Genomic DNA, 57,671 nt, shown 5'->3' on the forward strand with positions numbered 1-57,671 from the left:
GGGGGACCCTGTGGGAGAGTAGGACACCGCCGGACTTCTTTTCAGTGAAATGGCCACCCAAAGTTGGGTGGCCATTTCCATGTGCGGACTGCGTCGCAGTTCGTGAGAAAGGCCCCGCCGTTGGCGGGGCCTTTCTGCGTTAAGGCGCTACGTTCGCACGACCGATGAGTCGACGGGGGTACGAACGCCCGCGAAGGTGGTCGTGCGACGCAGCGCGAAACCCAATCGCTCGTACGTCGCGATGGCGTTCACGTTCGTCGCGGCGGCGTGCATCAGCGCACGGTCGCCGCGCTCGCGGATGTGGAACGCGACGTCGAGCACGAGACGCGACGCGAGCCCGCGCCGCCGGAATTCCGGGTCTGTCGACACGGCGCTGATCTCGGTCCACCCGGTGGGGTGCAGGCGTTCACCGGCCATCGCCACGAGGCGTCCTTCCCGTCGAATGCCGACGTAGCGGCCGAGTTCATACGTTCGAGGGCGGAAGGGGCCGGGCTGGTTCCGCTCCACGATCGCCAGCATCTCGTCGACGTCGGCGGTACCCAGCTCGACGGCCTCGTCATCGGGACGCGGGTCGAGTGCGGCTGTCTCGACCAGCTGCACCCCTTCGCCGCGCCAGAGCACGTCCCATCCCGGCGGGAGGTCGGGGTCGGCTCCCGAGAACCCGACCTCCCCACCCGGGCCGACCAGATCGATGAGCGCGTCCCATACCGCCGGGTCGTCCCACGAGCGCACCGCCAGAAAGGGTGCGACGTCGTCGGGGTACTTTCGGACGAGATCGTTGCCGATGGCGAAGTGCGCGTGTGGACCTGTGAGTGCGTGCCATGCCGGGTTGTCGAGGACGGTCGCGTCGGCGTCGGGGGATGCGTCGCCGGTTGCGGGAGAAGAATGTGTCACGGTCCCAGCATCCGTGCCCGCCGTGCGCCTGGCAAACCGGACGTGCTCGCCGCCGACCGCGACGCGATCGCGTCGAGCGTCCTCTCCTCCCCGGTCTGAGAAATCTTCTCCTTCCTGCATCCGCCGAGGCCCTTCGGACGGAAGAACTGGGTGCGGGTGTTCGGCCCGCTTCGACGAAGGAGGAAACGTGCGCAAGACACTCGCAACCGGCGCGATCGCCGGTCTCGCCCTCGCGGCGGGCTTCGCAGCCCCCGCGCAGGCCATCTCGGCCACGACGGCCGATCTCTCCGTACTCCACGCCATCCCCGACACACCCGTAGACGTGTACGTCAACGGTGCGTTGACCCTCGATGACTTCCAGCCCGGCACCCTCGCGGGTCCGCTCGACCTCGCTGCGGGATCGTACGACATCGCCATCACGGCGCCGGATGCTGCGGACGCCAGCGCCCCGATCCTCGAGGCCGCCGTCGACCTGGCCGCCAACACGAGCTACACCGCCGTCGCTCACCTCAGCGAGGCCGGTGCTCCCACGGTCACCCCGTTCGTCAACGACACCAAGACGACGGCGGCGGGCGAAGGGCGCCTCACGGTGCGCCACGTCGCCGCAGCCCCCGCGGTGGACATCCTCGCCGGTGGATCGCCGGTCGTGGAAGGCCTCGTGAACCCGAAGGAGGCGACCCTCGACCTGCCCGTCGGAACCGTCTCGGCGGCGGTCGCCCTCGCCGGCACCACCGACCCCGTGATCGGCCCGGCGGACGTCGCCATTCAGGACGGCGTGCTGACGGTGGTCTACGCCTGGGGCAGCGCGGCGGACGGCAACCTCGCCCTCGCCACGCAGACCGTGACCGTCGGGCACACCGTCCCGGGCGCTGTCATCTCGGGTACCGCCGGGTATGCGGCACAGCGCGACGCGGGCACACAGGGTCTGTGGGCGATCGGATTCGCAGCGATCGCGGGTGCCGCAGTGGTGGCAACCACCGCGGTCGTCCGACGTTCGCGCGGTGCGAAGCACACCGTCTGACCAGCCATCGAGACCGGAGAGCCCTTCTTATGAACCTGCGACGTACAGCTCCCCTCGCAGTGGTTCTCGTGCTCTCCGCCTGTGCGCCCGCCCCGACCCCCCTCGGGGCGGGCGCACCCACTGCCTCCACGTCGACCCCGTCCGCAACTCCCCCAGCCCCGGTCGTCGACGTCCCCCGCGTCGACAGCTCACTGCACGCCCCTCGCGCTGCTGTGCCCCCGGTGCGGGTGAGCATCGCGGACGCGCGAGTCGACGTGGAGGTGGTCCCCGTCGGCATCGAGACCGGCGGCTTCATGGAGTTGCCCGTCGACCCGGCGATCGCCGGGTGGTACCGGTTCGGCTCAGACCCGTGGAGCCCGGACGGCAACACCGTGATCTCGGCGCACATCGATGCGCCGGACTATCCGATCGGTCCGTTCGCGGTGCTGCGCGACCTCGCGCCGGCGACGCAGATCGAGGTCGTCGGGCAGGACGGCCGGAGCGCTCTGTACGCCGTCGAGTCGGTGACCTACTATCCGAAGGACGCGCTTCCCACAGAGGACCTCTTCGCGCGGCGAGGCGCGAACGATCTCGTACTGATCACGTGCGGTGGAGAGTTCGACAGCCGGACGGGCCATTACGACGACAACGTCGTGGTCGTCGCCGCACCGGTGGCTGCAGGATGAACCGACAGGGAGGCCGGGACCCCGTGGCAGACCCCGAGGGCGAACTCTCGACAGAGGAGGCGTTCGTCGCGGGCGACGAAATCGCTCTGGCACATGCCTACCGGCGGTGGTCACCCGTGGTCTACACCCTCGCGCTTCGCTCGCTCGGCGACCGCACCGATGCCGAGGACGTCACGCAGAAGACCTTCGTCTCGGCCTGGACGTCGAGAACCTCGTACGACCCGGCGCGAGCACGGCTGTCGACCTGGATCATCGCGATCGCCAAGCGTCGTATCGCCGACATGCATGAGGCCCGGCGCCGCATCCGTGCGCTGCAGGAGGAACTGCAGCGAGTGACGATCCCGGACGACCTGAGAGCGTCAGCGCCGGTCGATCTCGGAGACACTCTCTTGGTGGCACAGGAGATCGATCGTCTCGAACCCGATGCGCGGAAAGTCATGAGGTTGGCGTTCTTCGACGACCTCACCCACGACGAGATCTCACGCCGCATCGGCATGCCGCTGGGAACCGTCAAGAGCCATATCCGTCGCAGCCTGGAACGCATGCGCACTCGACTGGAGGTGACACATGGAGCACATCGATCCTGAGCTGCTCGCGCTCATAGCGCTCGGCGAGCCTGTCGCGACATCGGAGACCGAACGGCATCTCGACGAGTGCGACGAGTGCGCCGACAGCCTCGCCGGGCTCCGCCGTGCGGCGCTCGCCGGGAGAGCGACCCTCGACGCCGGCGATCTCGAGCGTCCGCGCGAGGTGGTCTGGGAGCGCATCGCCTCCGAGCTCGCGCTCGGAAGGTCTGCGGTACCGACGGTGCCCGTCCCCGGCGCGGTGCCGCCCCCGACCGACCCGTTGTCGTCCCGTGCCGCTGCGCGCAGGCACGCTGCCAGGCGCCGGCGCCCCGGTCCCAGGTGGGGTCTCGCTGCCGCTGCACTCCTCGTCGCCGGCGCGGGCCTCGGAACCTGGGCGTGGACGAGTTCCACCACGCCCACGGAGATCGCGCAAGCATCCCTCGGGGCGTTCCCCGATCATCCCGGCGCCCAGGGCACCGCGGTCGTGGAAGAGAATCCGGACGGCTCACGGTTCGTGCGCGTCGAGGTCTCCGCGGATGCGGCGCCCGACACGTATCGGGAGGTGTGGCTCATCGCCGCCGACGCGTCGGAGCTGGTGAGCCTCGGCGTCCTCGACGACGACACGGGCACCCTGACCGTTCCCGCGGGTGTGGACCTCGCTCGTTTCCCGTTGGTCGACGTCTCGCAGGAACCCGTGGACGGCGGCCCCGACCATTCGGGCGACTCGATCGTGCGGGGCGAGCTTTCCTTCTCCTGAGGTCGCCCCCGCGGGAGCGACGTCAGGGGGGCCTGCGGAGAGGATCCGCACCCGCCTCGTCCACGGTGTAGGTGCCGACCTCGGTCACGTGTGCGCCCGCACCCTGCACGTGTGAGCGCGAAGCGCAAGCGAATGCGACGTGCATCCGGGCCGCTTACCCTGGAAATCCGCTGCTATCCCAGGGAGGCCCGCCCGTGGCGACGTCCAATCCGCACGAGTCGAAGGTCTGGCTCTCCGCATATGCCCCGGGGGTTCCCCACGACATCGACGAGGTCGTCGAAACGCTCCCCGACATGATCGAGGCGAGCGTGAAGATGCACGGCAAGGCTCCGGCCCTGGAGTTCTTCGGTGCCGTCACCTCGTACCGCGATCTGGGCGAACAGATCGAACGGGCCGCCGAGGGGCTCTGTCGCCTGGGCGTCGTCGCGGGCGATCGGGTCGCTCTCATCCTCCCGAACTGCCCCCAGCACGTCGTCGCGTTCTACGCGGTGCTGCGCCTGGGCGCCATTGTCGTCGAGCACAATCCGCTCTACACCCCGCGGGAGCTGCGTCACCAGTTCGAGGATCACGAGGCGAAATTCGCCATCGTCTGGGACAAGGTCTACGACGTCGTCGATGACTTCCCGCAGGACGTCCGGCCGGAGCAGATCGTCGCCGTCGACATGACCGACGCCTTCCCCTGGTCCAAGCGCGTGGCGCTCCGCCTCCCGGTGGCGAAGGCCCGCGCGGCGCGAGCGAAGCTCACCGCGAAGCCGCGGGCGAAGCATCCGATCTCGTGGGACTCGCTCGTCGCGGGCCGTCGCCTTCCGCGGCGCACACCGCGCCCGTCCGTCGACGACATCGCGCTGCTGCAGTACACCAGCGGCACGACGGGATCGCCGAAGGGGGCGATCCTCACGCACGGCAACCTGCGGGCGAACGCCATGCAGGGGCGGGCGTGGGTGCCGGGCCTGCGCGAGGGCGAGGAGACCTTCTACGGCGTACTGCCGCTGTTCCACACGTACGGCATGACGCTCTGCCTCACGTTCGCGATGAGCATCGGGGCCCGTCTCGTCCTGTTCCCCACCTTCGACGTGTCGTTGGTGTCGGATGCGGCGAAGAAGAGCCCGCCCACGTTCCTGCCCGCCGTGCCGCCCATCTACGACCAGCTCTCCCGGGCCTCCGCGCAGGGCTCGATCGACCTGACATCGGTGAGGTTCGCCATCTCGGGGGCGATGAGCCTGCCGGTCGCGACCGTCGAGAGGTGGGAGGAGGCCACCGGCGGTCTGCTCGTCGAGGGCTACGGCATGACCGAGACCTCGCCCGTCGCGCTCGGCAACCCCATCGGCCCCTCCCGACGCCCGGGGACGGTGGGGGTCCCGTTCCCGAGCACCGAGATCCGGGTGGTCGACCCCGACGATCCGTCGGTCGACGTGGAGCCCGGCGAACCGGGCGAACTGCTCATCCGGGGACCCCAGGTGTTCCAGGGCTACTGGCGTCGTCCGGGGGAGTCGGCAGACTCTCTCCTCGAGGGCGGGTGGGTGCGCTCCGGCGACATCGTCACCGTCGCGCCCGACGGTTTCGTCACGATCGTCGACCGCCTCAAGGAGCTGATCATCACGGGGGGCTTCAACGTGTCGCCGACCGAAGTCGAGGAGACGCTGCAACAGCACCCCGACGTCGCCGACGCCGCCGTCGTCGCCCTCCCGCGACCTGACGGCGGAGAGATCGTCGCTGCGGCGGTCGTGCTGCGACCCGGTGCGACGATCGACGTCACCACCCTGCGTGAGTTCTGCCGCACGCGCCTGGCGGCCTACAAGGTGCCCAAGCGCGTCTTCGTCGTCGAGGACCTGCCGCGTTCGCTCATCGGCAAGGTGCTGCGGCGCGAGGTGCGCACGCGACTGCTCGGCGAGGCCTAGGGCGGCGTCGGACTGCACCCGGCCCCGTCCGCGAGCGCTGACATAGGATTTCCTGCGTGGAACAGCGACAGACCGACTCGCGCTACTGGTACGGCGCGACCGAAGCGGAGCAGCGCCAGCGCGCCGTCGAGGTGCTCCAGGCCTTCCGCCTGTATCGCGCCGCCGAGGTCGCGATGCGTCGTCGCACCCGCGACTCGATGTCGATGGGCGAGAACGAACTGCTCGTCCTTCGATACCTCCTGAAAGCAGCACGCGAGGACCGCCAGGTCTCCCCGAGCGAACTGACCCGCTACCTCGGCGTCTCGACCGCCTCCACGACTGCCATCGTCGATCGCCTGGAGCGGTCGAACCACGTCGTCCGGGTGCCGCACCCCACCGATCGCCGCAGCGTCCGCGTCGTGGCCACAGCCCGCTCCGACGAAGAGGTGCGTGCGACGCTTGGCGACATGCACGAGCGCATGATGGCCGCCGTGATCGACATGACGCCGGAGGAGAGTGCCGCCGTGGTGTCGTGCCTCACCCGTCTGCAGGACGCCGTCGACCGTGTAGACGCGCACCCGGTCGGCGACGACGCATCCGACGTTCTGCCCTGAGGTCGTGAGGCGGGCAAGAAGCTTGCTTGACTAGGTATCGACAGAACATTCGACCGCCCGGTTGCGCCGTGGAACCATGGCTCGTATGGAGACCAGGAGAGCGGATGCGGCGACGTCGGCCCCCTCGGACGACGACGGGCACGTCATCATCGAGGGCGTCGAGGTCATACCGTTCGCGACGGTCGTCTCACGCCTGTGCGTCGACTACCCGAACGTGTCGGTCACGAGGATCGAGACGATCCTCTTGCGCGAGTGGGAGGCGTTCACGGCCGGTCGGCCGCTCGTCGTGCCGGCAGCGCTCGAGGACGGCGTGCGCGAGATGCTCGACGAGCGCTGACGGCTCAACTCACGAGGAGCGGCTGCTGTCGTCGGTGGGTTCGGCGACGAGCATGAGGCCGCCGGAGGAGTTCGCCGATGCGGCGAGTTCCTCGATCCACGCCCGGCTCAGGAGCGCGGGTTCGGGGTCGTCGAAGACGAAGCGCAGGGGAATCGACGGGTGCAGCCAGACCGTGCTGCGCCCGGGCTCGGCGTCGTCGGCGTGCGTCCACGAGAGGGTGAAGCTCTCGCCCCTGCGCAGCTTGGTCGCGATGACCACCTTGAGGTGCGCGAGAGCGCGGTCCTCGATCTCGACCGGCGCCGAGGAGTCTCCGTAGTAGATCGTTCCCACCCCGCCACGCTACCTCGTCGTCTCCTCCTCGAAGGGGGCCTTGCGAGCGGTGCGTCGGGATGGCAAGGGGGACGCTCTCCGTGACGGGTAGGCTCGCCACATGGGCAGATTCATCTACGACACGATGGCGAACTCGGTCGACATCGATGACCGCACGCTGGCGCACCTCCGCATCGTGGTGATGAACAAGCTGCGTCGCTCGGAGTCGTTCATGTTCGACATCGAGGTGGGCGACGGCAGCGGGAGGCGGAGCTTCTGGATGCACCCTTCGGTGCCGATCCAGTTCCACTTCTTCGGCAGCCGCAGCCCGCGGATCAACCGGGCGTGGGTCGAGGAGCTGATGCTCGTCGCCAGCGGGCCCAACGGACTGGCGATCGTGCCGGAGCCGTCGGAAGACGCCTTCGTCGAAGAAGGCTGACGCCGCGGTCGCCCTCAGCTCGCCGTGGACTCTGGCGCGGTCTCCGGCGTCGCGACATCGAAGAGCTCGGCGACGAGCATGATCCCGCCCGAAGAGCTGGCGGAATTGGCGAGCTCCTCCACCCATTCCCGGCTCAGGAGCGCGGGTTCGGGGTCGTCGAAGACGAAGCGCAGGGGGATCGACGGGTGCAGCCACACTGTGCTGCGGCCGTGCGGCTGGTCATCGGGATGGCGCCACGAGACCGTGAAGCTCTCGCCACGGCGGAGCTTCGTGGCGATGACGACCTTCAGATGAGCGAGCGCACGATCTTCGATCTGGATGGGAGTCGCCGACCCGCCGTAGTAGATGGTGCCCATACGCCTCACCCTAACGGGCCATGTGGGCGGATGCGTATCGCCTCCGTGCTTGTCAAGGGGACCGGACGTGCGGGGGGCGGCTGTCATTGTGGGGTGATGACCGGAAGGGAGAACCTGGCTGTGACCACACATCCTGGCCCCACGGCGTCCGACAACGACGGACACCCGAACGACGCGACCGACCCCGCAGACGTCTTCGCGGGCCTGTTGGCCATCGACGTCATCGACGGCGAGCTCGTTCCCCGTCGCGCACGCGTACCCCGCTGAACCCGTCGATCAGACGATCGTCCGCGAAGCGATGGCGCCGCGCGGAGGCGCGGTCGTCGCGCGCGGAACCAAACGCGTCGGTAGCTCGACGTGCGTCTGCTCAGGGGCCTGTCCCGACATGAGTGCGACCAACATGGAGGCAGCCGTGGCGCCGAGCCGTTGCATCGGCTGGCGAACGGTCGTGAGGGGGATCGCGGACTGCGACGCGTCGGGGATGTCATCGAATCCGATCACCGACAGGTCGTCGGGAACGCGGATGCCGAGCTGCTCCGCCACGCGGATGAGCCCGAGTGCCGACACGTCGTTCGCTGCGAAGACGGCAGTCGGCGGCCGTGCGGTCTCCAGAAGAATGCGTGCCTCGACGGCCACCGCGTCGGCGAGGTAGCTGCCGACCCGCGTGAGACGCGGATCGTGGGGGAGGCCGGCATCGGAGAGCGCTCGACGATACCCGGCTTCGCGCAGGATCGACGAGCGCAGGTCGGGGCGCCCGGCGAGGAATCCGATGCGCGTGTGGCCGAGCTCGGCGAGATAGCTGGTCGCCTGGTGGGCGCCGGCGAAGCTGTCGGACTCGACCGTCGGGAGATCGGCGTGACCGGTGTGCGGGTCGACCGCGACGATCGGCACCTCGGTGTTCACCTCGAGCACGGTGGGGGTGACCATGATCACGCCGTCGATCAGGGTGCCGCTGAGGCGGCTGAGCGAACGCCGCTCCCACCCCTGGTCGGAGTGCTGTCGGGAGCCGCTGTAGGCGAGGAGGTCGTAATGCGTCTCGCGCAGGCCCCAGCCCACACCCTTGAGGATCTCGGCGCTGAAGGGCTCGAAGTCGGCGACGAGGACCCCGATGACCCCGGTGCGCCTCGATCTCATGCTGCTGGCCACGAGGCTCGACTCGTATCCGAGATCGGACACAGCCTGGAGCACGCGCGCGGCGGTCTCTTCGGCGACGCCGTACCGGCCGTTCACAGCCTTCGACACCGTCGCGACCGACACGCCGGCCGCCGCGGCCACGTCGTGGATCGTCGCTCGTCTTGCCATGAGACCTGATCCTAGGACCTTTGAAAATGATTTCGAAAACGTTTGACGGTCTGGAATTGCTGGGTGACACTGGACGCGTCCGCAGGCCCTCGCACCGCATCATCGGCCCGGATAGGACCCGGCGGCTCGTCGACAGAGCCCGCACTCAACGAAGAGAACAGGTGGATCACATGAAGCTCAGCAGAATCGGGGCAGGCGTCGCCGTCGCCCTCACCGGAGCGCTCGCGCTCGCCGGATGCTCCGGAGGCGGCTCGGAGTCCGCCGACGGCAGCGTCTCGATGACCCTCTGGCACAACTCCTCGACCGGCCCCGGCCAGGAGTTCTGGGAAACGACGGTCGCCGATTTCGAAGCGGCCAACCCCGGCGTGACGATCGAGATCCAGGCACTGCAGAACGAGGAGCTCGACGGCAAACTGCAGACGGCCCTCAACTCGGGCGATGCGCCCGACCTGTTCCTCCAGCGCGGCGGCGGGAAGATGGCGGCCATGGTCGAGGCCGGTCAGGTCAAGGACCTCACCGATCTGCTCTCGGACACCGCCACCAGCGAGATCCCCGAGGCATCCTTCGGGGCCAACACGCTCGACGGCAAGGTCTACGCCATGCCGGTCGCCGTTCTCCCCGGCGGCATCTTCTACAGCCAAGACCTCTTCGACGCCGCGGGAATCGAGGGCACGCCGGAGACGATCGACGACCTCGAAGCCGACGTCGAGGCACTCAAGGCCACCGGCGTCTCCCCGATCGCCCTCGGTGGGAAGGACGCCTGGCCGGCGGCGCACTGGTACTACTTCTTCGCGCTGCGTGCCTGCAGCCCTGAGGCAATGGCCGATGCGGCTTCGGAGATGAACTTCGACGACCCGTGCTGGCTGGATGCTGCGGAGAACCTCCAGAGCTTCGCCGACACCTCGCCGTACAACGAGGGCTTCCTCTCCACCTCCGCTCAGCAGGGCGCGGGCTCGTCGGCCGGTCTGCTGGCGAACCGCCAGGCGGGCATGGAGCTCATGGGCGCCTGGAACCCGGGTGTCATCAGCTCGCTCACGCCCGACCAGCAGCCGCTCGCGGACCTCGCCTGGTTCCCGTTCCCCGAGGTCTCCGGTGGTGACGGGGAACCCGGCTCGATCATGGGTGGTGTCGACGGGTACTCCTGCTCGGTCGATGCTCCCGACGCGTGCGTCGACTTCCTGAACTACCTCGCGACCTCCGACGTGCAGGAGGCCTACTACAAGGCCTTCAACGCCCCGCCGGTCAACACCGTCGCCCAGGAAGCGGTCACCGAGCCCTACCTGCAGCAGATCATCGAGGCCTACAGCGCCGCGCCGTACGTGTCGCAGTGGCTCGACACGGTCTACGGGCTGAACGTGGGTAACGCTCTCAACGTCGCCGTGGTCGACCTGCTGGCCGGACAGAGCGGACCGCAGGAGCTCGTCGACGCGGTCAACGCCGCCGCGGCGAAGGGCTAGGACGCGGCGAATGTACGTCCGCGACGCATCGACCACGGAGCCCCCGGCTCCCGTCGAGGTCGCGGGGCACGGCGGGGGCGACGTCACAACGTCGCTCCCGCCGGTCGGCCGACGCCGTAAGGGCATCGGCTGGGCGGGGCGCATCGAGATCGCGCTCCTCGTCGGTCCCGCGCTCCTCGTCTTCCTCGGCTTCGTCATCTTCCCCGTCGTCGCCGCCGCCTACTACGGCTTCTTCAACTGGAAGGGCTACGGGGCGCCGACCGACTTCGTCGGTTTCGACAACTACCTGATCATCCTGCAGGACACGAACTTCCACGAAGCCCTGGGGCACAATGCCTTCATCGTGGTCGCCTCCCTCGTCCTGCAGGGGCCGGTGGCGCTCATCCTCGCGCTTCTGCTGAACCGCCGGATGCGCGGGCAGTCCATCATCCGCGTGCTCATCTTCGTCCCCTACGTCATCGCTGAAGTCGTGGTCGGGGTCGGGTGGAGCCTCATGCTCCAGCAGAACGGCGCGTTGAACGGTCTGCTCGAGAACCTCGGTCTGAGCAGCCTGGAGCAGGACTGGCTCGCCAACCCGTCGATCGCCATCTGGACGCTGATGGTCATCATCACGTGGAAGTACGTCGGCTTCGCCGTCATCCTCTTCCTCGCCGGCCTCCAGGGCATCCCCGAGGAACTGTCGGAGGCGGCCGCGATCGACGGCGCGTCGTACTGGCAGATCCAGTGGCGCATCACGCTGCCGCTTCTCGGACCGACACTGCGCATCTGGGCGTTCCTGTCGATCATCGGCTCACTGCAGCTGTTCGATCTCGTCTACATCATCTGGGGCCAGTACGTGGCCTCCACGGCGGGCACGTCCACGATGGCGACCTACATGGTCTCCGAGGGGCGCAACGCCGGCAACTACGGCTACGGCAACGCCGTCGCCGTCGTCATCTTCGTGATCTCGCTCGTCGTCGCGCTGATCTATCAGCGCTTCGTACTGCGGCGCGACACGCAGGGCGCACTGACCGGAGGGAAACGCCGATGAGCACTGCGACAGCCGTTGTGACAACGCGCACCGGCGCGCGGAAGACCCGCGACCGCCCGAAGCTCCCCTGGGGAAACCCGCTCGTCTACTTCCTCGCGCTCGCGGTGATCGCGCTGCTCCTGGCACCCGTCGCCTACATCGTGCTCGGCGGATTCCGCTCGAACTCGCAGATCACCACCGACCCGGCGGGATTCCCCGGGCCGTGGCTCGTGGAGAACTATCTCAGCGTGCTGCAGGGCGGGATCTTCTGGCGACAGGTGCTCAACTCCGCCATCGCCGCGCTGGCGACGACGGCCGGCGCGGTGATCCTCGGCCTCATGGCGAGTTACGTGCTCGCACGGTACCGATTCCGCGGGCGCGGAGTGCTCTACGCGCTCTTCGCCGCCGGCCTGATGTTCCCGATCACGGTGGCGATCACGCCGCTGTACATCGTGGTGCGCAACCTCGGACTGATGAATTCGCTGCCCGGGGTGATCCTGCCGCAGATCGCGTTCGCGCTGCCGACGACGATCATCATCCTCGTGCCGTTCCTCCGGGCCATCCCCGACGAGATCGAGGAGGCCGCCTTCATCGACGGAGCGAGCCGCATCGGATTCTTCTGGCGCATGGTCATCCCGCTGTCGATGCCGGGCGTCATCACCACCGGCATCCTCGCGTTCATCGGCAGCTGGAACAGCTACCTGCTGCCGCTGTTCATCTTGAACAACGAGGCGACATTCACCCTGCCGTTGGGGGTACAGGCGTTCTCGTCGCAGTACTCCGTCGACACCGCCCGAGTGCTCGCCTTCACCTCGCTGTCGATGATCCCGGCGCTGGTGTTCTTCAGCCTGTTCGAGCGCCGCATCGTCGGCGGACTGACCGGCGCGGTCAAGGGCTGAGAGGGCTCGCAGTGATAGATCCGACGAATTCCGGCCCTTCGCCGCGCGTGCGCGCGCTGTGGGCGCAGATGACACTCGATGAGAAGCTCGCCCAGCTGGTGGGATTCTGGGTCGACCAGGGCGACGAGGTCGTCGCGCCGATGGCGGGCGAGATGGCCACGGCCACGACATACGCCGATGCCACCGTGCACGGCCTGGGGCACCTCACACGCGTCTACGGCACACGACCGGTCGACCCGGTCGAGCGCGCCGCGTGGCTGTGGGGGGAGCAGAGGCGGCTGAAGACCGAGACGCGCCTGGGGATCCCCGCACTCGTGCACGAGGAGTGCCTGACGGGGCTCGCGGCGTGGAAGGCCGCGACCTTCCCGACGCCGCTCGCGTGGGGTGCCGCGTTCGACCCCGACCTCGTCGAGGAGATGGGGCGCGCGATCGGTGAATCTATGCGGGAGCTGGGGATCCACCAGGGCCTCGCGCCCGTGCTCGACGTCGTGCGCGATCCCCGGTGGGGGCGGGTAGACGAGTGCATCGGCGAAGACCCCTACCTCGTCGGAACGGTGGGATCCGCGTACGTGCGCGGGCTGCAGAGCACCGGTGTGCATGCCACGCTCAAGCACTTCGTGGGGTACTCGGCGTCGCAGGCGGGGCGCAATCATGCCCCGGTGCACGCCGGTGCTCGGGAGATCGCCGACGTCTTCCTCCCGCCGTTCGAGATGGCGATCCGCGACGGCGGGGCGCGGTCGGTCATGAACTCCTACGCCGAGATCGATGGCGAGCCCGTCGGAGCCACCCCTCGTTACCTCGAGGGAATCCTTCGCGAGCAGTGGGGTTTCGACGGCGTCGTCGTGTCGGACTACTTCTCGGTGGCATTCCTGCACTCGATGCACGCGGTCGCCGCCGACCTCGGCGCTGCCGCCGAGCTCGCCCTCCGGGCCGGCATCGACGTCGAGCTGCCCACCGGCGACGCGTTCCTCGCGCCGCTCGCGGAGGGCGTGCGCTCGGGGCGGATCGATGAGGCGCTCGTCGACCGGGCGGTGATGCGCGTACTCACGCAGAAGGAGCAGCTCGGCCTGCTCGACGAGACCTTCGCCGATCCTCCGAGCTTTGTCGACCTCGACACCCCGGATCACCGCGACATCGCCCGACGCCTCGCCGAGGAGTCGGTCGTGCTGCTCGCCAATGACGGCACGCTACCCGTGACCGGGCCGCGGCGGGTCGCCGTCATCGGCCCGAACGCGGCAGCATCCGAACCCCTGATGGGCTGCTACTCGTTCGTCAACCACGTGCTCGCCCATCACCCGGGCACCCCTCTCGGCATCGAGATCCCGACCGTGCTCGACGCCCTGCGGCTCGAGTTCGCCGGCGCGGAGATCGCCTCGGCGGTCGGATGCGATGTCGAGGGCACCGATCGAGCGGGCTTCGCCGAGGCCGAGAAGATCGCGCGCGAGGCCGACATCGCGATCGTCGTCGTCGGCGACCGGGCCGGGCTCTTCGGCCGCGGAACCGTCGGTGAGGGCAACGATCGCGAGAGCCTCGACCTGCCGGGGCTGCAGCGAGAGCTGGTCGAGACGCTCGTCGCCACCGGAACGCCGGTGGTCGCGGTGCTGCTCACCGGCCGCCCGTATGCCATCGACTGGGCGTTCAGCGGCGACCGCCGCCCTGCCGCCGTGCTGCAGGCGTTCTTCCCCGGGGAGGCAGGAGGCGAGGCCATCGCCGCGGTTCTGTCGGGGCGTGTGAACCCGTCGGGGCATCTGCCGGTGTCGCTGCCGCGCTCAGCCGGTGCGCAGCCGTTCAGCTACCTGCATCCGATCCTCGGCGGAGACTCGGAGATCACCAGCGCCGCCAGCTCGCCGACGCTGCCGTTCGGTCACGGCCTCGGCTACACCACGTTCGAGCGACGTGATCTCAGCGTCGACGACGAGGTGCGGGCCGGGGCGTCGTTCTCGGCCGCGGTGACGGTGCGCAACACGGGGTCCGTCACGGGCACCGAGCTGGTGCAGCTCTACGCGCGCGATCTGTTCGCGAGCGTCACCCGTCCCGTGGCGCAGCTCATCGGCTACCGGCGCGTGGAGCTCGCCCCGGGAGAGGAGGTGCGGGTCGTGTTCGAGGTTCCCACGACGCGTCTCGCCTTCAGCGATGCGTCGATGCGCCGCATCGTCGAGCCCGGTGAGGTCGAGCTGTGGGTCGGGCCCTCGTGCGTCGAGAAGGAGGCGACCGCCCTGCTGGCCATCGTCGGCGACGTGCACGAGGTCGCGCCGACCGATGCGCGGCTGGTGGTCGCCCGCGTCGATCGGGTGTCGGTGTCGGTCTGAGCCGGATTCAGGCGGGCGAGGGGGCGCGCAGGAGCTCGGCGAAGGCGATCTCGGCGGCGCCGATGAGCAGGCGGTCCTCGGCGAGCACCGCGAGCCGCAGCTCGAGCGCATCGGCCACGCCGGGCATCGACTGCGCCCGCACACCCTCGACGAGGGAAGGAATCGCGTCGGCGGCGATCGTCGCCAGGAACCCGCCGAGCACCACCACGGCCGGGTTCAAGACGTTGACGGCGTTGGCGAGGGCGGTGACGAGGATGCGGCGTTGCCGCGCGACCTCTTCGGCCACGCCGGGCTCCGTCGCCGAGGCGAGGGCAGCGGCGAGCGTCGGCTCATCGGAGCTCTCCAGGCCCACCGCGGCGAGCAGCCGCGAACGGCTGACCTCGTCTTCGAGCACACCCTCCGTCGCGCGGCGGTCGGCACCGGCGGCGGGACGGTTCTGGCCGAACTCTCCCGCATAGCCGCCGGCGCCGCCGACGGGAACCCCGTGGACGATCAGGCCGCCGCCGATGCCGCTCGCTCCGCCGTTGAGGTAGATGACGTCGTCGGCCCCTCGGGCGGCGCCGAAGAGGTGCTCGGCCAGTGCTCCGAGGCTCGCGTCGTTGCCGACCGCGGTGTGCAGGCCCGTCGCTTCGGCGACGAGGTCGCGCAGCGGCGCGTCGGTCCAGCCGAGGTGCGGGGCGATCCGCACGAGTCCGTCGGCGGAGCGCACGAGCCCCGGCACGGCGAGCCCGATGCCCTCGATACGGCTGTCGCGGAGTGCGCCGGTGCGCCACCCGCCGAGGTGCGTGGCGACGAGGGCGGCGGTCTCCTCGGGCGTGGGAGGCCCCGCGGTCTCGATACGGTCGCGCGCGACGACGCGGCGGTCGAGACCGACGGCGGCGATCGTCGTCGCGTCGACCTCGGGGTGGACCGCGATCGCGACGACGCGGCCGTCGGGGGCCACGACGGGGGAGGGGCGCCCGACACGGCCGAGCGAGTCGGGAGCGCGCTCCTCGACGAGGCCCGCATCGACGAGTTCGCCGACGAGCGCGGCGATCGTGGAGCGGTTCAGCCCGGTCGCCTCGGTGAGCGCGGCACGCGATCGCGGCCCGTCGACGTGCACGAGGCGGAGGATGCGGGACAGATTGGCGCGCCGAACGCCGTCGCCCCTCGCTGCCGCTTCGCTCACGTCTCTACTGTGCCAGAGGACAGACGCCGCGCCGGCACTGGACGCGGTCGGTCGTATGGATTAGGTTGTTAAGGCCAACATATTTGTTCGAGGTCGAGCAGGAGCCCCCATGACCACCCCCACCCGCGCTGACAAGTTCTCCTTCGGTCTCTGGACCGTCGGCTACAACGGAACCGACCCCTTCGGCGGTCCCACCCGCCCTGCCCTCGACGTGGTGCACGCCGTGGAGAAGCTCGCCGAACTGGGCGCCTACGGCCTCACGTTCCACGACGACGACCTGTTCGCGTTCGGATCGACCGACGCCGAGCGCCAGACGCAGATCGACCGCCTCAAGGGCGCGCTCTCCGACACCGGCCTCATCGTCCCGATGGTCACGACCAACCTCTTCAGCGCCCCGGTCTTCAAGGACGGCGGCTTCACCTCCAACGACCGCGACGTGCGTCGCTACGCCCTGCGCAAGGTCTTCCGCCAGCTCGACCTCGGCGCCGAGCTCGGCGCGAAGACGTTCGTCATGTGGGGCGGCCGCGAGGGCGCCGAGTACGACTCGGCCAAGGACATCCGTGCCGCTCTCGAGCGCTACCGCGAGGCCGTGAACCTCCTCGGCGACTACGTCACCGACAAGGGGTACGACATCCGGTTCGCGATCGAGCCCAAGCCCAACGAGCCCCGCGGAGACATCCTTCTGCCGACGCTCGGCCACGCGATCGCCTTCATCGACTCGCTCGAGCGCCCCGAGCTGGTCGGCGTCAACCCCGAGGTCGGCCACGAGCAGATGGCCGGGCTCAACTTCTCCGCCGGCATCGCTCAGGCGCTGTACCACGGCAAGCTCTTCCACATCGACCTCAACGGCCAGCGCGGCATCAAGTACGACCAGGACCTCGTCTTCGGCCACGGCGACCTGCACAACGCGTTCGCGCTGGTCGACCTGCTCGAGAACGGCGGCCCGGGCGGCGTCCCCGCCTACGACGGCCCGCGCCACTTCGACTACAAGCCCAGCCGCACCGAGGACGAGACGGGCGTGTGGGACTCGGCCAAGGCGAACATGCACACCTACCTGCTGCTGAAGGAGCGCGCCGCGGCCTTCCGCGCCGACCCCGAAGTGCAGGAGGCGCTCGCCGCCGCGAAGGTCGCCGAGCTGTCGCAGCCCACCCTCAACGAGGGCGAGACCTACGACGACTTCCTCGCCGACCGCTCGGCGTACGAGGACTTCGACGCCGATGCGTACCTCGGCGGACACGGCTTCGGCTTCGTGCGCCTGCAGCAGCTCGCGACCGAGCACCTGCTCGGCGCCCGCGGCTGACGCAGCATCCGCCACCCATCGAGAGTCCAAGACACCCGGGCGCGACCATCGCGCCGCCCGGGTGTCTTGGACTTTCACTTGAGAAGTTCGACGTGAACAGAAGGAGAGCGCGATGACGCTCGTGGCAGGAGTCGATTCGTCGACGCAGTCGTGCAAGGTCGTCGTGGTGGATGCTGCCACCGGACTCATCGTGCGGGAGGGGCGGGCGTCTCACCCCGAGGGCACCGAGGTCGATCCCGAGGCGTGGTGGACGGCCCTGCAGTCGGCGATCGCGGTCGCCGGCGGCTTCGCCGACGTCGCTGCGGTGTCGGTCGCAGGACAGCAGCACGGCATGGTCGTGCTCGATGCGGACGGTCGGGTGATCCGGCCCGCGCTGCTGTGGAACGACACGCGTTCGGGGCAGGCGGCCGCCGACCTCGTCGCAGAGGTGGGCGCCGATGAGTACGCGCGCCGCACCGGGGTGGTGCCGGTGGCCTCGTTCACCGCGACGAAGCTCCGCTGGCTGCGCGACGCCGAGCCCGAGGCCGCCGCCCGGGTGGCCGCCGTCGCCCTGCCGCACGACTGGCTGACCTGGCGCCTCCGGGGCTACGGTCCCGAGCGACCCGACCTCGAGGCGCTGACGACCGACAGGTCGGATGCGTCGGGCACGGCCTACTGGGGAGCCGCGGGCTACGACCGCGATCTGCTCGTGCGGGCACTCGGCCACGACGCGGTGCTGCCGCGCGTGCTCGACGCGCAGGAGAGCGCGGGGACCACCGCCGCGGGCGCCGTCGTCGCCGCGGGCGCCGGCGACAACGCGGGAGCTGCCCTCGGGCTCGACGCGAAGCCCGGCGACGTGGTCGTCTCGCTCGGCACGTCGGGCACGGTGTTCGCCGTGACCGAGGATCCGGTGACGGACGCGTCGGGCACCGTCGCCGGGTTCGCCGACGCCGCCGGTGGGTATCTGCCGCTGGTCGCCACGCTCAACGCGGCTCGCGTGCTCGACGCCACGTCGCGCCTGCTCGGCGTCACGCACGAGGAGCTGGGCGCCCTCGCCTTGGAGGCCCAGCCCGGCGCGGGGGGAATGGTGCTCGTCCCGTGGTTCGAGGGCGAGCGCACGCCGAACCTGCCGGGGGCGCGGGCGTCGATCTCGGGGCTGTCGCTGGCGAACACCACGCGATCCGACCTCGCGCGCGCGGCGATCGAGGGCATGCTCGCGGGACTGGCGACCGGGCTCGACGCGATCCGCTCGCTCGGCGTCGAGGCGCGACGCGTGCTGCTCGTGGGCGGCGCGGCGCGCAACGAGGGCGTCGCCGTGATCGCCGGGCAGGTCTTCGACGCGCCCGTGGCGGTGCCGTCGCCGGGGGAGTACGTGGCGCTCGGGGCCGCGCGTCAGGCGGCGTGGGCGCTCACGGGAGCACGCCCGGGCTGGCCGGTCGCCATCGACCGCGAACCTCCGCACGACACGCGTCGCAGCATCCGTTCCCGCTACGACGAGATCGCCGCACTGCGCGCCGCAGAGTCGCGCTGACGCTCCTTCGCCGCCGACGGTGCCCGTTTCGGCCGAACGTGCCCGCTTTTTCGGGCGCCGATGGCAGGAACGGGCACTCTCGGCGACGGCGCGCTGAGGCTCAGCGCCCGAGCACCGCGTCAAGGAGGCGCTCGGCGTCGCCGGGGGCGACCGGCTCGCGGCTCAGGGCGCGCAGCAGTACCGCACCGATGAGCGCCTCGGCGAGCTCTTCGACGGGGGCGTCGGGTGGCAGGTTCGAGGTCGTGCCGATCGCCGCCGTGAGGCGCGCCGAGAGCGAGTCGGCGCGGAAGAGCGCGTCGCGAAGACGTCGACCGACGTCGGCGTTCTCGGCGGCGGCGCCGATCAGCGAGCGCAGGATGCTCTCGCCCTGCTCGCTGCCGAGATAGCCGAAGATCTCTCCCAGCCAGCTCGCGAGGTCGCGTCGGACGTCACCGGTGTGCGGCAGCTGGAATCGCCCGGGAGCGAGCATCCCCTCGAGGAGGCATTCCGCCGTCACGGCGCCCTTCGAGGGCCACCAGCGGTAGATCGTCTGCTTGCCGACACCCGCGCGAGCGGCGATGCCCTCCATCGTGAGGTGGTCGTAGCCGCGCTCGGCGATGAGGGCGGCGGTCGCCTCGAGGATCGACAGGCGCGCGGCTTCGCTGCGCACGGGTCCGCTGCGGGGAAGGGGCATACGGGCTCCTCTCACTGAAGACGAGACGGTCCGTGTTATCTTAGCCACGCTTATCGGAGTCGAGGCGCCTCCTCCGTGGGGTCTGCCCCGCGGATCTAGAGGATGACAATGGCCGAGCTGCTGCACCGTCTGGGAACCTTTGCCGCGCGCCGCGCGTGGACGGTGATCGTCGCGTGGATCGTGATCCTCGGGATCGCCGGGGGCGGATTCCTCATCGGATACAAGGGCCTCAGTTCGAGCTTCGACATCCCCGGCACCGCATCGGGAGACGTCATCACGCAGCTCCAGGACGAGCTCCCCGGCTTCAGCGGCGCCTCCGGCCAGGTCGTCTTCCACGCCGCCGACGGGTCGGCGTTCACCGACGCGCAGCGCGCCGAGATCACGGCGCTCGCCGAGTCGGCCAGAGACCTCCCCGACGTCGCCGACGTCATCGATCCGTTCGCCGCCGCGCAGCAGCTCGCCGACCAGGCCGCCCAGGTCACCGACGGTCAGGCGCAGATCGACGACGCCCGCGCGCAAGCCGAGAACGGTCAAACCCAGCTCGACGCCGGCCGCGCCCAGCTCGAGGCCGGCCAGGCCCAGCTCGACGCGGCGAGGGCGCAGGCCGAAGCGGCCGGGTTCCCCACGACCGAGATCGACGCGCAGCAGGCGGCGCTCGACGCGCAGCGTGCGCAGCTCGACGCCCAGCAGCAGCAGTTGACCGACGGGCTCGCCACGATCGATGAGAACGAGGCCGCGCTCCAGCGCGGCGCGGAGCTGCTCTCTCTCGCCGACGGCATCGGCGTGTTGTCGGCCGACGGCGCCACGGCGCTCGTGAACGTCTCGTTCACCGAACCCCGGCTCGAGCTCTCCCAGGAGTCGAAGGATGCTGTGGTCGACCACTTCGCGTCCGCGCCCATCGACGGGGTCGAGGTCGCCTTCTCGACCGACATCTCGCAGGGCGTGCCGGAGATCCTCGGCGTCGGCGAGGTCGTCGGCGTCGCGATCGCGGCGATCGTGCTCGTCGTCGTGCTGGGCTCGCTCCTGGCGGCCGCCTTCCCGCTCGTCACTGCGATCGTGGGCGTGGCGATCGGCGCGATGGCGACGCTGGCGTTCTCCGGCGTCGTGCAGATGGCCTCGGTCACCCCGATCCTCGGGGTGATGCTCGGCCTCGCGGTCGGCATCGACTACTCGCTGTTCATCCTCTACCGCCACCGCAAGCAGCTGCTGCAGGGGGCCCGCGTCGACGAGTCCATCGGCCTCGCCAACGGCACCGCCGGCAACGCCGTCGTGTTCGCCGGCACGACCGTCATCGTGGCGCTCCTGGCGCTCAACATCACGGGGGTCCCCTTCCTCGGACTCATGGGGACGGCTGGCGCGCTCAGCGTCGCGATCGCCGTTCTCATCGCGGTCTCGCTCACCCCCGCGCTCCTGAGCCTCGCCGGAACCCGTGTGCTGGGCCGCCGTGCGCGGGCCCGCGCTGCCGCCGCCGCCGCAGCATCCGACGCCGGTGAGGCCGAGACCACCCACACCCGCGTGCGCCCGATGTCGACCCTGCGGGCGGTCGTGACCTCCGTCGTCGCCGTCGTCGTGCTCCTGGTCGTCGCGATCCCCGCGCTGTCGATGCGCCTCGGTCTTCCCGATGGCGGCTCGGAGGCCGAGGACTCCACCGCGTACCGCGCCTACACGCTCACGCAGGACGCCTTCGGCGAGGGCGTGAACGGACCGCTGCTCGTGGTCGCGACCTTCCCCGACGGACTCGACGCCGACCAGGTGCTCGACGCTCAGCTGAGTGTCGCGCGCGAGCTCGGCGCACAGACCGACGTCGTCGCGGTCGCCCCGGTGGCCGTGTCGGACGACAACGGCCTCGGCGTCTTCCAGGTCGTGCCCGCCGAAGGCCCGAGCAGCGTCTCGACGGAGACGCTCGTACGCGACCTTCGCGAACTGCCCCCGATCGGCGGCGACATCACCCTCGGCGTCACGGGTCAGGCGGCTATCAACATCGACATCTCCGAGGGACTCGCCGACGCGCTGCCGGTCTACCTCGTCGTCGTGGTCGGCCTGTCGTTCCTCATCATGGTGATGGTGTTCCGTTCGCTCCTCGTGCCGCTCATCGCGACGGCGGGCTTCGTGCTCTCGCTGTTCGCGACGTATGGGGCGGTCACCGCCGTGTTCCAGTGGGGCTGGTTCGGTTCGCTCCTCGGAGTGCACAACCCCGGGCCGATCCTGAGCTTCCTGCCGGTGATCCTCGTCGGCATTCTCTTCGGGCTGGCGATGGACTACCAACTCTTCCTCGCCACCGGCATGCGGGAGGCGTACGCCCACGGTGCACCCGCGAGGCTCGCGGTCGCCCAGGGGTTCCGTGCCGGGCGCACCGTCGTGATCGCCGCGGCGTTGATCATGATCGCGGTGTTCGGCGGCTTCATCACGAGCGAGTCGGTGATGATCAAGTCGATCGGCTTCGGCCTCGCACTCGGCGTCCTGTTCGACGCCTTCATCGTGCGGATGCTGCTGATGCCCGCGCTCATGCACCTGCTCGGCCGCTCGGCGTGGTGGCTGCCCCGCTGGCTCGACAGGATCACCCCGAACGTCGACGTCGAGGGCTCGGCGCTGGAGCGCCGCCACCCCGTGCACCACTGACCTGCGCGCCGAGAGTGCCCGTTTCCGCCGAGGGTGCCGCCGTTTTCGGGCACGAATGGCCGAAACGGGCACCCTCGGCGGTGGACGCATCTCACAGCCCCCTCGTAGCCCTCATCGATACCGTGGAGACCATGCCCGAGCGCGACGAGCAGCAGATCACCGTCTCGGCCACGGCTCTGCGCGCGATGCGCGACGAGTTCCAGCGCTTCCTCATGGAGTACCGCTTCGGACTCCAGGAGATCGAGACGAAGATCTCGATCCTCCGCGAGGAGTTCGAGGAGGTGCACGACTACAACCCGATCGAGCACGTCTCGGGCCGCGTGAAGTCGCCCGACAGCCTGGCGGAGAAGGTGCGGCGAAAGGGCGTCGACGCCGATTTCGAGAGCATCCGCGCGTCGATCACCGACATCGCCGGCGTGCGCATCACGTGCAGCTTCACCACCGACGCCTACCGGTTGTTCGATCTCCTCACGCAGCAGGACGACATCACGGTCATCAGCGTCAAGGACTACATCGCAGAGCCCAAACCCAACGGATACAAGAGCCTGCACGCGATCGTCACGGTGCCGGTCTTCCTGTCGACGGGCCGCGTCGACGTTCCGGTGGAGGTGCAGTTCCGCACGATCGCGATGGATTTCTGGGCGAGCCTCGAGCACAAGATCTACTACAAGTACGACCGCCTCGTGCCCGACGAACTGCTCGCCGGACTCAAGGATGCTGCCGACACGGCCGCCGAGCTCGACCAGCGCATGGAGCGGCTGCATCGTGAGATCCGCGGCGGCGCACCCGGGGTCGTCTCGATCTGACCCGGCCGGCCCGGGCCGGGTGGGCGCACAATGGGGGGCATGGTGAGTACCGCCGCGCCCGGCGACGTCGACGCGGTCGCCGACGACCTCTACGCCGTCACGCCCGGCGAGTTCACCTCCGCGCGCAACGCGCGGGCGGCCGCTGCCACCGGCCCGCTGGCCGCGCAGATCAAGGCCCTGCGCAAGCCCACGGTCGCCGCGTGGGCGGTGAACCTCCTCGTCCGCGACGGCCAGCTGGGGCAGGCGGTCGAGCTCTCGCAGGCGCTGCGCGAGGCACAGGACGACCTCGACGCCGCAGAACTCGCCCGCCTCGGGAAGCAGCGGCGGGCGCTCGTCGCAGGGCTCGCCCGGCGCGCGGCCGAGCTCGCCGGCGACGCCGGGACGACCCTCAGCCCGGCCGCGCGCGATGACGTGGAGAAGACGGTGAACGCAGCGGTGGTGGATGCTGCCGCCGCGGCCGTCGTGCTGACGGGCCGGCTCGTGCGCACCCTGGAGGCGAACGGGTTCGGCGGGGCGTCGCCGCCCGACGACCTGGTCGCAGGATCGGTGCCGGGCCTCGCGCCCGCGGCTCCGGCGCGCTCGCGCGACGACCTCGCCGAGCGCCGGCGGCGCAAGGCCGCGGAGGCTGCCGCGCGAGAGGCGCAGCGCGCCGCCGCCGACGCCGACCGCGAGCTCGCGCGGGCGCAGGAGCGCCGGGCGAAGCGGCGCGAGCGAGCCGACCGCCTGCACGAGCGCGTGGAGGATCTGCGCGGCGAACTGGCGCGGATGACCGAGGACGCACGGGCCGCCGACGAGGAGGTCGCCCGCATCGACGAAGAGCACGCCCGGCTCCTGGAGCGCTCGAAGAAGGCCGCGAAGGAGGCCGAGCGGGCGGCGGCGGCCGTTCCCGACGCGGACGGAACACGTGTCCGGCGCTCGCGCCCTCGCTAAGGTGTGCCCATGGCGCTCCTCGACGCGGGATTCTTCCTCCTCCCGCTGCTCGCGGTGCTCGCCCCGCTCGCCGCACGGGGTCTCGGCCGATGGGTGCGCGTACCCATCGTCGTGTTCGAACTGGCCCTCGGCATCATCGTCGGACCGAGCGTGCTCGGGTGGATCGCGCCCTCCGACATCGTGGGCATCTTCGCGTCGTTCGGCCTCGCCATGCTCTTCTTCATGGCCGGGAACGAGATCGACTTCGCCGCCCTCCGCGGACGGTCGGGGGCACGCGCCGGTGCGGGATGGGTGCTGAGCCTGGCGGCGGGCCTCGGTGTCGGGTGGCTCGTCGCGCCCGGCGAACCCGCCGTCTTCATCGGGATCGCACTGGCGTCGACCGCGCTCGGCGCGCTCATGCCGATCCTCCGCGATGCCGGGGAGCTCGGCACTCCCTGGGGGCGCGCGGTCACCGCGGTGGGGGCCGTGGGAGAGTTCGGTCCGCTCGTCGCGATCTCGCTCTTCCTCGGCACGCGCGACGTCGGCGCCGCGTCGATCGTGCTGGGCGTCTTCGTCGTCATCGCGGCGGGGGCGGTCTTCGTCGCCGCGCGCTTCGAGCACGGACGCATCCACCGTCTCGTGAACGCCACCCTCCACACATCGGGGCAGATGGCCGTGCGGATCGTCTTCCTCATCGTCGGCGCGCTCGTCGCGCTGAGTATCGCGCTGCAGCTCGACATGCTCCTCGGCGCCTTCGTCGCAGGCGTCCTGTGGAAACTCGTCATGCGCAACGCCCGTCCGCCGTTGCGCGAGGCGGTCGACAGCAAGGTGGAGGCCGTGGCCTTCGGATTCCTGGTGCCGGTCTTCTTCCTGTACACCGGCATCACCTTCGACCTGCAGGCGATGGTGTCCTCGCCGCGCACGATCGCCCTGGTCCCGCTGTTCCTCGTCGCCCTCCTCGTCGTGAGGGGCATCCCGGCCTCGTTCGTCGCGCCCGCCGGCTCCTCGCAGCGTGATCGTGTCGCGCTCGGGATGCTGGGGGCCACGGCCCTTCCCATCGTGGTCGCCGTCACCGGCATCGGCGTGGCCGACGGGACCCTGGATGCGGGTACGGCCGCAGCTCTCGTGGGAGCCGCGATGCTGTCGGTTCTGCTCTACCCCTTCCTCGGCATGGCGATCCGCGGAGACCGATCGGTCGTGACGAAGCCGGCCTTCGACCCCGTCGTGCTCGCCGTCCGTCCCGCCACGCGCACCCGCCGCGCCGACGACGCCGATGAGGAGGGCGGCCGGTGATCGCCGACATCCTGCATGCCGCTCGCCGCCGTCTCGACGGTGCGCCGAAGGAGGCCCTCGGTGAGCTGAAGGCCCCGCGGCCGATCCTCGGCATCGCCCGCGCCCCGCGCATCGTGCCGGCGGGGGAGGTGTGGCACCTCGGCGTGCTGCTCCTCGCCGACGAGCAGCTCGCCGCGACCGGTCAGATCGTGCGGGCCCGGGAGGAGGCCCGCCGCGGGTACACGGCCGAGTCGCAACGCGAGCGCGCGGCGCTCGCCGCCGCGGCGTTCCGCGGTGGTTTCGGCGAGGGGAGCACCGTGCACGTCGGCTGGCGCCTCATCGATGTCGACGACCTGGATGCTGCGAGTTCACCCGTCGCCGTCGTCGACGGGCAGCCGATGGTGCGCTGGAGCGCGACCGGCGGCCTCATGCCGCTCGAGCGCTACCTCCACGAACGCATCGAGCTGCTGCAGCATCCGCCCGAGCGCGCCTGATGCCTACTCGACGACCCCCGTCCCGTCAACGGCCCGCCCCGGCAGTGGCAGGGTCGCATCCCTCGGCTATCTTTAGCCACGTGCAGCAGGTATGGCCGGGATCCAGTTATCCCCTTGGAGCGACCTTTGACGGCAACGGGACGAACTTCGCCCTGTTCAGCGAAGGGGCGGAACGCGTAGAGCTCTGCCTCTTCGGCGAGCGGGGGCATGAGACCCGCATCGAACTCGTAGACGTGGATGCGTACGTCTGGCATGCCTACCTGCCGAACGTGCAGCCCGGGCAGCACTACGGCTATCGCGTGCACGGCCCGTACGACCCGGCGAACGGCCAGCGGTTCAACCCGAACAAGCTGCTGCTCGACCCGTACGCGAAGGCCGTCGACGGCGACATCCGCTGGGGCCAGTCGGTCTTCTCCTACAACTTCGGCGATCCCGACTCGCGCAACGACGAGGATTCGGCCGCCGACATGATGAAGGGCGTCGTCATCAACCCGTTCTTCGACTGGTCGGGCGACCGCCAGCCGAAGACGCCGTACGCCGAGTCGTTCATCTACGAGGCGCATGTGAAGGGCCTCACTCAGCTCTACGACCTCGTGCCCGAAGAACTCCGCGGCACCTACAGCGGCATCGCCCACCCCGCCGTGATCGACCACCTCACCAAGCTCGGCGTCACGGCCATCGAACTCATGCCGGTGCATCAGTTCGTCAACGACTCGACCCTTCAGGAGAAGGGGCTGTCGAACTATTGGGGCTACAACACCATCGCGTTCTTCGCGCCGCAGAACAGCTACGCCTCCGCGGGCCACCACGGGCAGCAGGTGCAGGAGTTCAAGGGCATGGTGCGCGCCCTCCATGAGGCGAACATCGAGGTCATCCTCGACGTGGTCTACAACCACACCGCCGAGGGCAACCACATGGGCCCGATGTTGTCGATGCGCGGCATCGACAACGAGGCCTACTACCGTCTCGAAGACGACGACAAGCGCTACTACACCGACTACACCGGCACCGGCAACAGCATGAACGTGGGCAACCCCCACACGCTGCAGCTGATCATGGACTCCCTGCGCTACTGGGTGCTCGACATGCACGTCGACGGTTTCCGCTTCGACCTCGCCTCCACTCTCGCTCGCGAGTTCTACGAGGTCGACCGGCTGTCGGCGTTCTTCGAGCTCGTGCAGCAGGACCCGGTGGTCTCGCAGGTCAAGCTCATCGCCGAGCCCTGGGACATCGGCCCCGGCGGCTACCAGGTCGGCAACTTCCCGCCCCAGTGGACGGAGTGGAACGGAAAGTACCGCGACACGGTCCGCGACTTCTGGCGCGGCGAGCCCCAGGCCCTCGGCGAGTTCGCGTCGCGCCTGACCGGCTCGGCCGACCTGTACGAGCACTCCGGTCGGCGTCCGGTCGCCTCCATCAACTTCGTCACGGCGCACGACGGCTTCACGATCCGCGACCTCGTGTCGTACAACGAGAAGCACAACGAGGCCAACGGTGAGGACAACAACGACGGGGAATCGCACAACCGCTCGAACAACCTCGGCGTGGAAGGTCCGACCGACGATCCCGACGTCCTGACCATGCGCGCCCGTCAGCAGCGCAACTTCATCGCCACGCTCATGCTCTCGCAGGGCGTGCCGATGCTGCTGCACGGCGACGAGCTCGGCCGCACCCAGGGGGGCAACAACAACGGCTACGCGCAGGACAACGAGATCACGTGGGTCGACTGGTCTACCGCCGATCACCCGCTCATCGAGTTCACCGCCGCTCTCGCGCGGTTGCGCAAGGAGCACCCGATCTTCCGTCGCAGTCGGTTCTTCGACGGCCGCCCGGTGAAGATGGAGGAGGGCGCTCCCGTACCCGATGTGGTGTGGCTGCGTCCCGACGGTTCGGTGATGGAGCCCGACGACTGGGACTCCGGCTTCGGACGGGCGATCGGTGTCTTCCTCAACGGCCGCGGCATCCGCGAGCGCGACCGACGCGGCGAGCAGATCACCGACCGGCACTTCATCGTGCTTTTCAACGCCGGTGACGAGTCCGTCGACTTCCAGGTGCCCGACGTGAAGTACAGCCCCGAGTGGGACGTCATGGTCGACACCGCGGGTGAGCGGGCGAACACCGACCCGATCGAGCCCGGGTCGATCCTGCCGATCGCCGCCAAGTCGATCATGGTGCTGTGCGAGCACGATCTGCCCGACCCCGAGGTCGATCACTCGGTGGCGGCGTCGCTCACGGCCAATGCCGCGAGCTCGGGCCCCGACGACCTGCCCGGCAAAGCGCCGAAGTCGGAGCTCTGACCGGTGGCCGCGCATCCGCTGTCGACCTACCGTCTGCAGATCCGCAAGGGTTTCGATCTGGATGCTGCGGCCGCCGTCACCGGCTACCTCCGCGATCTGGGGGTCTCGTGGGCGTACCTGTCGCCGATCCTGAGGGCGACGCCGGGTTCCGACCACGGCTACGACGTCGTCGACGTCACCCGGATCGATCCCGACCGCGGAGGCGCTGAGGGTCTCGACCGCTTCGCGGCCGCGGCCCGCGCCGACGGCCTCGGCATCCTGATCGACATCGTGCCGAACCACATGGGGGTCGCCGAACCGCGAGAGAACCCGTGGTGGTGGGACGTGCTGCGTCAGGGCCGGGCCTCCACCCGCGCCGACGCGTTCGACATCGACTGGGAGTTCGGCGACGGGCGCGTGCGCGTGCCCGTTCTCGGCGCGTCGCTCGACGAGGTCACCGCGGCGGGCGAGCTGAGCGTCGACCTCGAACCCGCCCCCGATGCGCCCGACGGAGTGCTCCGCTACTTCGACCACGTGTTCCCGCTGGCCCCGGGTTCGGTGACAGAGGTCGAGCGCGCCTCCGGTGACGTCGACGCCCGCACCGTGCACGACCGTCAGCACTACGAGCTGCGCTTCTGGAAGGACGAAGCGGCCGAGCTCAACTACCGCCGCTTCTTCGCCGTGACGACGCTCGCCGGTGTGCGGGTCGAGATCCCCGAGGTGTTCGCCGACACCCACGCCGAGATCCTGCGCTGGATCTCCGAGGGACTCGCCGACGGTCTGCGCGTCGATCACCCCGACGGGCTGCTCGATCCGGGTGGCTACCTCGAGCAGCTCGGCGCGGCGCTGCGATCCACGGGTCGCGGGTCGTACGTGCTGATCGAGAAGATCCTCGAGCGCGGCGAGCTGCTTCCGTCGTGGTGGGAGACCGATGGCACGACCGGGTACGACGCGCTGGCCGAGTTCGGCCGTGTGCTCGTCGACCCCGACGGCGAGGCGCCCCTCGACGCCCTCGACGTGCGGCTGCGCACCGAAACCGGAACGCTCCCCGCCCAGGACTGGCACGACCTCATCCACGACACCAAGCGGATGATCGCCGAGACGATTCAGATCGCCGAGATCCGTCGGCTCGTCCGAGGCCTCCGCCCGGCCGCGCCCGATGTCGCCTCTGACTTCACCGACGAGGTGCTGCACGATGCGCTCGCCGAACTGCTCGTGTGCTTCCCGGTCTATCGCTCCTACCTCCCCGCGGGCCGGGAGGAGCTCGATCGCGCGGCGGTGGAAGCATCCGATCGTCGTCCCGAGCTCTTCGACGCGATAGCCGCGCTCGTGCCCGTGCTCGCCGACCCCGCGCACGAGGTGTCGCGACGGTTCCAGCAGACCACCGGGCCCGTGATGGCCAAGGGCGTGGAAGACACGGCGTTCTACCGCTACAACCGGCTCGGTGCCCTCACCGAGGTCGGCGGGGATCCGTCGGAGTTCGCCCTCCCCGTCGCCGACTTCCACGTCGCGCAGGCGGCGCGTCAGGCATCGTGGCCCCGCGCCATGACGGCGCTGTCGACACACGACACGAAGCGCGGCGAAGACGTGCGCGCCCGCCTCACCGTGCTCGCCGAGATGCCCGATCGGTGGGAAGCCGCGCTCGAAGAGTTCCGCGGGGTCGCCTCCACCGGTCACGGGCCGTTCGACACCCTCCTCTGGCAGGCGATCGTCGGCGCGTGGCCCACGGCCTCGGCCCCGCTCCCCGAGGACTTCGCCGAGCGCCTCCACGCCTACGCCGAGAAGGCCGCGCGCGAGGCCGCGGACGCCACGGGGTGGTGGGAGCCCGACGAGGCGTTCGAGAAGCGCATGCACGCTCTCGTCGATGCCGCCACCGGCGCCGCCGCGGCACGCGTGGCGGCCTTCGTCGCCGAGATCGAGCCGTTCGGCTGGACCAACGCGCTGTCGCAGAAGCTGCTGCAGCTGGCCGGCCCCGGCGTCCCCGACGTGTACCAAGGATCGGAGTCGTGGGAGCAGTCGCTCGTCGACCCCGACAACCGCCGTCCGGTCGATTTCGCCGCGCGGTCGGCGACGCTCGCGGCCATCGACGCCGGGTTCGCCCGCGGCGACGTCCCTCCGGTCGACGCGACGGGTGAGGCCAAGGTGCTCGTCACCTCGCGGGCCCTGCGCGCACGGCGCGACCGCCCCGAGCTGTTCTCGGCGTATCTGCCGGCCACGGTGGTCGGCGAGGCCGCCGCGCACGCGATCGCGTTCGACCGCGGCGGAGCGCTCGCCATCGCCACGCGCCTGCCGGTCGGTCTCCAGGAGCGCGGTGGATGGGGCGACACGGTGCTCCTGCGCCGCCCCGGCACCTCCGTCGACGTCTTCACCGGTCGGCGGTACGAGGGATCGGAGATCCTCGTCGCCGACCTCCTCTCGACCTACCCCGTTGCCCTGCTCGTCTCGGAGGAAGAATCATGACGATCGACGTCTGGGCGCCGAAGGCGCGACGCGTCCGGCTGCGCCGCCCCGGTCAGCAGCCCGATCTCGACCTCGCCGTGCGTGACGGCGGCTGGTGGAGCGCCGACATCGCGCTCGCCGACGGCGAGGAGTACGGGTTCGTGCTCGACGAGTCCGACGATCTGCGCCCCGATCCCCGATCGCGTCGCCAGCCGCGCGGGGTGCACGACGTATCCGCCTTCTTCGACCCGTCGGCGCACGAATGGCAGGACTCCGCGTGGACCGGGCGCCCGCTCGCGGGCGGCGTGATCTACGAACTGCACCTGGGCACCTTCACGCCGGAGGGCACCCTGGATGCTGCGGTCGGCAAGCTCGACCACCTCGTCGAGCTCGGTGTCACCCACATCGAGCTGCTGCCGGTGAACGGTTTCAACGGCGTCTGGAACTGGGGCTACGACGGGGTGCTCTGGTACACGGTGCATGAGGCCTATGGCGGGCCCGCGGCCTACCAGCGGTTCGTCGACGCCGCGCACGCGGCGGGCCTCGCCGTGATCCAGGACGTCGTCTACAACCACCTGGGTCCGAGCGGGAACTACCTCCCCGAGTACGGTCCGTACCTCCGCGAGGGAAGCCGCAACACCTGGGGCGACTCGGTGAACCTCGACGAGGACGCTGTCCGCGACTACATCGTCGACAACGCGCTGATGTGGCTGCGCGACTACCACGTCGACGGTCTGCGCCTCGACGCCGTGCACGCCCTCCACGACGAGCGCCCCGTGCACATCCTGCAGGAGCTCGCCGAAGCATCCGACGCCCTCTCGGCCCACCTCCAACGCCCGCTCACCCTCATCGCCGAGTCGGACCTCAACGACCCGACGCTGATCCTCCCGCGCGAAGCGGGCGGCTACGGCCTCACGGCGCAGTGGTCAGACGACTGGCACCACGCCGTGCATGTCGCCGTCAGCGGCGAGACGGTCGGCTACTACGAAGACTTCGCCGACCTCGGCGCGTTCGGCAAGGTCACGACCGAGGGGTTCTTCCACAACGGCACGTTCTCGTCGTTCCGCGGCGAAGACCACGGCTTCCCGATCCCCGATGCCGTACCGACGTGGCGCCTGGTGACGTTCGCCCAGGACCACGATCAGATCGGCAACCGTGCAGCCGGCGACCGGCTCTCGCAGACCCTGTCGTACGGACGCCTCGCGGTCACCGCCGTGCTGACGCTCACCGCGCCCGGTACGCCGATGCTGTTCATGGGCGAGGAGTGGGGGGCCACCACCCCGTGGCAGTTCTTCACCTCGCACCCCGAGCCCGAGCTCGGCGAGGCGACGGCCAAGGGGCGCATCGAGGAGTTCGCGAAGATGGGGTGGGACCCGGCGACGGTTCCCGACCCGCAGGATCCCGCGACATTCGAGCGATCGAAGCTCGACTGGAGCGAGGCGTCCGACGGCGATCACGCCCGCCTGCTGCAGCTCTACCGCGACCTCGCGCACCTGCGCCGGGAGCTTCCGGAGCTCACCGATCCGACGTTCGCCGACCGGGCGGCCGGAGCGACCGAGGCGCCCGGCGGCCGGGTGTACGGCCTGTGGTCGGGTGCCGTCGCCGTGCTCGCCAACCTGTCGGCCGAGCCCGCGGTCTTCGACGTCGACTCCGACGTCGTCGTGCTCCTCGCCACGGATGCTGCGGTGTCGCTCGACGGCGGGCGCGTCACCCTCCCGGCCGAGACGGCGGTGGTCGTCGGACCCGCGCTCTGAGGCGTAACGCGGGTGAAACGCGCACCGGGTACGGTGAGCGCGACGCTCATGAAAGCAGAGCACCCGTCCGGGTGGGGAAAGCGTGAAGCGGCTGCCTGACCCGGCCGCCGACCGGCGGCCTCCGACAGAGGAGTTGCCATGACCTTCCACGTCCCACTCGTCGACATCGCGCCGTACGTCGGCGACGGTTCCCCCGAGGCCCGATCCGAGGTGGCGCGCCGTATCGACGACGCGTGCCGCACGGTCGGATTCATCCAGATCACCGGCCACGGCATCCCCGAGGCCGTGATCGACGGGTTGACCGGGGCGATCGACGCGTTCTTCGCGCTCGACCTCGAGGAGAAGAAGCGGTACCGCACGCCGCCGCAGATCAACCGCGGATACAGCCCGCCGAAGTCCGAATCGCTCAGCCTCTCGCTGGGGGTCGAGTCGGCCAACCGCATGAACGACTTCTTCGAGGCCTTCAACGTCGGGGCCACGCAGGAGAGCTACCCCGACTCGCCCGGCCTCCCGCAGCCCGACTACGCCGACAACGTCTGGCCCGCCGTCGACGGCTTCGAGGCGGGGGTCTCGATGTACTTCGCCGAGGCCGCTCGGGTCGCGCGAGTCATGACGCGCATCTTCGCCGACGCGTTGGACCTGCCCGCCGACTTCTTCGCCGCGCGCACGGGCCATTCCCTCGACGTGATGCGCATGAACAACTACGCGCTGCCGCCCGGAACCGACGTCACCCTGGACGGCGACCTCGTCGGGATGGGGGAGCACACCGACTACGGGATCGTCACGATCCTGTGGGCGGATCGCGTGCGCGGACTGCAGGTGCTCGGATCGGACGGATCCTGGAACGACGTGGCGCCGGCAGACGGCGCCCTGCTCATCAACCTGGGCGACGTCACGGCGCGCTGGACGAACGAGCGGTGGATGTCGACGCTGCACCGGGTGAAGCCGCCCGTGATCGACGGCACGATCGAGCAGCGCCGGTCGGTGGTGTTCTTCCACGACGGCGACAGGGACGCTCTGATCGAGACGCTTCCGTCGTGCATCGATGCGCAGCATCCCGACCTGTACGACCCCGTCACCGTGGGAGACCACATCGCCGCCAAGCTCGCCGGTTCTCGGGCGGGCGTGAGCAACGCCGCCGCGGAGCGCGAATCGGCGCGCGTGCTCGCCAGCCGGCGCTGAGCCGAGGTCGGCGGGCTGTCAACCTGTTGCCGAAAAGTCGCTAGATTATCTAGTGTTCTCTTCATGAGCACCGTGACGACCCGTCAGTCCGCCGACCTCGTACGACAGATCGCGGTGATCTCCGCCGTCACGTTCATGCTCATCGCCGCGATGGTCGGCGTGGGCCTGTTCGGCGGAACCGCGGTGCAGGATCTGCAGGGCGGTGCGCTCGATTCGGATGCGTCGTACCTGGCTCCGGCGTCGAGCGCGTTCTCGATATGGTCGGTCATCTACATCGGTCTGATCGCCTACGCGATCTGGCAGGCGCTGCCCGGCCAGCGGACGAACGACCGGCAGCGCGCCCTGGGGTGGCTCGTGGCCGTCACCGCGGTGCTGAACGGCGTCTGGCTCGTCGTCGCCCAGTACGCGACGCTGCCACTGACGGTCGTCGCGATCGTCGCGCTGCTGGTGGCGTTGGCCGTCACCTTCCGGCGGGCGGTGCTCACTCGCAGCCGCGGCGACGGAGCGATCGACGCCATCCTCCTCGACGGAGTCACCGGGCTGCACCTCGGGTGGGTGACGGTGGCGACCGTCGCGAACACGGCGGCGCTGCTCACCCAGTCGGGGCCGGAGTCGTGGGCGACGGCCGCCGATGTTCTCGGCGTCGTCGTGCTGATCGTCGTCGGGGCCATCGGGCTCGGTATCGCCTTCGCGAGCAGGTGGCGTGTGACGCCGACCTGCGCGATCGGCTGGGGAGTGTTCTGGCTCGGGATCGGCCGCCTGGGGGGCGAGCCGGCGAGCACCGTCATCGGGGTGACCGCCATGATCGTCGCGGCGATCGTGGTGATCGTGCCGCTGGTCGTCGCTGGTCTGCGACTGATCCGCCCGACGACCGACTGAGCCGCCTCAGGCGGCGAAGCGATCGGCGAACGCCTCGAGCAGGCGCGGCGGTTCGGTGACGGACACCCGCAGCACGCGTGCCGCGATGGCGTCGTAGTCCTTCGCGGGGAAGTAGCCGCCGTCGCGGTAGACGGCCATCCGCTCGGTGAACGCGAGGGGAGTCGATTCGGGGTGGAACTGCGTCGCGTAGAGGCGCTCGCCGACGCGATAGGCCTGCACGGGGCACCCATCGTTCGTCGCCAGGAGCACGGCGCCCGGGGGCACATCGGCGGCTCCCTCCTTGTGCGCGGTGAGAGCGGCGAACCGCAGAGCCAGGTCGCCCAGCAGCGCATCGGTGCGGCCGTCGGCGGTGAGTTCGATCGTGGTGGCGCCGGTGGGCTCCGGGTGTTCGCGGGTCACGGAGCCTCCGAGCAGACGCGTGACGACGCCGATGCCGTAGCAGGTGAACAGCGCCGCCGTGCGCGACTCGACGGCAGCCGCGGCGATCTTCTCGAGGTCGGATTCAAGCCGCAACTGCGCCTCGGACTTCGACGACGCGGGGTCGGTGACGTTGAATGGGCTGCCGCCGACGACGAAGCCGCTGAACCGCTCGAAGGCATCGGCCGGCAGCGCCTCGCGCACGAGGTCGTGGCGAGCCAGGGCGTCGGGGCCCAGCCGCATGCCCGAGAGGAACGACGCGTACTCGGCATCGGCCGCATCACGCTGCGGCCGGGCCGAGACATAGAGCAGCGGGGCGGGCACCCGGGAAGTCTAAAGCGGATGCTGCGCGTCGATGACCGGGCTTGTCATGCGGCGAAACGGTCACCGTGAGGAGTTCGCCGTCCGACCACGGACGATGCCGACGAAGGCATCCACGTCGGCGGTGGTCGCTTCGCGAGGCCACGCGAGGGCGACGGTGGAGACCGGTGCGTCGCGCACGGGCCGGGCGGCGACGTCTTTGCGTGCGTGCAGGCGCGCCAATGACATCGGAACGAGCACGACCCCGACGCCGGCGGCCACCGTCTCCACGGCCTGCTCGGTCACGGCCGGGGGCGCGAAGGTGGGTGCGAGCGCTCCGGGCACCGAGGCGGAGAGCACGTCGTCGCCCGGCACGATGACGATCTCTCCGGCGAGGTCGGCCAGCGCGAGCTCGTCCGCCGCGGTGAGGTGCGAGTCGGCCGGCACGATCGCGACCGGAACCTCGTCGTACAGCCGCACGATGTGGAGGTCATCGTCATCGAGCGGGAGGCGCACCAGGGCGGCGTCGACGCGGTGCTCGCGAAGGGCGTCGTGCTGATCAGCCACAGCGAGGGGGAGGAGGGCGAGCTCGACCCGGGGCATCCGTTCCCGCCACGCCGAGATCCACTTCCCCGGCGTCGTCCCGGGGACGAGGCCGAGGGTGAAGGTGCGCGGGGCCTCGTCTGCCTGAGAAACCGGTCCCGGCGCGGGCGGCTTCTTCTTCGCCGCGACGGTCTTCTTCGCGCCGGGGGCCCTCTTCACCCCGGACGCGGCCCTCCGGGGAGCCGGACGGCGGCGCGACCCACCGTTGCCTGCCATGACGACAGCGTAGCGGGGCGCTATGGTTCGACCATGGTCGCCATCGTCGCAACCGTGTTCGCAGCGCTCGCCGCGCTCCTGCACGTCTACATCTTCCTGCTCGAGAGCGTGCAGTGGCAGCGCCCTCGCGTGTGGCAGCGTTTCGGTGTCGCGAGCCAGGAGGACGCCGACACGACGAAGCCGATGGCCTACAACCAGGGGTTCTACAACCTGTTCCTGGCGATCGGCGCCACGATCGGCATCGTGCTGTTCTGGGTGGACGGCTCAGGCACCGTGGCGGACGTCGCCGGACGCACCCTGGTGCTGTTCAGCCTCGGCTCGATGGTCGCCGCATCGCTCGTGCTGCTGACGTCGGGTCGGAAAAACCTCGTACCCGCACTCACACAGGGGACGCTCCCGCTGATCGGGTTCGTCTTCTTCCTGCTCGCCTGATCCGGATGACCTCGCCGTCAGGCGGCGAGGTGCAGCCCGCGCGGGTCGGTGGCCACGGCGTCGCCGTCGGCGATGTTCTCGTCGTCGCGGATGAGCGAGCCCACCGCGACGCGCGCGTTCGTGCCGACGTGCGCACGTACGCCGATCTTCGCCTTCGCGCCGATGGCCGCGCCCGAACCGATGTGTGCGTGCGGGGCGATGCGAGCCTCCGGCCCGATCACCGCGTCGCTCTCGATCCACGCGCCGCGCCCGACTTCGGCGCCCGCGGCGATCTGCACGCCCGGTTCGACGTACGCGCCCGCTTCGACCACCGCGGTCGGGTGCACCTTGGCGCCGTTCGCGATGAGTCCTCGGCCGTTGGTGTGCTTGCGGTAGCGCAGCGTCTCACCACGGTCGTTCTCGATGTCGATGTAGTTTTTACCCACGATCCCCTCCGGCGGCACCGTCGGTGCCGACAGTGATTGCAACGGCACCTTCTCGATATTCATTCCCCCGCATGTTCTCTTCGGAGCCGCGACCGCGCCGGATGTCTCGACGTCGAGATGAGACGATGGAGGCTCCTACCCGGAGACCGTGATGAACGCTGCCGACACCACCCCCGACGACGCGCCCGATGCCGATCCGCCCTCGACCACCCCGACGCTCGTCTTCGACGACCGCGCGACGGCCCACAGCATCCCTGAAGACGTCCTCGGACTCCTCACCGGCACGTTCACGGCGGCCTTCGGCTTGTACCTGCTCGCATCGAGCGACGCGGTCACCGGAGGTACGGCAGGCCTCGCCCTCCTCGTGACCTACGCCTCACCGCTGCCGTTCTGGCTCGTCTACGCGCTGGTCAATCTCCCCTTCGCCGCGCTCGCGCTGTGGAAGAAGGGGCTGAGCTTCACGATCCGCACCGTGGTCTCGATCGCCCTGGTCTCGGGCTTCACCGTGCTGGATGCGGCGATGCTCCCGATCGATCGGGTCGAGCCGGTCTTCGGGGTGCTCGCCGGGAACCTCTTCGCGGGCGTGGGCCTGCTGATCCTGTTCCGCCATCGCGCCAGCCTCGGCGGGATCAACATCATCGCGCTGATCGTGCAGGACAAGACCGGGTTCCGCGCCGGATGGACGCAGATGGTGTTCGACGTGGCGATCATCGCGGTGTCGTTCGCGCTGCTGCCCTGGGAGGTCGTGCTCCTCAGCGCCGGCGGCGCAGTGGTGCTGAACCTCGTGCTCGCGATGAACCACAGGCCCGGCCGGTACATCGGGCACTGACCCCCGCCGCGCCCCCCCCGCGTTCCCCCACGCTCGCGCCTTCCCCTGTCGCATTCGGTGGGTTCGACTCGCCATTCGCGCCAGGGGAGCGAGAAAGAGACCGCTCCCCTGTCACGAGTTGTGGGTGTAAGGCACCGGATGCGGCAGGGGAGCGAGTGCGGGGAGCGGAGCGGATCCGCGTGCGAAGGCACCGGGCGACGAAAGCGCGCACGCGAAGCGATGCGCCGCGGGGGCTCACCCCGCTTGGCACCTCGGGCACCAGAACACGTTGCGCTCGCTCGTGGCGTTCGCGCCGAGAGACCCGCCCCGCACGAGCGTGCCGCACCGACGGCACGCTTTGCCGTCGCGCCCGTACACCCAGAACCGCCGTCCGGGACGGGTGTCGCCGGTGAAGGTGCGCTCGGGGCGAGGCAGATTGGCGCGGATCATCCGCGCGCCCAGATCGATGAGGGCGGCGACATCGATCTCGGTGGCGGGGGTCGTGGGCGCGATGCCGCGCACGAACAGCATCTCGTTGGCGTAGACATTGCCGAAGCCGGCGACGTTGCGCTGGTCGAGAAGAGCGACGTGGGCCGCGCGCGAATCGGCGCTCACGCGCCGCACCGCCTCGGCGGCATCCCAGTCGTCGGCCAGGGGATCGGGGCCGAGGTGTCCGATGATGCGGTGCTCGTCGTCGGTGCGCAGCACCTCGACCATCGCCAGGTCGAAGCCGACCGTCTCCCATCGGGTGTTGCCGACGATCGCGCGAGCCGTGTAGGCCGGGCGCCGCCATCGTCCGCCGACCGGGTAGACGTCCCACCGGCCCTCCATCTTGAGGTGCGAATGGAGGGTGTAGCCGCCGATGCGTTCGAGCAGGTGTTTGCCACGAGGGATGACGCTGTGCACGGTCTCGCCGCGCAGGTCGGCCGTGGCGCTGCCGGGCACGCGGATGTCGAACCGGGTCACGACCGTGCCGGTGAGCGCCTCGGCCAGCTTCGAGGCTGCCCGGTGGACGGTATCGCCCTCAGGCACGCGTCGCCTCTCGCAGTGCGTCGCCGGCGGTCACGCGTCGGAGTGTGAGGCCCCGCGGCGACTCGACGAAGCCGGCGTCGCGCAGTGCCCGCCCCACGGCGGTGCCGTAGACGAAGGCGCCGTTGACCTGCTCGATCGTGAGCGTGTCGAGCCGCCGGGCTTTCGCCGTACCCGCCAGATCGCGGGTCGCCGCCTGCAGCACGGCCTCGTCATCGGTGAAGACGAGGGCCGTGCGCCCGCCGCGCTCGAGGTAGAGCACGAGAGCGCCGTCGACGAGCACGACGAGGCCGCCGGCCTTCCGCCCCGGCCGGTGGGTGATCCCGTCGAGCGCGGGCCACGCGAGAGCGGCGCCGTAGGGGTTGGCGGGGTCGGTCGCGGCGAGGGTGACCGCCCGCAGCGGCGCGGGGTCGGGGAGGGCGGCGAACTCGCGCAGCCGGTCGACCGTCGCGGAGGCGGCGAACTGCGCGGCACCGAGCTTCTCGATGACGTACCCGCGACGGCAGTGCCCGGCCTCCTCGAAGCCGGCGAGCACGCGGTACACCTGCGCGAATCCGCCCGACACGCCCTCCGCCTGCACCGCGCCCCGGGTGACCACGCCGTAGCGGTCGAGCAGCAGGCTGCCCGTCGCCGTCGCCCGCACCGCGGGGTCGGCCTCGCGGCCGGGCAGCAGCGACCACCGGCCACCCAGTGCGGGCGGGCGCGGCGGCGCCGACGGGCGCGGGATCGACGCGCCGCGGTACATCCGCGCGCGCGGAGCCTTCCGAGCCACCCGGTGGGCCTGCCCGCCCCCGCCGACGAGGGTGCGGATCGGCGCGAACGTGTCGTTCGTCACCCGCCCCGCCCACGTCAGCGACCAGAGTGCGTCGACGATCGACTGTTCGTTGTCGGCGCCCGCGGCCTGCCGCAGTTGGGCGGCGAAGTAGGCGCCGCCGCCGGTGAGGGCCTCGATCACCCGTGCTTCGAGCGAATCGGCGGCGACGTCCTCCTCCGGCTCGGCGAGGGTGAGGGCGGCCGCGTCGGCGGGGTGCAGCGCGACCCAGCCGTCGCGCCCGGGGAGCGTGCCCGTGCCCGACCAGACGACCTCGCCCGTCGCCGTCAGCTCGTCGAGCATGGCCGGCGTGTAGTCGCGCACCCGCGACGGCAGGATCAGCGACTCCCACGCGCTCGCCGGGATCGGCACGCCCGCGAGCTGCTCGACGACCGCTGCCACCCCGTCGATCCCTTCGAGCGGGCGCTGCAGGTGCTGCCAGACGGGGAGGAACCGGGCGTATGCGGTCGGCGGCACCGGCTCGACGCTTCCGCGGATCGCCGCGAGCGAGCGCATCCGGAGTCGCCGCAGCACCTCGGTGTCGCACCACTCGGTCTCGTCGCCGCGCCCTTCGGCGCCGCCGGACTCTGACGAGGGCAGGAAGAAACCGCTCGACACGCGACCCTGCGACTCGAGACGCTGGAGCGTGTGCCGGGCGACCGCGATGCCGACGCCCAGCCGGCGGGCGACGGCGTCGGCGGTGAACGGACCGTGGGTGCGCGCGTGCCGGGCGACGAGGTCGCCGAGCGGATCGGGCATCGGCTCGAGGAACGCGTTCGGGAGTCCGACCGGGAGCGCGGCACCGAGCGCGTCGCGCAGGCGGGCGGCGTCTTCGATCGCGGCCACCCTCGCTTCCCCGGCGATCGTCACGCGGATCGCGCGGCGCTCGTCGACGAGAGCGTCGAGGTGGGCGGATGCTTCGGCCGCGGTGGCGGGGGGCGTCGCCGTGTCGTCGTCGACCGACGGGGCGTCGGCGGGTGCGAGGCGCAGCGCCACCTCGTCGGCACCCAGCGGTCCGAGGATGCGGATCAGGTCGGCGACACCCTCGATCCCGCGGGCGCGGCGCTCGGGGTCGAGCCGCTGCGCCTCGCGCTCGAACTGCGCGATGACGTCGGGGTCGAGGAGCTCGCGCATCTCGACGCGGCCCAGCAGCTCGCTCAGGAGCGCCGGGTCGACCGAGAGGGCGGCGGCCCGACGCTCGGCGAGCGGTGAGTCGCCCTCGTACATGAACGCGCCGACGTAGCCGAAGAGCAGGTCGCGGGCGTAGGGCGACGGCTGCGAGGTGGTGATCTCGACCAGCCGGATGCGTCGATCGGCGATGCTGCGCGAGATGCGCAGCAGCGCCGGGAGGTCGTAGACGTCTTGCAGCACCTCGCGGAGGGTCTCGAGGATGATCGGGAACGTCGGATGCCGACGGGCGACCTCGAGAAGCTGCGCCGAGCGCTGACGCTGCTGCCACAGCGGCGAGCGTCGGTTGGGGTTGATGCGGGGGAGCAGCAGCGCGCGCGCCGCGCACTCGCGGAAGCGGGAGGCGAACAGCGCCGAGCCGCCGACCTCGTCGGTGACGATCTGCTCGAGCTCGGCCGCGTCGAAGACGAAGAGCTCGGCCCCCGGCGGCTCGGCCGTCGCATCCGGGATGCGCGCGATGATGCCGTCGTCGCTCGCCACGGCCGATCCTTCGACTCCGAGCCGCTCGCGGATGCGGGCGTTGACCGCCAGTGCCCAGGGCGAGTGCACCTGCATGCCGTACGGGGAATGCAGGATCACGCGCCAGTCGCCGACCTCGTCGCGACTGCGCTCGACCGTGAGCGTCTTGTCGGTCGGCAGGGTGCCGGTCGCCTCGCGCTGCTCGGCGATATAGGAGAGGAGGTTCGTGATCGCGTTGTCGTCGAGACCCGATTCGCGCAGACGCGCCTCGGCCTTCGAGTGCTCGGCGGCGGAGACCTCCCGCGAGAAGGTGCCCAGCGCCTCGCCGAGCTCGGCGGGCCGGCCGATGCCGTCGCCGTGCCAGAAAGGGAGTTTCCCGGGCTGCCCGAAAGCGGGCAGCACGTTCACGCGATCGTGCGTGATCTCGACGATGCGCCAGCTCGTGGTGCCCAGGGTGAAGACGTCGTTCACGCGCGACTCGTAGACCATCTCCTCGTCGAGTTCGCCGACGCGGGCGTTCTGCGACTCGCCCGCGATGAACACGCCGAACAGGCCGCGGTCGGGGATCGTGCCGCCGCTGGTCACCGCGATGCGCTGCGCTCCGGGGCGCCCGGTGAGGGTGCCCGCGTCGCGGTCCCAGACGACTCGCGGACGGAGCTCGGCGAACTCGTCGGACGGGTAGCGGCCGGCGAGCAGGTCGAGGGTCGCCTCGTACGCCGAGCGGGGGAGCGAGCGGAACGGCGCGCTGCGCTTGACGGTCTCGAACCACTCCTCGACGTCGATCGCGCCCAGCGCGCAGGCGGCGACGGTCTGCTGCGCGAGGATGTCGAGCGGATTCTGCGGCACCGAGATCGCCTCGATCTGGCCCGCCAGCATCCGTTCCGTCACGACCGCCGTGTGGAGCACGTCGCTGCGGTGCTTGGGGAAGAGAGCGGCACGGCTGACCTCGCCGACCTGGTGCCCCGCGCGTCCGATGCGCTGCAGCCCCGAGGCCGCGCTCGGCGGTGCCTCGACCTGGATCACGAGGTCGACCGCGCCCATGTCGATGCCCAGCTCGAGGCTGCTGGTCGCGACGACGCAGCGCAGCACGCCCGACTTCAGCTCGTCTTCGACCTGGGCGCGCTGCTCTTTCGAGACCGAGCCGTGGTGCGCCTTGGCGAGCACGGGATCGGCTCCGGCCGACGAACCGGCCTGCGCCATCGTGGCGGCAGGCACCGTGGGGTCGGGCAGGTCGAGCCCCAGCCTCTCGGCGTAGATCTCGTTCAGCCGACCCGTCAGCCGCTCGGCGAGACGGCGGGAGTTGGAGAAGACGATGGTCGAGCGGTGCGTCAGGATGCGGTCGACGATCGCCTCTTCGACGTGGGGCCACACCGACCCGGTGACCTCGGTGTTCTCGCTCGGCGACCCCTCGGCGAACCAGTCCTCCCCGCCCGGCGCGGGCGCGTCGGAGCCGGGGGGCGGCGGCGGGTTCATCATGTCGTCGACGGGGACGACGACCGACAGGTCGAAGGCCTTGGTGGCGCGCGGCGCGACGATGTCGACGGGCGCGGCGCCGCCGAGGAAGCGGGCCACCTCGTCGATCGGGCGCACGGTGGCGGAGAGCCCGATGCGCTGGGCGGGCGCGACGTCGGGGTCGTAGGAGCGCCGCAGCGCGTCGAGGCGTTCGAGGCTCACCGCGAGGTGGGCTCCGCGCTTGGTGGCGGCAACGGCGTGCACCTCGTCGATGATGACGGTGTGCACCCCGCGGAGAGTGTCGCCCGCCTGGCTCGTGAGCATCAGGTACAGCGACTCGGGCGTCGTGATGAGGATGTCGGGCGGATCGGAGACGAGCTTTCGGCGATCGCTCGACGTCGTGTCGCCCGAGCGCACCCCGACGGTGACGGCGGGGGCCTCGAGACCCAGCCGTCGGGCGGACTGGCCGATGCCCACGAGCGGGGAGCGGAGGTTGCGCTCGACGTCGACGCCCAGCGCCTTCAGCGGCGAGATGTAGAGCACGCGGGTGCGGGGTTCGGCGGGCGTCTTCGCATCGCGCGCGGTCGACGCGCCGCGGCGTCGGCCGTTCGCGGTGGCGGCGGCATCTGTCTTCTTCTCGCGCCGGTCGGCCGCGACGCGGTCACGGAACACCCGGTCGATCGCCCAGAGGAACGCCGACAGCGTCTTACCTGATCCGGTCGGGGCGACCACGAGTGCGCTCCGGCCCGCGGAGATGGCCTCCCACGCGCCGGTCTGGGCGCTCGTGGGCGCGGGGAACGCGCCCCGGAACCAGTCTTGCGTCGCGGGGCTGAAACGCTCGAGCACGTCGCTCATTCGTCCATCTTCTCCCGCCCCTCCGACATCCGCTCGGGCTTGACGGTTCTGGCGGCACCGGGGGAGGAGGCGGCGACGGACCGCGCCTCCGACATCAGCCGAGCGGATGCTGCGGCGCACCCTCTTCGGCCGAGGGCGGCACCGGCTCGGCGCCGGCGCCCGACCCCGCGGCATCTGCCAGCCGCTTCACGAGGAACCCGTGCACGTCGTCGAGCTCGGGGCCGGAGACCCCGTGGGTGAGCCCCGGGTAGACCCGGCCGCTGAGGTCGGAGTGCCGGGGGAGCCAGTCGATCGTGTGCTCGACGAGCGCACCCGGGATGACGTCGTCGTGCGTGCCTCGTCCCCAGAAGACGGGCGGTCGCCGCTCAGCGAGGGCGGCGTCGCCGGGCAGCTCGCCCGGGGAGGCGTAGCCGGAGAGGTTGACGGCGAAGGCGAAGCGGTCGGGAGCGACCCGCAGTGCCTGCAGCGACACCGCACCGCCCTGCGAGAAGCCCAGGAGGCCCACGGTCGCGGCGTCGGTCGACGCGTCGACCCACTCGATGAGCCGCTCGGCCGCGGCGGTGACGTGGGCGGAATCGCGGCCGTTCAGTCCCTCGATCGGGTACCACGAGAACCCGGGTGCGGGGAAGGGTGGGGTCAGCGGCGCGCGCACCGCGGCGACGACGAACTCGGACGGCAGGTGCGCCGCGAGGGCGAACAGGTCGGCCTCGTCGGCACCGTAGCCGTGCAGCACGACCAGCAGCGGGCGGCCGCGACGCTCGGCCGGTTCGGTGGACCAGAGCACGACGGACGGGTCGAGAGGCGCGAGCTCGCTCATGTCTCCAGTGTCGCAGGGCGCTCCGACATCCGCCTCGGCGATGGAGCGTGCCCTCGGCGGATGCGCGCCGGTGTTGATATACAAGGAGCATGCCCGTGCGCACCCCCGACCCCGAACCCGACGACAGCGGCGACGAGAGCCCCCGCGATCCGCTGGGGTCGACGTTCGGTACGCCGTCGACGCAGAGCAACGGCAACCCCGGGTGGCTGAGCGACATCGAGCTCACCGAGGCGCGCCGCCGGCTGCCGATGATCTACGTCGAAGCCCTCCCCGTGCGCACCGACGGCATGGGTACGGTCGTGCAGGTCGGCATCCTCCTGCGCGCGACCCCGATCGGCGAGATGACCCGCACGCTCGTCTCGGGCCGCATCCGCTACGGCGAGACCGTGCGCGACGCGCTCTTCCGTCACCTCGAGAACGACCTCGGGCCGATGGCCTTCCCCCTGCTGCCGCCGTCGCCGACGCCCTTCACGGTCGCCGAGTACTTCCCGATGCCGGGGCTCAGCCCGTTCCACGACGATCGGCAGCACGCCGTCTCGCTCGCGTTCGTCGTGCCCGTGACCGGCACGTGCGAGCCGCGTCAGGACGCCCTCGAGGTCACGTGGCTCTCGCCCGAGGAAGCAGCATCCGATGCCCTCGCCGATGAGATGGAGGGCGGGCGCGGAACCCTCATCCGCCTGGCCCTGGCGAGCGTGGGCGCCCTGCGCTGACCCTCAGGTGAGCTCGGCCACCGCGGCGACGAACGCGTCGACGTCGTGCTCGGTCGTGTCGAAGCTGCACATCCAGCGCACCTCGCGACGCTTCTCGTCCCAGTCGTAGAAGCGGAAACGCTCGCGCAGGCGGTCGGCGACGCCCTCGGGGAGCACGGCGAACACGCCGTTCGCCTGCGTGGGCTGCGTGAACGACACCCCGGTGATGGATCCGTCGGCGATGCCGGCCTCGACGCCGGCGCGCAGGCGCTGCGCCATCGCGTTCGAATGCCGGGCGTTCTGCAGCCAGAGATCGCCCTCGAGCAGCGCGATGAGCTGCGCCGAGACGAAGCGCATCTTGCTCGAGAGCTGCATGTTGAGTTTGCGCAGGAAGGGGAGACCCTCGGATGCCGCGGGATCGAGCACGACCACGGCCTCGCCGATCATGGCGCCGTTCTTCGTGCCCCCGAAGCTCAGCACGTCGACGCCGGCGTCGCGCGTGAAGGCGCGCAGCGGCAGGTCGAGCGCGGCGGCGGCGTTGGCGATGCGCGCACCGTCGAGGTGCAGGCGCATCCCGAGCGGGTGGATGTGGTCGGCGATCGCGCGGATCTCGTCGGGAGTGTAGAGCGTGCCGAGCTCGGTCGTCTGGGTGAGGGAGACGACCAGGGGCTGCGCGCGGTGCTCGTCGCCCCACCCCCACGCCTCCCGGTCGATCAGCTCGGGGGTGAGCTTGCCGTCGTCGGTCGGGACGGTGAGGAGCTTGATCCCGGCGACCCGCTCGGGCGCGCCGCCCTCGTCGACGTTGATGTGGGCGGTCGTCGCGGTGACCACGGCGCCCCAGCGGGGGAGCATGGACTGCAGGCCCACGACGTTGGCGCCCGTGCCGTTGAACACCGGGAACGCCTCGACGCCCTCGCCGAGGTGGCCGACGAACACCTCCTGCAGGCGTCTCGTGTAGACGTCCTCGCCGTAGGCGACCTGGTGGCCGTCGTTGGCTGCGGCGATCGCCGCCAGCACCTCGGGATGCACTCCGGAATAGTTGTCGGAGGCGAAGCCGCGCACGGCCGGATCGTGGATGGTGGTCACGGCAACCCAGCCTAGGCGCGCCGCCCCGACGGATGCGCGCGCATGGACGCTCGCCGATGTCGGAGCCCGTCGATACCCTTCCCTCATGTCCGCCCGCCCCGACGACCCCGACGCGCCGCTCACGGCACCGGCGTCGGTCGTGCCGCCGGCGAGCGGGCCGCGCACCTTCGCGCAGATCCTCGTCAATACCGCGGTGGCGAACGTCACCACGAGCTACCTCTGGTTCGCGCTGACGTTCTGGGTCTACATCGAGACCGAGTCGGTGCTGGCGACCGGCATCATCGGCGGCGCCTACATGCTGCTGCTCGCCGTGTTCGCGATGCTCTTCGGGTCGATCGTCGACCGCAACCGCAAGCACCGGGTGATGGTGTTCTCGAGCGTCGTGACCCTCGTGGCGTTCGTCGTCGGGGGCGCGCTCTACCTCCTCTTCCCCGAGAGCGCGCTGCTCGACCTCACCGGTCCGTGGTTCTGGCTCTTCTCCGGCATCATCCTGTTCGGCGCGGTCATCGAGAACATGCGCAACATCGCGCTGGCGACCACGGTGACCCTGCTCATGCCCGTCGAACGTCACGCCAACGCCAATGGGCTCGTGGGCACGGTGCAGGGCATCGCCTTCGTGGTCACGAGCGTGTTCAGCGGTCTGTCGATCGGACTCCTCGGCATGGGGTGGACGCTGGCGATCGCCGTGACGATGACGCTCGTCGCGCTCGTGCACCTGCTGACGCTGCGCATCCCCGAAGAGAAGCCCTCGCTCGACGGCCAGAAGCGGTCGGGGATCGATCTGCGCGGCAGCATCACGGCCGTGATGGCCGCGTCGGGGCTGTTCGCGCTCATCATCTTCTCGACGTTCAACAACCTCATCGGCGGCGTCTACATGGCGCTGATGGACCCGTACGGTCTCGAGATGTTCAGCGTCGAGGTGTGGGGCGCGGTGCTCGGCGTCTCGGCGACCGGCTTCATCGCGGGCGGGCTCTTCATCGCCAAGTTCGGGCTCGGCAAGAACCCGATCCGCACGATGCTGCTGGTCGTCATCGGCATGGGCGTGCTCGGGATGGTGTTCACGATCCGCGAGTGGTGGTGGCTCTACGCCGTGGGCATCTTCGTCTACATGGCCCTCGTCCCCGCCGTCGAAGCGGCAGAGCAGACGGTGATCCAGCGGGTGGTGCCGTTCCGTCAGCAGGGCCGCGTGTTCGGATTCGCGGCGGCCTTCGAGTCGGCCGCGGCTCCCGTGACGGCGTTCCTCATCGCCCCGCTCGCGGAGTTCCTGATCATCCCGTACATGAACGACGACAGCGGGCGCGCCACGTGGGGATGGCTGCTCGGAGGCGGCGAGGCGCGAGGGATCGCGCTCGTCTTCGTCGGCGCGGGTCTCGTGATGGTCGTGCTCGGGGTGCTGGCTTTCCTCACCCGGTCGTACCGCATCCTGTCGGTGCAGTATCAGCAGGCGCCCGATCCGGTCGAGGGCGACAGTGCCGACGCCGCCGGGGCGAGCCCGAACGCGGCGAGCCCGAAGACGGCGACGGCTGAGACCGCTCCGGTCGCTCCGACGGCAGAGAAGCCCTGATCAGCCGCCGTCGCCGAGTTCGACGATGACGTCGTTCCAGTCCTCGGCGTCGTCCGACCACAGGGCGATGAACGCGTCGGCAAGTGCGCCTTCGAGTCCGTCCAGGCTCTTCGCCCGGAAGATCACGGCGGCCGCGCTCAGCTCGCGCGCGTCGTCGCGGGCCGCTCTGGCGAACCCCTGCCCGACGGCGCGGGTCCACGCTTCGCTCGCGGCCTTGACCGCGGCGTAGTTCGCGCCGCCGGCGAGGGGTCGCGCGACGGCCGTGGACGAGACGATCGCCAGGCGACCGGCCGATGACTCCCGCAGGTCGGCGTCGAAGGCGCGCGAGACGAATCGGAGCGCGGTCAGCGAGCGCTCGAGGAAGCGGAAGTCGCTCTCGCTCTGTGCGGCGAGCCCGCCGCCGCCGCGCCATCCGCCGACGAGGTGCAGCACGCCGTCGACGGCGCCGATCTCGTCGTGCACGGTGCGGGCGAGGTCGGCGACGGCGTCTTCGTCGGTGAGGTCGGCGGCGATCGTGAGGGTTCCGGGGGCCTGGGCGAGCACGGTCGCGAGTTTCTCCGGATCGCGACCCGCCACGACCACGCGCGCGTCGGCGCGGGTCAGCGCGACCGCCGCCGCCCTGCCGGCCGCGCTCGTCCCGCCGGCGAGCAGGATCGTTCGTCCGGCGACGCCGGACGCGGGAGCGGATGCTGCGGAGGGAGCGACGTCGTTGTCCATCGCCCCAGTCTCCCAGTGCGGCACTCCGCCTGCACCCCCTGCGGGCGCGGACGCGTCAGGCGGACACGTGGTGGAGGGCGGGGCGGTTCCACGCGCCCGGTGCGTCGAGCTCGCCGTAGACGATGTCGACCCCGCTTCCGTCGATCGTCGCGGCGCACATCAGCAGCGACAGCGTCGGGATCCCGTGCGGGCGGTTGTCGCGCACGATCGCGCGGTCATCGGTCGGCGGCAGCGCAGCGCTCCGTTCGAGCACCGCGAGCCACTCGGCGTACCAGGGGCCGTCGGCGGCGTCGCTGGGCGCGGCGTCGAACGCGCTCAGCCACTCCGCGATCCGCGGGGTCTGTGCGTCGTCGACCTCGTCGTGGGCGATCATGTGCACGCCCGGCTCGAGCCGGGTGGAGCGCACCGCATCGCCGTCCCACGACGTCACCCGCGCTCCGTTCGCGTCGATGTCGACCAGGTTGAACCCGTGTGTGGGCGGGACGGCGACGGGGGCCTGCCCGGCGACGGCGTCGAGCACGACGGCGCCCCGCGAACCGGTGGCACCCTCGACCTCGTGGCGGTTCAGGATCACCGACACGCGCGAGCGGGCGGGGTCGGCGGCGAGCCAGGCGCCCCCGGCGCGCGCGTCACGCACGCCGACGACCCCGGGGTGCGAATCGGGCCACCACGGGCCGAGCGGATCCCACGCTCGACGGGGGTCCTCATCGCGGATCGCGAGCATCCGCACGGGCTCGTCGGTGTGCGCGGGCACGCGCACGATCACCGTGCACACGGGGGCTCCGGCGTCATGTCTGGCTCCTCATCGGGGTGGGCGTGGAAGGATGGGCGGGTGTTCATCGTCGTGGGGGTCACCGGCGGTATCGCCGCGTACAAGACCGTGCACCTCGTGCGTCTGCTCGTCACGCGCGGTCACGACGTGCACGTCGTCCCCACGGACGACGCCCTGCGTTTCGTCGGGCTCACGACGTGGGAGGCGATCAGCCGCCACCCCGTCACCACCAGTGTGCACGACGACGTCGCCGAGGTGCGTCACGTCGCGCTCGGCCGCTCGGCCGACCTCGTGATCGTCGCGCCGGCGACCGCGAACACCCTGGCCGGCATGGCCGCGGGCCTCGCGAAAGACCTCCTGGGCACGACGCTCCTGGCAACGTCCGCCCCGGTGCTGGTGGCTCCGGCCATGCACACGGAGATGTGGAACCATCCCGCGACCCGAGCCAACGTCGACACGCTCCGCTCTCGAGGGGTGCACGTGATCGGCCCGGAGAGCGGACCGTTGACCGGGGGAGACTCCGGCCCCGGGCGCATGACGGAGCCCGACGCGATCGCCGGCGCCGCCCTCGCGCTCCTCGCGCACCGCTGCGATCTCGACGGTCTCGCCGTCGCCGTCTCCACGGGCGGCACCCGCGAGCCGATCGATCCGGTGCGGTTCCTCGGGAACCGATCGAGCGGCCGCCAGGGAGCGGCCATCGCCCTCGCCGCAGCCGACCGCGGCGCACGGGTGGTGCTCGTCGCCGCCCACGTCGACGACGGGGCGCTCGCCGAGGCGGCGCTGCACCCCCGCATCCGCATCGAACGGGTCGGCACCGCCGCCGAGCTCGACGCGGCCATGGAGCGCGAGGCCGACACCGCCGACGCGGTCGTGATGGTCGCTGCCGTCGCGGACTATCGCGCCGCGCACGTGCCCGACCGCAAGCTCAGCAAGGAAGACGCCGCGGGCCCCGGCCTGACCCTCGAACTCGTGCGCACGCGGGACGTCCTCGCCGGGCTCGCCGAGCGCCGGCGCGAGGGGCAGACGATCGTCGGGTTCGCCGCCGAGACTGCCGCGGACGACGACGACCTCCTCGCTCGCGCCCGCCGCAAGGCGGCGCGCAAGGGCGTCGACCTGCTCGTCGCGAACGACGTCGCGGGCGAGACGGGATTCGGCACCGCCGACAACGACGTGGTCGTGGTCGATGGTGCCGGCGAGGTGGTCGCGCGGGCACGCGGCACCAAGCGCGAGGTCGCCGATGCCGTCTGGGACGCCGTGCTGACGCGGCGCGGCTGAGCGTCCGCAGCATCCGTCATCCGAGAAGGCGAGGATGCCGCGGACGCCCGCCCGTCAGGCGTCGTCGGCGCGGATCCCGGCGGTCGACTCGATCACCGGGCGCATCTTCTTCTCGAGCGCTTCGTAGAACATCGACAGCGGGAACTCGTCATCACGCACGGCGTCGGTGAACCCCTTCGGGGGGCCGGCCAGCACCTCGTCGGGGAGCCCGCGCGCCCAGGCCGACGCGGGGTGAGGCTCGAGCGTGCCGCGGACGAGCTCGTAGGCGGCGAGCCAGTGCGTCGTTTTCGGGCGGTCGATCGAACGCCAGTACAGCTCGTCGATCGCATCGCCGAGGGCGACGACGGCGGCCGGCACCTCGTGCCAGTCGAACGCGAGCGACGTGTCGGTCCAGTGCAGCACGCCGCGCTGGTGCAGCCAGGCGAACAGCAGCTGTCCGCCGACGCCGTCGTAGTTGCGCACGCGTGTGCCCGTGATCGCGAAGCGGAAGATCCGATCGAAGATCACGGCGTACTGCACGAGGGCGGCGTGCTCGAGCATCGACTGCTCCGCCGCGTCCAACGGGAGCGCCGGCTCGCCGACGGCGAGCGCGTCGACGCGGTCCTGCAGCCGCCGTTGGATCGCCACGCATTCGCGGAACGCGGTGAGATCGCACCGCAGCTCCTCGAGCGAGTAGAGGAAGTACGGCATCCGCTGCTTGATCATGAACGGGTCGAACGGCAGGTCGCCGCGCATGTGCGTGCGGTCGTGGATGAGGTCCCACATCACGAACGTCTGCTCGGTGAGCGCGCTGTCTTCCAGCATCCGTGCGGCGGCGTCGGGCAGGTCGAGCTTCGTGATCTCGGCGGCGGCGCGCACCACACGGCGGTATCTGGCGGCCTCGCGGTCTTGGAAGATCGCGCCCCACGTGAACGGCGGCACCTCGCGCATCGACACGGTCTCGGGGAACAGCACGGCGGAGTTCGTGTCGTACCCCGGCGTGAAGTCCACCAGACGTAACGAGACGAAGAGGCGGTTGGTGTACTCCGTCTCGAGGCGCGCGATGAAGTCCGGCCAGATCGCTTCGACGAGCACCGCCTCCACGAGACGGCGCGACGAACCGTTCTGCGTGTACATGGGGAAGACGACGAGGTGGCGCGCGCCGTCGACCCGGTGCTGTTGCGGCTGGAAGGCGACGAGCGAATCGAGGAAGTCGGGTATCCCGAACCCCCCGGCACGCCACGTGTCGAAATCGGCGACGGACGCCGCGAGGTAGGCCGCGTCGGCGGGGAACCGCGGTGCGAGCTTCTCGATCGCCGTCGTGATCGTCGCGACGTGGGCGCTCGCCGACGGGTGGTGCGACGCATCCGGGATCGAGCCGTCGTCGGCCTGCAGGCCCTGCAGCGCGATCGCCGCGGCCTTCAGCGAAAGCCACTCGGCGCTGTCTTCGACGGCGTCGGCTCCGACCGTGGAGGCGTCCTCGACGACCTCGGGTTCGCCGATGATGACCTTCTCAGTGCCGAGAGGGTGCGTGATGGACATGGAACCTCCGATCCTCGGACTCGAGTCGGGGCAGCGCGGGCGGCTCCGACATCGTCGACGGTGTGCCCTCTCAGGCTACTCGTCGGCGTTGATCAGAAGCGGGGGGCGTTCAGGAGCGGGGGCGCGGGGCGCGCAGCTTCGAGGCGAGATCGCGCAGCTGGGCGAGCTCGTCGTTCGAAAGGAGCGACATGCGCCGGGCGATCGATGCGCCGTGGATCGACGCGACGCGTCGGAACGACGAGACGCCGGCCTCGGTGGCACGAACCAGGGTGCCGCGGCCGTCGTCGGGGTCGGGGCATTTCGACAGCAGCCCGTTCGCGACCATGCGGTCGACCAGCCGCGAGACGCTCGGCTGGCTGATGAGCATGTTGGCGGTCACGTCGCGAAGCCGCGCCGTCATGTCGTCGCCGCGGGTGACCGTGAGCAGCACGTCGTACTCCGCCTGCGACATGTCGCTGTCGTCGAAATCGCCGCGCAGTTCGTCGAACACCTCGTGCTGGGCTCGGAACAGGCTCTCCCAGGCCTCCACAGCGAGGCGGCGATCTGTCATGTCTTCCAGATTACGGGTCGGACGCCGGCGAGGGGCGATGGCGGGGCGGTCGGATGCGGCGCGATATGCCGTCGGGCGTATCACACCGAGGTGACGCGGCGCGTCACCTCCCGGCCACCTTCTCCCCCTCCGTGGTTCACGGTCCAGCCTTGCTGCGTCCGTACCTTCGGTCGCGTTTGCACTCCTCCCCCCTGGAAGGCCTGGTCTTCGTGCCCTTTTCCCGTTCCCTCCCCGCAGTAGGCATCGTCGCCGCGCTGGTGTCCGTTCTCGCGCTGGCCCCGTCGGCGACAGCGGCTCCGGCTTCCGCGCCGTCGATCATCGTGACCGAGATCGTCGGCGACAACGTCGGTGTCGACAGCTATGAGTACATCGAGGTGCGCAACACGGCGGATGCCGCGATCGATCTCGCCGCATCCGGCATCGCGTTCGCCTACTCCTACGTCGACTCCGACGTGCGAGACCGCGATGTGCCGCTCACCGTCTCGGAGCCGCTCGTGCTGGACGGCGGCGAGACCGCCGTGCTGTGGCTGAGCTACACCAGCACGTCGGTCGACTCCTTCGCGCGCTCGATCGAGGAGTTCCGTGCGTACCACTCCGTGCCGGCCGACACCCAGGTGGTGCGGGTCACGGGGCAGGCAGGCATCGCGAACGCGGGGGACCGCGGCATCCGCGTCGTTCAGGGAGACACGCTCATCTCGTGGTCGCACGTTCCCGCCGGTGGGTTCGGCGGCGACCTCGCAACGCACTTCCGGTTGCCCCAGGACGCGGCCGACCTCGGGCTCGAGGCGCTGAGCACCTCGGCACCGCGCTCGCCCGGTGTGGTCGCCCCCGAAGCACTCGTGCGCCCGGAGCCAGATCCGGAGCCTGAGCCCGAGCCCGGCGAAGAAAACCCGTGGCCGCTCGTGGTCACCGAGATCGCACCCGACAACGTCTCGTTCGACGACTACGAGTTCTTCGAGGTGCACAACACCACGGCAGCAGACATCGATCTGAACGCCGGGTACTCCTTCCGCTACGGTTCCGACCAGTCGGACGCCGTGGACGGCGGTGTCGAACTGGTCGTCGGCGGTGACACCGTCGTGCGCGCGGGCGAGACGATCGTCTACTGGCTCAGCTACACGTCCGGCAACGTCGATTCGTTCAGCAAGACCGAGGAGCAGTTCCGCACGCAGTGGAGCGTGCCCGCCGAGACCCGCGTGGTGCGGGTGTCGGGTCAGCCCGGTATGGCCAACGGCGGAGACCGCGGCATCCGGATCATCCGTGACGGACAGCTCGTCAGTCGTTCGTTCTACCCCGCCGGCTCCGTCGGAGTCGACCTGACGGCGCACTTCGCCTTGCCCGCCACCCGGGGATCCAAGGCGCTCGACCTGTTCGCGTCGAAGGCGGCTCCCAGCCCCGGTGTCGTCGACCCGGCCGCTCTCGTCGTGCCCGCCGGGGAACCCACCCCGACTCCCGGCCCCACCGAGACGACACCGCCGGTCGGCGAGCCGTTCGACTCGACGCCCGGGTTCGACCCGCAGCCCGATGCGAGGGTGACCACCGCATCGCTGCAGGTGACCGAGGTGCTGCCCGACTCCCGCATCAACCTCGCTGGGTCCGACGCGTACGAGTTCATCGAGGTCTACAACGCGAGCGACTCTGCCGTCGACTTCTCGGACTACTCGATCAACTACCTCTACCCCGACAACGGCACGTCGGTGCTGTGGCCGGCCGTCCCCGGCGACGTCGAGATCGCCCCGGGACAGACCCTGGTCTTCTGGATCAAGAACGGCGGCAACGCGGCGCTCGGCGCGGCGGACTTCAACGCAGCCTTCGGCACGTCGCTCACGATGGGCGAGAACCTCGTCGAGATCACCAGCGCAGGTATGGCCAACGGCAGCGCCCGCGGCATCGAGGTGGTCACCAACACCGGCCACATCGTGAGCCAAGCGCTGTACAACATGAACCTGCCGACCGACGATGTGCAGCCCGATCAGGGAATCCGCTACATCGCCGATGAGGAAGACGCCGCGCAGGCCCGCCTGCTCGACCTCGCTCCCGCCACTCCCGGCACGGTGCAGGCCGACCAGGTGCCGGCCGGTCTGCAGATCGTCCCCGCCGACACCGTGGCGCCCACGATCACCGACCGCACCGCCGACTCGATCGCTCCCGGGGCCGACTTCACGCTGACCTTCGAGATCGCCGACGACGTCGACGCTCGCACGGCCACTCTGACGCTTTCGAACGACGTCGACTCCGGTTCACGCACCATCAACCTGCGTGACAGCGGCGAGGGTGTCTACACCTACGTCGTCCCCGCCGTCGACCTGACGGGCAAGGCCTGGTACGAGTACTCCGTGGTGGCGAGCGATGGCACCAACCAGACGACGCTCGAGACGACCCGCGTGGCCGTCGACGGGGTCGACACCTCGCCCGTGCGTCTGAACCTCGACGACGACCAGTTCGTCTCGGGGGTCACCGACGTGATCGCCGCCGGCGAGAGCTACCCCTCCACCGTGCAGCTGTCGATCGGCGGTGAGCAGGTCGCGACCGAGCCGAGCCTGGAGCGCGCGCCCGTCTTCGCCTTCGAGGTGTCGGGGGTCAACTTCTACTTCAAGAACGGCGTGCTCGTCGGCGACGGCGAAGATCGCGATGTCCTGCGCATCTTCGATCACACGATCAACGACTGGGAGACCCTCACGACCGCCGTGCCGCTGGAGCACGTGCGTCAGGGCGACGAGCTCGTCGTCAGCGTGTGGGCCGGCACCAAGAAGGCGCCGGAGATCGACCTCGGCGAGAACAACGACGACTTCGACATCCGCGGCCTCCGGCTCATCCTCCCCGACGGTCGTACGCTCACCCCGAGCGGCTACGACGACCCGTCGAAGGTGCTCGGCATGGGCGACAGTGTCAACGGCTCGGGCGGGCCGACCGGCAAGCTCGACTACTTCGACGCGCGGTTCACGCTGCCCGCTGATGCGTTCTCGGCGGTGTCGACCGCATGGGACACCGCGTCTGGGGCGGACGGGCCGGTCGAGATCGTCGCGTCCGACGGTGGCGACACCGCGACTCGCACCGTGACGGTCGACAACACGGCGCCCGTGGTCACCTCCACGGTCGACGACGAGTACCGGGGCGAGTTCGTCCTCGACGCATCCATCACCGACGCGGGAGCGGGCGTCGCCTCGAGCGCCGTCACCCTCGACGGTGAGCCGATCGAGCTTCCGTACACGACGTCGTCGGTGACGCTGAGCCCCGGCGACCACGTGATGGAGATCACGGCGGTCGACGCCCTCGGCAACTCCGCGACCTGGTCGGCGACCTTCCAGACCTTCGAGGAGCAGCCGTCCTCCGACGTCGTCGCGCCGACCGATGGCGCGGAGGTGAAGGCCGGCGACGTGACGCTGCGCGCCACGGTGGATGACCCGATGGGCGACGTGCTCGACGTGCAGTTCCTCGAGGGCGAGCGGTTCGATCTCTCCGACGCCGAGGTGACCGCGCAGTCGGGCACCGTCAACGATGCGCTCGACACTCGCCGTGAGGCGGTCGGGGTGTTGTCGGCCGATGAACTGCGGGCGCTCGCGCCGTTGGACGGCGTCGGGACCGACGTCTCGTCGGCCTCCGAGTTCCCGTACCAGTTGTTCGACATCGCGGTGGGCGACGACGTCGCCGGCTCTCAGGTGCGCACCACGTGGCAGGGGCGCGCGAACGCCGATGCGACCGTCTTCCTCTACGCGCTCCGCGGCGACGGCTCGGGCTGGGACGAGATCGACCGTCACGTCTCGACGACGGACGGCGAGCAGTTCGAGCTCTCGGGAAGCGTTCCGGCGGCGGACCACGTGCGCGACGGAAAGGTGCGGATGCTGGTGCAGCACTCCGAGGGGTTCGCGGGCGAGGACCTCAGCACACGCGACTCGGTGATCACGCCGAACAATCCCGACGACGTGGCGCGGTCGGACTACGACTTCACCCTCGCGTGGGAGTCGGACACCCAGTACTACAACGAGAACACGGTGCCCGGGAATCCCTTCAAGCACCAGGAGGCGATCCACTCGTACCTGCTCGACCAGCGTGACGAGCTCAACCTGCAGTACCTGTTCCACACCGGCGACATCGTCGACGACTGGAACCAGGAGTACCAGTGGAAGGACAACGCCGACCCGCAGTACGCGCGTCTGGACGAGGCGGGTCTGCCGTACGGTGTCCTCGCCGGCAACCACGACGTCGGATCGGAACTGGCCGACTACAGCGAGTACGCGAAGTGGTTCGGCGCAGACCGGTTCGCGGGCAACCCCTGGTACGGCGAGAGCTACCAGGACAACCGAGGACACTACGACCTGATCTCGGCCGGCGGCATCGACTTCATCATGGTCTACCAGGGATGGGGACCCGGTGACGAAGAGATCGCGTGGATGAACGAGGTGCTCGCGCGGTACCCCGATCGCGTCGCGATCCTGGCGCAGCACGAGTTCATCCTGACCACGGGCGGTCTCGGCGACATCCCGCAGCGGATCCTCGACGAGGTCGTGGCGACGAACCCCAACGTGAAGATGGTGTTCTCCGGCCACTACCACGACGCCCTCACCCGTGAGGACTCGTTCGACGACGACGGGGACGGCGTGAACGACCGCACCGTCTACTCGATGCTGTTCGACTACCAGGGGCTGCCCGAGGGCGGCTTGGGGTACCTGCGTCTGCTGCACTTCGACAACGAGGGGGAGAAGATGATGGTACGCACCTACTCCCCGTCGCTGGACGACTACAACTCCGACGACCCGAACCTGCTCGACCCGGTCATCGATCCGAGTGACCCCTACGTGCACCAGCAGTTCGAGTTGACGTACGACCAGCTCGGCATCGTGCCGGGCGTGCGCACCCTGGGCACCGACTCGTTCACGGCCGAGGTGCTCTCCCCGACGCAGATCGCCTCGTTCGAGAACGTCGAGAGCGGCACCACTGTGGAGGCGACGTGGTCGGTGACGCAGCTCGGCGAGCACGGATGGTACGTGCGCACGACCGATCCCTACGGCGCGGTCGACTACTCGCCGGTGTCGACGTTCACGGTGGTCGACGCCGCCGTCGAGCCTGAGCCGGAGGAGCCGGGAACGGGTGGACCCGGGACCGGTGAGCCGGGAACGGGTGGGCCGGGAACGGGTGGGCCGGGAACGGGTGGGCCCGGGACCGGTCAGCCGGGGGCGGGAGAACCGGGGGCGGGTGAGCCGGGTTCGGGTGGTTCCGGATCGGGCGGCGCCGGCGGTTCGAGCGGTCCGGGTTCTGCGGCAGACACGGCGGGCGGCGGCGACCGCGATCTGGCGACCACGGGTTCCGACGCGGCCGATCTCGCACCGTGGGTGTTCGGGGCGTTCGGGCTCGCGCTCGCCGGCGCCCTTCTTCTCCTGCTGCGCCGTCGTCGGGTGATGTAGGCGACATCGAGGAATCAAGCGGCGGATGCTGCGGGCTCACCGAGGCTCGCAGCATCCGCCGCTCTGCTGCCGTTCGGTCAGGCGCCGGGGGCTGCCCTCGACAGGGCGGACAGTCGGCGTTGCGGCGAGCCCGCGGTGGTGCGCCATCGTTGGGCGGGGTCGAGCCATCGAGGCGCCCTGATCCATGGCACGCC

At 70.4% G+C, this 57,671-nt stretch carries 49 protein-coding genes (1 of these 49 running past the window's edge); 31 read left to right on the forward strand and 18 right to left on the reverse strand.

Translation table 11 applies throughout. The annotated features are described in order from the left end of the window. Positions 1-147: 147 nt before the first annotated feature. The gene (locus DEA06_RS08975; protein WP_240606882.1) at positions 148-894 is read right to left on the reverse strand and encodes a GNAT family N-acetyltransferase; all 747 of its coding nucleotides are present in this window, start codon (positions 892-894) and stop codon (positions 148-150) included. A 187-nt stretch (positions 895-1,081) separates the two neighbouring features. Here DEA06_RS08975 and DEA06_RS08980 point away from each other — a divergent pair, with 187 nt between their 5' ends. From DEA06_RS08980 to DEA06_RS09010, 7 genes are all read left to right on the forward strand, one after another. After that, entirely contained in the window at positions 1,082-1,915 is an 834-nt protein-coding gene (locus tag DEA06_RS08980; protein WP_116647661.1) for a DUF4397 domain-containing protein, read from the forward strand. A gap of 227 nt (positions 1,916-2,142) precedes the next feature. Further along, positions 2,143-2,580: a class F sortase gene (locus DEA06_RS08985; RefSeq protein ID WP_240606883.1), complete on the forward strand. Its 438-nt coding sequence runs from the start codon at positions 2,143-2,145 to the stop codon at positions 2,578-2,580. Positions 2,581-2,603: 23 nt separating this feature from the next. After that, positions 2,604-3,167, forward strand: a complete 564-nt coding sequence (locus tag DEA06_RS08990; RefSeq protein WP_240606884.1) for a sigma-70 family RNA polymerase sigma factor — start codon at positions 2,604-2,606, stop codon at positions 3,165-3,167. Then, entirely contained in the window at positions 3,148-3,903 is a 756-nt protein-coding gene (locus tag DEA06_RS08995) for an anti-sigma factor (protein WP_116647664.1), read from the forward strand. Before DEA06_RS08990 ends, DEA06_RS08995 begins: the two co-directional genes overlap by 20 nt. Before the next feature lie 194 nt (positions 3,904-4,097). Continuing rightward, entirely contained in the window at positions 4,098-5,801 is a 1,704-nt protein-coding gene (locus DEA06_RS09000; RefSeq protein ID WP_116647665.1) for a long-chain-fatty-acid--CoA ligase, read from the forward strand. Between the two features lie 56 nt (positions 5,802-5,857). Next, positions 5,858-6,394 carry a MarR family transcriptional regulator gene (locus tag DEA06_RS09005; RefSeq protein WP_116647666.1) on the forward strand — a complete coding sequence of 179 codons (537 nt, stop codon included), beginning with the start codon at positions 5,858-5,860 and terminating at the stop codon, positions 6,392-6,394. An 85-nt stretch (positions 6,395-6,479) separates the two neighbouring features. Continuing rightward, the gene (locus DEA06_RS09010) at positions 6,480-6,731 is read left to right on the forward strand and encodes a hypothetical protein (RefSeq protein ID WP_116647667.1); all 252 of its coding nucleotides are present in this window, start codon (positions 6,480-6,482) and stop codon (positions 6,729-6,731) included. 9 nt (positions 6,732-6,740) lie between these two features. Here the strand turns inward: DEA06_RS09010 and DEA06_RS09015 are convergent, their stop codons facing one another. After that, positions 6,741-7,061, reverse strand: coding sequence for a hypothetical protein (locus DEA06_RS09015; protein WP_116647668.1), 321 nt, complete (start codon positions 7,059-7,061; stop codon positions 6,741-6,743). A 100-nt stretch (positions 7,062-7,161) separates the two neighbouring features. Between DEA06_RS09015 and DEA06_RS09020 the strand changes: the two genes are divergently transcribed. Beyond that, a complete protein-coding gene (locus tag DEA06_RS09020) occupies positions 7,162-7,479 on the forward strand; it encodes an ATP-dependent DNA ligase (protein WP_116647669.1) in 318 nt (105 codons plus the stop codon). Positions 7,480-7,493: 14 nt separating this feature from the next. On the opposite strand, the gene DEA06_RS09025 is transcribed toward DEA06_RS09020, so the two are convergent. Beyond that, positions 7,494-7,835 carry a hypothetical protein gene (locus DEA06_RS09025; RefSeq protein ID WP_116647670.1) on the reverse strand — a complete coding sequence of 114 codons (342 nt, stop codon included), beginning with the start codon at positions 7,833-7,835 and terminating at the stop codon, positions 7,494-7,496. A 120-nt stretch (positions 7,836-7,955) separates the two neighbouring features. Here DEA06_RS09025 and DEA06_RS16545 point away from each other — a divergent pair, with 120 nt between their 5' ends. Then, entirely contained in the window at positions 7,956-8,102 is a 147-nt protein-coding gene (locus DEA06_RS16545) for a hypothetical protein (protein WP_165817959.1), read from the forward strand. Between the two features lie 9 nt (positions 8,103-8,111). Here DEA06_RS16545 and DEA06_RS09030 read toward each other — a convergent pair whose 3' ends face one another. Further along, positions 8,112-9,137 (reverse strand): LacI family DNA-binding transcriptional regulator, encoded by a 1,026-nt coding sequence (locus DEA06_RS09030; RefSeq protein ID WP_116647671.1) that lies wholly within the window; start codon positions 9,135-9,137, stop codon positions 8,112-8,114. 170 nt (positions 9,138-9,307) lie between these two features. Between DEA06_RS09030 and DEA06_RS09035 the strand changes: the two genes are divergently transcribed. The 4 genes from DEA06_RS09035 (at position 9,308) to DEA06_RS09050 (ending at position 14,811) form a co-directional block, all read left to right on the forward strand. Continuing rightward, complete coding sequence (locus tag DEA06_RS09035) at positions 9,308-10,594, forward strand: extracellular solute-binding protein (RefSeq protein ID WP_116647672.1); 1,287 nt, start codon at positions 9,308-9,310, stop codon at positions 10,592-10,594. Positions 10,595-10,604: 10 nt separating this feature from the next. Beyond that, positions 10,605-11,624, forward strand: a complete 1,020-nt coding sequence (locus DEA06_RS09040) for a sugar ABC transporter permease (RefSeq protein ID WP_116647673.1) — start codon at positions 10,605-10,607, stop codon at positions 11,622-11,624. Further along, positions 11,621-12,502 (forward strand): carbohydrate ABC transporter permease, encoded by an 882-nt coding sequence (locus DEA06_RS09045; RefSeq protein WP_116647674.1) that lies wholly within the window; start codon positions 11,621-11,623, stop codon positions 12,500-12,502. Before DEA06_RS09040 ends, DEA06_RS09045 begins: the two co-directional genes overlap by 4 nt. A 68-nt stretch (positions 12,503-12,570) precedes the next feature. Continuing rightward, positions 12,571-14,811 (forward strand): glycoside hydrolase family 3 N-terminal domain-containing protein, encoded by a 2,241-nt coding sequence (locus DEA06_RS09050; RefSeq protein WP_116647930.1) that lies wholly within the window; start codon positions 12,571-12,573, stop codon positions 14,809-14,811. A 7-nt stretch (positions 14,812-14,818) separates the two neighbouring features. Here DEA06_RS09050 and DEA06_RS09055 read toward each other — a convergent pair whose 3' ends face one another. Continuing rightward, positions 14,819-15,979, reverse strand: a complete 1,161-nt coding sequence (locus DEA06_RS09055) for an ROK family transcriptional regulator (RefSeq protein ID WP_116647675.1) — start codon at positions 15,977-15,979, stop codon at positions 14,819-14,821. A 109-nt stretch (positions 15,980-16,088) separates the two neighbouring features. On the opposite strand from DEA06_RS09055, the gene xylA reads away from it, so the two are divergent. Further along, positions 16,089-17,279, forward strand: coding sequence for a xylose isomerase (gene xylA / locus DEA06_RS09060; protein WP_116647676.1), 1,191 nt, complete (start codon positions 16,089-16,091; stop codon positions 17,277-17,279). Positions 17,280-17,391: 112 nt separating this feature from the next. Then, positions 17,392-18,789, forward strand: a complete 1,398-nt coding sequence (xylB, locus tag DEA06_RS09065) for a xylulokinase (protein ID WP_116647677.1) — start codon at positions 17,392-17,394, stop codon at positions 18,787-18,789. 100 nt (positions 18,790-18,889) lie between these two features. Here the strand turns inward: xylB and DEA06_RS09070 are convergent, their stop codons facing one another. Next, entirely contained in the window at positions 18,890-19,462 is a 573-nt protein-coding gene (locus DEA06_RS09070) for a TetR/AcrR family transcriptional regulator (RefSeq protein ID WP_116647678.1), read from the reverse strand. A gap of 108 nt (positions 19,463-19,570) precedes the next feature. Between DEA06_RS09070 and DEA06_RS09075 the strand changes: the two genes are divergently transcribed. From DEA06_RS09075 to DEA06_RS09120, 10 genes are all read left to right on the forward strand, one after another. Then, positions 19,571-22,081 (forward strand): MMPL family transporter, encoded by a 2,511-nt coding sequence (locus DEA06_RS09075; RefSeq protein ID WP_116647679.1) that lies wholly within the window; start codon positions 19,571-19,573, stop codon positions 22,079-22,081. 131 nt (positions 22,082-22,212) lie between these two features. After that, positions 22,213-22,887, forward strand: a complete 675-nt coding sequence (locus DEA06_RS09080; protein ID WP_116647931.1) for a GTP pyrophosphokinase family protein — start codon at positions 22,213-22,215, stop codon at positions 22,885-22,887. A gap of 39 nt (positions 22,888-22,926) precedes the next feature. Continuing rightward, a complete protein-coding gene (locus tag DEA06_RS09085) occupies positions 22,927-23,817 on the forward strand; it encodes a transposase (RefSeq protein WP_240606885.1) in 891 nt (296 codons plus the stop codon). A gap of 9 nt (positions 23,818-23,826) precedes the next feature. Continuing rightward, positions 23,827-25,089, forward strand: coding sequence for a cation:proton antiporter (locus tag DEA06_RS09090; RefSeq protein WP_116647680.1), 1,263 nt, complete (start codon positions 23,827-23,829; stop codon positions 25,087-25,089). Continuing rightward, positions 25,086-25,562 carry a glutaminase gene (locus DEA06_RS09095; protein ID WP_116647681.1) on the forward strand — a complete coding sequence of 159 codons (477 nt, stop codon included), beginning with the start codon at positions 25,086-25,088 and terminating at the stop codon, positions 25,560-25,562. The genes DEA06_RS09090 and DEA06_RS09095 overlap by 4 nt, the downstream gene beginning before the upstream one ends. Positions 25,563-25,642: 80 nt before the next feature. Continuing rightward, a complete protein-coding gene (gene glgX, locus DEA06_RS09100; protein ID WP_240606886.1) occupies positions 25,643-27,856 on the forward strand; it encodes a glycogen debranching protein GlgX in 2,214 nt (737 codons plus the stop codon). A gap of 3 nt (positions 27,857-27,859) precedes the next feature. After that, the gene (treY, locus tag DEA06_RS09105; RefSeq protein WP_116647683.1) at positions 27,860-30,295 is read left to right on the forward strand and encodes a malto-oligosyltrehalose synthase; all 2,436 of its coding nucleotides are present in this window, start codon (positions 27,860-27,862) and stop codon (positions 30,293-30,295) included. Next, positions 30,292-32,028, forward strand: coding sequence for a malto-oligosyltrehalose trehalohydrolase (gene treZ / locus DEA06_RS09110; RefSeq protein WP_116647684.1), 1,737 nt, complete (start codon positions 30,292-30,294; stop codon positions 32,026-32,028). The genes treY and treZ overlap by 4 nt, the downstream gene beginning before the upstream one ends. 138 nt (positions 32,029-32,166) lie before the next feature. Continuing rightward, complete coding sequence (locus DEA06_RS09115) at positions 32,167-33,210, forward strand: 2-oxoglutarate and iron-dependent oxygenase domain-containing protein (protein ID WP_116647685.1); 1,044 nt, start codon at positions 32,167-32,169, stop codon at positions 33,208-33,210. Positions 33,211-33,273: 63 nt separating this feature from the next. Further along, complete coding sequence (locus DEA06_RS09120; RefSeq protein WP_116647686.1) at positions 33,274-34,089, forward strand: tryptophan-rich sensory protein; 816 nt, start codon at positions 33,274-33,276, stop codon at positions 34,087-34,089. A gap of 6 nt (positions 34,090-34,095) precedes the next feature. Here DEA06_RS09120 and DEA06_RS09125 read toward each other — a convergent pair whose 3' ends face one another. Together DEA06_RS09125 and DEA06_RS09130 are read right to left on the reverse strand one after the other, a co-directional pair. Further along, positions 34,096-34,830: a GMP synthase gene (locus tag DEA06_RS09125; RefSeq protein WP_240606887.1), complete on the reverse strand. Its 735-nt coding sequence runs from the start codon at positions 34,828-34,830 to the stop codon at positions 34,096-34,098. A gap of 60 nt (positions 34,831-34,890) precedes the next feature. Next, positions 34,891-35,625: a LysR family substrate-binding domain-containing protein gene (locus DEA06_RS09130; RefSeq protein ID WP_116647687.1), complete on the reverse strand. Its 735-nt coding sequence runs from the start codon at positions 35,623-35,625 to the stop codon at positions 34,891-34,893. Between the two features lie 33 nt (positions 35,626-35,658). Here DEA06_RS09130 and DEA06_RS09135 point away from each other — a divergent pair, with 33 nt between their 5' ends. Continuing rightward, entirely contained in the window at positions 35,659-36,057 is a 399-nt protein-coding gene (locus DEA06_RS09135) for a DUF1304 domain-containing protein (protein ID WP_116647688.1), read from the forward strand. Positions 36,058-36,074: 17 nt separating this feature from the next. On the opposite strand, the gene DEA06_RS09140 is transcribed toward DEA06_RS09135, so the two are convergent. Then, on the reverse strand, positions 36,075-36,482 hold the full coding sequence (locus DEA06_RS09140) for a transferase (protein ID WP_116647934.1): 408 nt from the start codon (positions 36,480-36,482) through the stop codon (positions 36,075-36,077). Between the two features lie 151 nt (positions 36,483-36,633). Here DEA06_RS09140 and DEA06_RS09145 point away from each other — a divergent pair, with 151 nt between their 5' ends. Continuing rightward, positions 36,634-37,311, forward strand: coding sequence for a YitT family protein (locus DEA06_RS09145; RefSeq protein ID WP_116647689.1), 678 nt, complete (start codon positions 36,634-36,636; stop codon positions 37,309-37,311). A gap of 234 nt (positions 37,312-37,545) precedes the next feature. On the opposite strand, the gene DEA06_RS09150 is transcribed toward DEA06_RS09145, so the two are convergent. The 3 genes from DEA06_RS09150 to DEA06_RS09160 all read right to left on the reverse strand — a co-directional run bounded on the left by DEA06_RS09150 (position 37,546) and on the right by DEA06_RS09160 (position 43,901). Then, entirely contained in the window at positions 37,546-38,322 is a 777-nt protein-coding gene (locus tag DEA06_RS09150; RefSeq protein ID WP_116647690.1) for a DNA-formamidopyrimidine glycosylase family protein, read from the reverse strand. Continuing rightward, positions 38,315-43,084: an ATP-dependent helicase gene (locus DEA06_RS09155; RefSeq protein WP_116647691.1), complete on the reverse strand. Its 4,770-nt coding sequence runs from the start codon at positions 43,082-43,084 to the stop codon at positions 38,315-38,317. Before DEA06_RS09155 ends, DEA06_RS09150 begins: the two co-directional genes overlap by 8 nt. Positions 43,085-43,178: 94 nt before the next feature. Further along, positions 43,179-43,901, reverse strand: a complete 723-nt coding sequence (locus DEA06_RS09160) for an alpha/beta hydrolase-fold protein (RefSeq protein ID WP_116647692.1) — start codon at positions 43,899-43,901, stop codon at positions 43,179-43,181. An 89-nt stretch (positions 43,902-43,990) separates the two neighbouring features. Here DEA06_RS09160 and DEA06_RS09165 point away from each other — a divergent pair, with 89 nt between their 5' ends. After that, complete coding sequence (locus DEA06_RS09165; RefSeq protein WP_116647693.1) at positions 43,991-44,611, forward strand: NUDIX hydrolase family protein; 621 nt, start codon at positions 43,991-43,993, stop codon at positions 44,609-44,611. 3 nt (positions 44,612-44,614) lie between these two features. On the opposite strand, the gene DEA06_RS09170 is transcribed toward DEA06_RS09165, so the two are convergent. Next, a complete protein-coding gene (locus DEA06_RS09170) occupies positions 44,615-45,676 on the reverse strand; it encodes a low specificity L-threonine aldolase (protein ID WP_116647694.1) in 1,062 nt (353 codons plus the stop codon). Positions 45,677-45,761: 85 nt separating this feature from the next. Here DEA06_RS09170 and DEA06_RS09175 point away from each other — a divergent pair, with 85 nt between their 5' ends. Then, entirely contained in the window at positions 45,762-47,240 is a 1,479-nt protein-coding gene (locus DEA06_RS09175; protein ID WP_116647695.1) for an MFS transporter, read from the forward strand. Here DEA06_RS09175 and DEA06_RS09180 read toward each other — a convergent pair whose 3' ends face one another. Both DEA06_RS09180 and DEA06_RS09185 read right to left on the reverse strand, forming a co-directional pair. Beyond that, positions 47,241-47,957, reverse strand: coding sequence for an SDR family NAD(P)-dependent oxidoreductase (locus DEA06_RS09180; protein WP_116647696.1), 717 nt, complete (start codon positions 47,955-47,957; stop codon positions 47,241-47,243). A 55-nt stretch (positions 47,958-48,012) separates the two neighbouring features. Continuing rightward, positions 48,013-48,732, reverse strand: coding sequence for an NRDE family protein (locus tag DEA06_RS09185; RefSeq protein WP_116647697.1), 720 nt, complete (start codon positions 48,730-48,732; stop codon positions 48,013-48,015). Between the two features lie 57 nt (positions 48,733-48,789). On the opposite strand from DEA06_RS09185, the gene coaBC reads away from it, so the two are divergent. Beyond that, positions 48,790-50,004, forward strand: coding sequence for a bifunctional phosphopantothenoylcysteine decarboxylase/phosphopantothenate--cysteine ligase CoaBC (gene coaBC / locus DEA06_RS09190; RefSeq protein WP_116647698.1), 1,215 nt, complete (start codon positions 48,790-48,792; stop codon positions 50,002-50,004). A 54-nt stretch (positions 50,005-50,058) separates the two neighbouring features. On the opposite strand, the gene DEA06_RS09195 is transcribed toward coaBC, so the two are convergent. Then, on the reverse strand, positions 50,059-51,525 hold the full coding sequence (locus DEA06_RS09195) for a DUF6421 family protein (RefSeq protein WP_116647699.1): 1,467 nt from the start codon (positions 51,523-51,525) through the stop codon (positions 50,059-50,061). A gap of 109 nt (positions 51,526-51,634) precedes the next feature. Then, entirely contained in the window at positions 51,635-52,075 is a 441-nt protein-coding gene (locus tag DEA06_RS09200) for a MarR family winged helix-turn-helix transcriptional regulator (protein WP_116647700.1), read from the reverse strand. Positions 52,076-52,284: 209 nt separating this feature from the next. Between DEA06_RS09200 and DEA06_RS09205 the strand changes: the two genes are divergently transcribed. Next, positions 52,285-57,477 (forward strand): lamin tail domain-containing protein, encoded by a 5,193-nt coding sequence (locus tag DEA06_RS09205; protein ID WP_133241736.1) that lies wholly within the window; start codon positions 52,285-52,287, stop codon positions 57,475-57,477. A gap of 77 nt (positions 57,478-57,554) precedes the next feature. Here DEA06_RS09205 and DEA06_RS09210 read toward each other — a convergent pair whose 3' ends face one another. After that, positions 57,555-57,671: the final stretch of an HNH endonuclease signature motif containing protein gene (locus DEA06_RS09210; protein WP_116647702.1), read on the reverse strand. The gene runs 1,308 nt beyond the window's last position; only the last 117 of its 1,425 coding nucleotides appear in the window; the start codon falls outside the window, past its right edge; its stop codon occupies positions 57,555-57,557.

This window comes from Microbacterium sp. Gd 4-13 (assembly GCF_003095395.1).
In the GTDB taxonomy this organism is placed as follows: Bacteria; Actinomycetota; Actinomycetes; order Actinomycetales; family Microbacteriaceae; genus Microbacterium.

Excerpts from the sequence above, each read along its gene's own strand:
- DEA06_RS08995 (WP_116647664.1), top strand. The coding sequence starts at position 3,148 with ATGGAGCACATCGATCCTGAGCTGCTCGCGCTCATAGCGCTCGGCGAG.
- DEA06_RS09010 (WP_116647667.1), top strand. The coding sequence starts at position 6,480 with ATGGAGACCAGGAGAGCGGATGCGGCGACGTCGGCCCCCTCGGACGAC.
- DEA06_RS09020 (WP_116647669.1), top strand. The coding sequence starts at position 7,162 with ATGGGCAGATTCATCTACGACACGATGGCGAACTCGGTCGACATCGAT.
- DEA06_RS09025 (WP_116647670.1), bottom strand. The coding sequence starts at position 7,835 with ATGGGCACCATCTACTACGGCGGGTCGGCGACTCCCATCCAGATCGAA.
- DEA06_RS09030 (WP_116647671.1), bottom strand. The coding sequence starts at position 9,137 with ATGGCAAGACGAGCGACGATCCACGACGTGGCCGCGGCGGCCGGCGTG.
- DEA06_RS09035 (WP_116647672.1), top strand. The coding sequence starts at position 9,308 with ATGAAGCTCAGCAGAATCGGGGCAGGCGTCGCCGTCGCCCTCACCGGA.
- DEA06_RS09040 (WP_116647673.1), top strand. The coding sequence starts at position 10,605 with ATGTACGTCCGCGACGCATCGACCACGGAGCCCCCGGCTCCCGTCGAG.
- DEA06_RS09045 (WP_116647674.1), top strand. The coding sequence starts at position 11,621 with ATGAGCACTGCGACAGCCGTTGTGACAACGCGCACCGGCGCGCGGAAG.
- DEA06_RS09050 (WP_116647930.1), top strand. The coding sequence starts at position 12,571 with ATGACACTCGATGAGAAGCTCGCCCAGCTGGTGGGATTCTGGGTCGAC.
- xylA (WP_116647676.1), top strand. The coding sequence starts at position 16,089 with ATGACCACCCCCACCCGCGCTGACAAGTTCTCCTTCGGTCTCTGGACC.
- xylB (WP_116647677.1), top strand. The coding sequence starts at position 17,392 with ATGACGCTCGTGGCAGGAGTCGATTCGTCGACGCAGTCGTGCAAGGTC.
- DEA06_RS09070 (WP_116647678.1), bottom strand. The coding sequence starts at position 19,462 with ATGCCCCTTCCCCGCAGCGGACCCGTGCGCAGCGAAGCCGCGCGCCTG.
- DEA06_RS09075 (WP_116647679.1), top strand. The coding sequence starts at position 19,571 with ATGGCCGAGCTGCTGCACCGTCTGGGAACCTTTGCCGCGCGCCGCGCG.
- DEA06_RS09080 (WP_116647931.1), top strand. The coding sequence starts at position 22,213 with ATGCCCGAGCGCGACGAGCAGCAGATCACCGTCTCGGCCACGGCTCTG.
- DEA06_RS09085 (WP_240606885.1), top strand. The coding sequence starts at position 22,927 with ATGGTGAGTACCGCCGCGCCCGGCGACGTCGACGCGGTCGCCGACGAC.
- DEA06_RS09090 (WP_116647680.1), top strand. The coding sequence starts at position 23,827 with ATGGCGCTCCTCGACGCGGGATTCTTCCTCCTCCCGCTGCTCGCGGTG.
- treZ (WP_116647684.1), top strand. The coding sequence starts at position 30,292 with ATGACGATCGACGTCTGGGCGCCGAAGGCGCGACGCGTCCGGCTGCGC.
- DEA06_RS09115 (WP_116647685.1), top strand. The coding sequence starts at position 32,167 with ATGACCTTCCACGTCCCACTCGTCGACATCGCGCCGTACGTCGGCGAC.
- DEA06_RS09120 (WP_116647686.1), top strand. The coding sequence starts at position 33,274 with ATGAGCACCGTGACGACCCGTCAGTCCGCCGACCTCGTACGACAGATC.
- DEA06_RS09130 (WP_116647687.1), bottom strand. The coding sequence starts at position 35,625 with ATGGCAGGCAACGGTGGGTCGCGCCGCCGTCCGGCTCCCCGGAGGGCC.
- DEA06_RS09135 (WP_116647688.1), top strand. The coding sequence starts at position 35,659 with ATGGTCGCCATCGTCGCAACCGTGTTCGCAGCGCTCGCCGCGCTCCTG.
- DEA06_RS09145 (WP_116647689.1), top strand. The coding sequence starts at position 36,634 with ATGAACGCTGCCGACACCACCCCCGACGACGCGCCCGATGCCGATCCG.
- DEA06_RS09155 (WP_116647691.1), bottom strand. The coding sequence starts at position 43,084 with ATGAGCGACGTGCTCGAGCGTTTCAGCCCCGCGACGCAAGACTGGTTC.
- DEA06_RS09160 (WP_116647692.1), bottom strand. The coding sequence starts at position 43,901 with ATGAGCGAGCTCGCGCCTCTCGACCCGTCCGTCGTGCTCTGGTCCACC.
- DEA06_RS09165 (WP_116647693.1), top strand. The coding sequence starts at position 43,991 with ATGCCCGTGCGCACCCCCGACCCCGAACCCGACGACAGCGGCGACGAG.
- DEA06_RS09175 (WP_116647695.1), top strand. The coding sequence starts at position 45,762 with ATGTCCGCCCGCCCCGACGACCCCGACGCGCCGCTCACGGCACCGGCG.
- DEA06_RS09180 (WP_116647696.1), bottom strand. The coding sequence starts at position 47,957 with ATGGACAACGACGTCGCTCCCTCCGCAGCATCCGCTCCCGCGTCCGGC.
- DEA06_RS09195 (WP_116647699.1), bottom strand. The coding sequence starts at position 51,525 with ATGTCCATCACGCACCCTCTCGGCACTGAGAAGGTCATCATCGGCGAA.
- DEA06_RS09200 (WP_116647700.1), bottom strand. The coding sequence starts at position 52,075 with ATGACAGATCGCCGCCTCGCTGTGGAGGCCTGGGAGAGCCTGTTCCGA.